59 protein-coding genes, 1 tRNA gene, 4 pseudogenes and 2 riboswitches (1 of these 66 running past the window's edge) are annotated in these 55139 nt (G+C 53.9%); of the genes and pseudogenes, 55 read left to right on the forward strand and 9 right to left on the reverse strand.

All coding sequences use genetic code 11. The annotated features are described in order from the left end of the window. The 6 genes from B1A75_RS13425 to B1A75_RS13455 all read left to right on the forward strand — a co-directional run. On the forward strand, nucleotides 1-226 hold a 226-nt coding region (locus B1A75_RS13425), incomplete at its 5' end, for an IS66 family transposase (protein ID WP_139761737.1). 467 nt (nucleotides 227-693) lie between these two features. Further along, nucleotides 694-2010: an ABC transporter substrate-binding protein gene (locus tag B1A75_RS13430; protein WP_074043683.1), complete on the forward strand. Its 1317-nt coding sequence runs from the start codon at nucleotides 694-696 to the stop codon at nucleotides 2008-2010. A 181-nt stretch (nucleotides 2011-2191) separates the two neighbouring features. Further along, entirely contained in the window at nucleotides 2192-3499 is a 1308-nt protein-coding gene (locus tag B1A75_RS13440; RefSeq protein ID WP_074043681.1) for a carbohydrate ABC transporter permease, read from the forward strand. A 15-nt stretch (nucleotides 3500-3514) separates the two neighbouring features. Next, entirely contained in the window at nucleotides 3515-4342 is an 828-nt protein-coding gene (locus tag B1A75_RS13445) for a carbohydrate ABC transporter permease (RefSeq protein ID WP_074043680.1), read from the forward strand. A 269-nt stretch (nucleotides 4343-4611) separates the two neighbouring features. After that, nucleotides 4612-5058: a MaoC/PaaZ C-terminal domain-containing protein gene (locus B1A75_RS13450; protein WP_074043679.1), complete on the forward strand. Its 447-nt coding sequence runs from the start codon at nucleotides 4612-4614 to the stop codon at nucleotides 5056-5058. Nucleotides 5059-5216: 158 nt separating this feature from the next. Beyond that, the gene (locus B1A75_RS13455; protein ID WP_074043678.1) at nucleotides 5217-6512 is read left to right on the forward strand and encodes an MFS transporter; all 1296 of its coding nucleotides are present in this window, start codon (nucleotides 5217-5219) and stop codon (nucleotides 6510-6512) included. Nucleotides 6513-6674: 162 nt separating this feature from the next. Here the strand turns inward: B1A75_RS13455 and B1A75_RS13460 are convergent, their stop codons facing one another. Continuing rightward, nucleotides 6675-7841, reverse strand: a complete 1167-nt coding sequence (locus B1A75_RS13460; protein ID WP_254866637.1) for a transposase — start codon at nucleotides 7839-7841, stop codon at nucleotides 6675-6677. 130 nt (nucleotides 7842-7971) lie between these two features. Between B1A75_RS13460 and B1A75_RS13465 the strand changes: the two genes are divergently transcribed. From B1A75_RS13465 to cobO, 21 genes and pseudogenes are all read left to right on the forward strand, one after another. Beyond that, a tRNA-Gln gene (locus B1A75_RS13465) sits at nucleotides 7972-8043 on the forward strand. A 257-nt stretch (nucleotides 8044-8300) separates the two neighbouring features. Then, nucleotides 8301-8786 carry a ribonuclease E activity regulator RraA gene (gene rraA, locus B1A75_RS13470; RefSeq protein ID WP_074044436.1) on the forward strand — a complete coding sequence of 162 codons (486 nt, stop codon included), beginning with the start codon at nucleotides 8301-8303 and terminating at the stop codon, nucleotides 8784-8786. 112 nt (nucleotides 8787-8898) lie between these two features. Further along, nucleotides 8899-9153, forward strand: coding sequence for a hypothetical protein (locus B1A75_RS13475; RefSeq protein WP_074044443.1), 255 nt, complete (start codon nucleotides 8899-8901; stop codon nucleotides 9151-9153). Further along, nucleotides 9143-9529 (forward strand): aspartyl protease family protein, encoded by a 387-nt coding sequence (locus B1A75_RS13480; protein WP_074044437.1) that lies wholly within the window; start codon nucleotides 9143-9145, stop codon nucleotides 9527-9529. The genes B1A75_RS13475 and B1A75_RS13480 overlap by 11 nt, the downstream gene beginning before the upstream one ends. A gap of 55 nt (nucleotides 9530-9584) precedes the next feature. Beyond that, nucleotides 9585-9722, forward strand: a pseudogene (locus B1A75_RS13485) (RraA family protein); the annotation flags it as partial. A gap of 60 nt (nucleotides 9723-9782) precedes the next feature. After that, nucleotides 9783-9974: riboswitch (cobalamin riboswitch) on the forward strand. A gap of 178 nt (nucleotides 9975-10152) precedes the next feature. Then, entirely contained in the window at nucleotides 10153-10527 is a 375-nt protein-coding gene (locus tag B1A75_RS13490; RefSeq protein WP_074044438.1) for a (2Fe-2S) ferredoxin domain-containing protein, read from the forward strand. Between the two features lie 2 nt (nucleotides 10528-10529). Further along, nucleotides 10530-11237, forward strand: a complete 708-nt coding sequence (locus B1A75_RS13495; protein ID WP_254866638.1) for a HoxN/HupN/NixA family nickel/cobalt transporter — start codon at nucleotides 10530-10532, stop codon at nucleotides 11235-11237. Between the two features lies 1 nt (nucleotide 11238). Beyond that, nucleotides 11239-13035, forward strand: a complete 1797-nt coding sequence (gene cobJ / locus B1A75_RS13500; protein ID WP_074044440.1) for a precorrin-3B C(17)-methyltransferase — start codon at nucleotides 11239-11241, stop codon at nucleotides 13033-13035. A 101-nt stretch (nucleotides 13036-13136) separates the two neighbouring features. Then, nucleotides 13137-13973, forward strand: coding sequence for a sirohydrochlorin chelatase (locus tag B1A75_RS13505; protein WP_079936351.1), 837 nt, complete (start codon nucleotides 13137-13139; stop codon nucleotides 13971-13973). 14 nt (nucleotides 13974-13987) lie between these two features. After that, a complete protein-coding gene (cobK, locus tag B1A75_RS13510) occupies nucleotides 13988-14764 on the forward strand; it encodes a precorrin-6A reductase (protein WP_074044656.1) in 777 nt (258 codons plus the stop codon). 162 nt (nucleotides 14765-14926) lie between these two features. Continuing rightward, nucleotides 14927-15574 carry a precorrin-8X methylmutase gene (locus B1A75_RS13515; RefSeq protein WP_074044657.1) on the forward strand — a complete coding sequence of 216 codons (648 nt, stop codon included), beginning with the start codon at nucleotides 14927-14929 and terminating at the stop codon, nucleotides 15572-15574. 5 nt (nucleotides 15575-15579) lie between these two features. Continuing rightward, nucleotides 15580-16698, forward strand: a complete 1119-nt coding sequence (locus B1A75_RS13520; protein WP_074044671.1) for a cobalt-precorrin-5B (C(1))-methyltransferase — start codon at nucleotides 15580-15582, stop codon at nucleotides 16696-16698. Continuing rightward, nucleotides 16664-17869, forward strand: coding sequence for a precorrin-6y C5,15-methyltransferase (decarboxylating) subunit CbiE (cbiE, locus tag B1A75_RS13525; protein WP_079936352.1), 1206 nt, complete (start codon nucleotides 16664-16666; stop codon nucleotides 17867-17869). Before B1A75_RS13520 ends, cbiE begins: the two co-directional genes overlap by 35 nt. Next, nucleotides 17866-18567 carry a precorrin-2 C(20)-methyltransferase gene (cobI, locus tag B1A75_RS13530; protein WP_074044659.1) on the forward strand — a complete coding sequence of 234 codons (702 nt, stop codon included), beginning with the start codon at nucleotides 17866-17868 and terminating at the stop codon, nucleotides 18565-18567. The genes cbiE and cobI overlap by 4 nt, the downstream gene beginning before the upstream one ends. Then, on the forward strand, nucleotides 18564-19337 hold the full coding sequence (gene cobM / locus B1A75_RS13535) for a precorrin-4 C(11)-methyltransferase (RefSeq protein ID WP_074044660.1): 774 nt from the start codon (nucleotides 18564-18566) through the stop codon (nucleotides 19335-19337). Before cobI ends, cobM begins: the two co-directional genes overlap by 4 nt. A 1-nt stretch (nucleotide 19338) precedes the next feature. Further along, entirely contained in the window at nucleotides 19339-20538 is a 1200-nt protein-coding gene (locus tag B1A75_RS13540) for a cobalt-precorrin 5A hydrolase (RefSeq protein WP_079936353.1), read from the forward strand. After that, nucleotides 20484-21848 carry a cobyrinic acid a,c-diamide synthase CobB gene (locus B1A75_RS13545; RefSeq protein WP_079936354.1) on the forward strand — a complete coding sequence of 455 codons (1365 nt, stop codon included), beginning with the start codon at nucleotides 20484-20486 and terminating at the stop codon, nucleotides 21846-21848. Before B1A75_RS13540 ends, B1A75_RS13545 begins: the two co-directional genes overlap by 55 nt. Further along, a complete protein-coding gene (locus tag B1A75_RS13550; RefSeq protein ID WP_074044663.1) occupies nucleotides 21841-23355 on the forward strand; it encodes a cobyric acid synthase in 1515 nt (504 codons plus the stop codon). The genes B1A75_RS13545 and B1A75_RS13550 overlap by 8 nt, the downstream gene beginning before the upstream one ends. A 90-nt stretch (nucleotides 23356-23445) precedes the next feature. Then, complete coding sequence (gene cobT, locus B1A75_RS13555) at nucleotides 23446-24501, forward strand: nicotinate-nucleotide--dimethylbenzimidazole phosphoribosyltransferase (protein ID WP_079936381.1); 1056 nt, start codon at nucleotides 23446-23448, stop codon at nucleotides 24499-24501. Next, nucleotides 24498-25268: a uroporphyrinogen-III C-methyltransferase gene (gene cobA / locus B1A75_RS13560; protein ID WP_079936355.1), complete on the forward strand. Its 771-nt coding sequence runs from the start codon at nucleotides 24498-24500 to the stop codon at nucleotides 25266-25268. Before cobT ends, cobA begins: the two co-directional genes overlap by 4 nt. Beyond that, complete coding sequence (cobO, locus tag B1A75_RS13565) at nucleotides 25249-25794, forward strand: cob(I)yrinic acid a,c-diamide adenosyltransferase (protein WP_074044665.1); 546 nt, start codon at nucleotides 25249-25251, stop codon at nucleotides 25792-25794. The genes cobA and cobO overlap by 20 nt, the downstream gene beginning before the upstream one ends. A 40-nt stretch (nucleotides 25795-25834) precedes the next feature. On the opposite strand, the gene B1A75_RS19960 is transcribed toward cobO, so the two are convergent. The 3 genes from B1A75_RS19960 to metA form a co-directional block, all read right to left on the reverse strand. Then, nucleotides 25835-25984 carry a hypothetical protein gene (locus tag B1A75_RS19960; protein WP_167367385.1) on the reverse strand — a complete coding sequence of 50 codons (150 nt, stop codon included), beginning with the start codon at nucleotides 25982-25984 and terminating at the stop codon, nucleotides 25835-25837. 176 nt (nucleotides 25985-26160) lie between these two features. Next, nucleotides 26161-26259, reverse strand: a complete 99-nt coding sequence (locus B1A75_RS13570; protein WP_074044666.1) for a YjcZ family sporulation protein — start codon at nucleotides 26257-26259, stop codon at nucleotides 26161-26163. Nucleotides 26260-26411: 152 nt separating this feature from the next. Continuing rightward, nucleotides 26412-27320 (reverse strand): homoserine O-acetyltransferase MetA, encoded by a 909-nt coding sequence (gene metA, locus B1A75_RS13575; RefSeq protein WP_079936356.1) that lies wholly within the window; start codon nucleotides 27318-27320, stop codon nucleotides 26412-26414. Nucleotides 27321-27447: 127 nt separating this feature from the next. On the opposite strand from metA, the gene B1A75_RS13580 reads away from it, so the two are divergent. The 3 genes from B1A75_RS13580 to B1A75_RS13590 are packed head-to-tail and all read left to right on the forward strand — an operon-like array spanning nucleotide 27448 to nucleotide 29664. Then, entirely contained in the window at nucleotides 27448-27963 is a 516-nt protein-coding gene (locus tag B1A75_RS13580) for a hypothetical protein (RefSeq protein WP_074044668.1), read from the forward strand. 60 nt (nucleotides 27964-28023) lie between these two features. Then, complete coding sequence (locus tag B1A75_RS13585; RefSeq protein ID WP_074044669.1) at nucleotides 28024-28500, forward strand: glutathione peroxidase; 477 nt, start codon at nucleotides 28024-28026, stop codon at nucleotides 28498-28500. Nucleotides 28501-28518: 18 nt separating this feature from the next. After that, complete coding sequence (locus tag B1A75_RS13590; RefSeq protein ID WP_079936357.1) at nucleotides 28519-29664, forward strand: conserved virulence factor C family protein; 1146 nt, start codon at nucleotides 28519-28521, stop codon at nucleotides 29662-29664. Between the two features lie 53 nt (nucleotides 29665-29717). Here B1A75_RS13590 and B1A75_RS13595 read toward each other — a convergent pair whose 3' ends face one another. After that, the gene (locus tag B1A75_RS13595) at nucleotides 29718-30101 is read right to left on the reverse strand and encodes a DUF4183 domain-containing protein (protein WP_013145290.1); all 384 of its coding nucleotides are present in this window, start codon (nucleotides 30099-30101) and stop codon (nucleotides 29718-29720) included. Between the two features lie 440 nt (nucleotides 30102-30541). On the opposite strand from B1A75_RS13595, the gene B1A75_RS13600 reads away from it, so the two are divergent. From B1A75_RS13600 to B1A75_RS13670, 15 genes are all read left to right on the forward strand, one after another. Then, complete coding sequence (locus tag B1A75_RS13600; RefSeq protein ID WP_013145291.1) at nucleotides 30542-30925, forward strand: DUF4183 domain-containing protein; 384 nt, start codon at nucleotides 30542-30544, stop codon at nucleotides 30923-30925. Between the two features lie 241 nt (nucleotides 30926-31166). Next, complete coding sequence (locus B1A75_RS13605; protein WP_074043654.1) at nucleotides 31167-31604, forward strand: BrxA/BrxB family bacilliredoxin; 438 nt, start codon at nucleotides 31167-31169, stop codon at nucleotides 31602-31604. Between the two features lie 83 nt (nucleotides 31605-31687). Further along, nucleotides 31688-31819 (forward strand): YuzL family protein, encoded by a 132-nt coding sequence (locus B1A75_RS13610; RefSeq protein ID WP_011231272.1) that lies wholly within the window; start codon nucleotides 31688-31690, stop codon nucleotides 31817-31819. A 610-nt stretch (nucleotides 31820-32429) separates the two neighbouring features. Further along, the gene (locus B1A75_RS13615) at nucleotides 32430-33650 is read left to right on the forward strand and encodes an LL-diaminopimelate aminotransferase (protein WP_176202419.1); all 1221 of its coding nucleotides are present in this window, start codon (nucleotides 32430-32432) and stop codon (nucleotides 33648-33650) included. A 21-nt stretch (nucleotides 33651-33671) separates the two neighbouring features. Next, nucleotides 33672-34250 (forward strand): YpjP family protein, encoded by a 579-nt coding sequence (locus B1A75_RS13620; RefSeq protein WP_176202420.1) that lies wholly within the window; start codon nucleotides 33672-33674, stop codon nucleotides 34248-34250. Between the two features lie 91 nt (nucleotides 34251-34341). Then, on the forward strand, nucleotides 34342-35046 hold the full coding sequence (locus B1A75_RS13625; protein ID WP_074043650.1) for an anthrax toxin lethal factor-related metalloendopeptidase: 705 nt from the start codon (nucleotides 34342-34344) through the stop codon (nucleotides 35044-35046). A 74-nt stretch (nucleotides 35047-35120) separates the two neighbouring features. Continuing rightward, complete coding sequence (thyA, locus tag B1A75_RS13630) at nucleotides 35121-35915, forward strand: thymidylate synthase (protein WP_074043649.1); 795 nt, start codon at nucleotides 35121-35123, stop codon at nucleotides 35913-35915. A gap of 14 nt (nucleotides 35916-35929) precedes the next feature. After that, entirely contained in the window at nucleotides 35930-36424 is a 495-nt protein-coding gene (locus B1A75_RS13635; RefSeq protein WP_074043648.1) for a dihydrofolate reductase, read from the forward strand. 212 nt (nucleotides 36425-36636) lie between these two features. Continuing rightward, the gene (locus B1A75_RS13640; protein WP_079936359.1) at nucleotides 36637-37080 is read left to right on the forward strand and encodes a YndM family protein; all 444 of its coding nucleotides are present in this window, start codon (nucleotides 36637-36639) and stop codon (nucleotides 37078-37080) included. 313 nt (nucleotides 37081-37393) lie between these two features. Continuing rightward, a complete protein-coding gene (gene ilvA, locus B1A75_RS13645; protein WP_074043646.1) occupies nucleotides 37394-38665 on the forward strand; it encodes a threonine ammonia-lyase IlvA in 1272 nt (423 codons plus the stop codon). A 106-nt stretch (nucleotides 38666-38771) separates the two neighbouring features. Next, the gene (locus tag B1A75_RS13650; protein ID WP_074043652.1) at nucleotides 38772-39023 is read left to right on the forward strand and encodes a YpmP family protein; all 252 of its coding nucleotides are present in this window, start codon (nucleotides 38772-38774) and stop codon (nucleotides 39021-39023) included. 197 nt (nucleotides 39024-39220) lie between these two features. Beyond that, entirely contained in the window at nucleotides 39221-39400 is a 180-nt protein-coding gene (locus B1A75_RS13655) for a hypothetical protein (protein ID WP_074043645.1), read from the forward strand. Between the two features lie 48 nt (nucleotides 39401-39448). After that, nucleotides 39449-40018, forward strand: a complete 570-nt coding sequence (locus B1A75_RS13660; protein ID WP_079936360.1) for an SCO family protein — start codon at nucleotides 39449-39451, stop codon at nucleotides 40016-40018. A 71-nt stretch (nucleotides 40019-40089) separates the two neighbouring features. Continuing rightward, nucleotides 40090-40875 (forward strand): SGNH/GDSL hydrolase family protein, encoded by a 786-nt coding sequence (locus tag B1A75_RS13665; RefSeq protein WP_079936361.1) that lies wholly within the window; start codon nucleotides 40090-40092, stop codon nucleotides 40873-40875. Beyond that, nucleotides 40872-41447 (forward strand): YpmS family protein, encoded by a 576-nt coding sequence (locus B1A75_RS13670; RefSeq protein ID WP_079936362.1) that lies wholly within the window; start codon nucleotides 40872-40874, stop codon nucleotides 41445-41447. The genes B1A75_RS13665 and B1A75_RS13670 overlap by 4 nt, the downstream gene beginning before the upstream one ends. Nucleotides 41448-41521: 74 nt before the next feature. Here the strand turns inward: B1A75_RS13670 and B1A75_RS13675 are convergent, their stop codons facing one another. Further along, nucleotides 41522-42886 carry an RsmF rRNA methyltransferase first C-terminal domain-containing protein gene (locus B1A75_RS13675; RefSeq protein WP_079936363.1) on the reverse strand — a complete coding sequence of 455 codons (1365 nt, stop codon included), beginning with the start codon at nucleotides 42884-42886 and terminating at the stop codon, nucleotides 41522-41524. 28 nt (nucleotides 42887-42914) lie between these two features. Beyond that, the gene (plsY, locus tag B1A75_RS13680) at nucleotides 42915-43508 is read right to left on the reverse strand and encodes a glycerol-3-phosphate 1-O-acyltransferase PlsY (RefSeq protein WP_011231258.1); all 594 of its coding nucleotides are present in this window, start codon (nucleotides 43506-43508) and stop codon (nucleotides 42915-42917) included. Nucleotides 43509-43683: 175 nt separating this feature from the next. Between plsY and B1A75_RS13685 the strand changes: the two genes are divergently transcribed. The 4 genes from B1A75_RS13685 (at nucleotide 43684) to B1A75_RS13705 (ending at nucleotide 47974) form a co-directional block, all read left to right on the forward strand. Continuing rightward, complete coding sequence (locus B1A75_RS13685) at nucleotides 43684-44109, forward strand: OsmC family protein (protein WP_011231257.1); 426 nt, start codon at nucleotides 43684-43686, stop codon at nucleotides 44107-44109. Between the two features lie 300 nt (nucleotides 44110-44409). Then, nucleotides 44410-44778 carry a P-II family nitrogen regulator gene (locus B1A75_RS13695; RefSeq protein ID WP_074043638.1) on the forward strand — a complete coding sequence of 123 codons (369 nt, stop codon included), beginning with the start codon at nucleotides 44410-44412 and terminating at the stop codon, nucleotides 44776-44778. Next, a complete protein-coding gene (locus B1A75_RS13700; protein WP_074043637.1) occupies nucleotides 44775-46076 on the forward strand; it encodes an ammonium transporter in 1302 nt (433 codons plus the stop codon). Before B1A75_RS13695 ends, B1A75_RS13700 begins: the two co-directional genes overlap by 4 nt. A gap of 275 nt (nucleotides 46077-46351) precedes the next feature. Further along, nucleotides 46352-47974: a bifunctional metallophosphatase/5'-nucleotidase gene (locus B1A75_RS13705; RefSeq protein ID WP_079936365.1), complete on the forward strand. Its 1623-nt coding sequence runs from the start codon at nucleotides 46352-46354 to the stop codon at nucleotides 47972-47974. Between the two features lie 168 nt (nucleotides 47975-48142). On the opposite strand, the gene pepT is transcribed toward B1A75_RS13705, so the two are convergent. Beyond that, a complete protein-coding gene (gene pepT / locus B1A75_RS13710; protein ID WP_079936366.1) occupies nucleotides 48143-49378 on the reverse strand; it encodes a peptidase T in 1236 nt (411 codons plus the stop codon). 590 nt (nucleotides 49379-49968) lie between these two features. Between pepT and B1A75_RS13715 the strand changes: the two are divergent. The 4 genes and pseudogenes from B1A75_RS13715 to B1A75_RS13730 form a co-directional block, all read left to right on the forward strand. After that, a pseudogene (locus tag B1A75_RS13715) lies at nucleotides 49969-50709 on the forward strand (threonine synthase); the annotation flags it as partial. A 153-nt stretch (nucleotides 50710-50862) separates the two neighbouring features. Further along, nucleotides 50863-51975, forward strand: a complete 1113-nt coding sequence (gene tnpB / locus B1A75_RS13720; RefSeq protein ID WP_074043634.1) for an IS200/IS605 family element RNA-guided endonuclease TnpB — start codon at nucleotides 50863-50865, stop codon at nucleotides 51973-51975. Between the two features lie 107 nt (nucleotides 51976-52082). Continuing rightward, nucleotides 52083-52562 (forward strand): annotated as a pseudogene (locus tag B1A75_RS13725) (pyridoxal-phosphate dependent enzyme); the annotation flags it as partial. A 110-nt stretch (nucleotides 52563-52672) separates the two neighbouring features. Beyond that, nucleotides 52673-52804, forward strand: a riboswitch (FMN riboswitch). A gap of 151 nt (nucleotides 52805-52955) precedes the next feature. Continuing rightward, complete coding sequence (locus tag B1A75_RS13730) at nucleotides 52956-53540, forward strand: ECF transporter S component (protein ID WP_074043633.1); 585 nt, start codon at nucleotides 52956-52958, stop codon at nucleotides 53538-53540. A gap of 67 nt (nucleotides 53541-53607) precedes the next feature. Here B1A75_RS13730 and B1A75_RS13735 read toward each other — a convergent pair whose 3' ends face one another. After that, nucleotides 53608-54222 (reverse strand): sulfite oxidase-like oxidoreductase, encoded by a 615-nt coding sequence (locus B1A75_RS13735; RefSeq protein ID WP_074043632.1) that lies wholly within the window; start codon nucleotides 54220-54222, stop codon nucleotides 53608-53610. A gap of 173 nt (nucleotides 54223-54395) precedes the next feature. On the opposite strand from B1A75_RS13735, the pseudogene B1A75_RS13740 reads away from it, so the two are divergent. Continuing rightward, nucleotides 54396-54557 (forward strand): annotated as a pseudogene (locus B1A75_RS13740) (zinc ribbon domain-containing protein); the annotation flags it as partial. 187 nt (nucleotides 54558-54744) lie between these two features. Next, nucleotides 54745-55139, forward strand: partial view of a GrpB family protein gene (locus B1A75_RS13745; RefSeq protein WP_074043631.1) — the 5' portion only. The gene runs 103 nt beyond the window's last position; 395 of the gene's 498 nt are visible here — the first part of the coding sequence; it begins with the start codon at nucleotides 54745-54747; its stop codon lies beyond the right edge, outside the window.

Genomic DNA, 55139 nt, shown 5'->3' on the forward strand with positions numbered 1-55139 from the left:
AAAKAMAGMAGTGCCGTTTGACAATAACCAAGCCGAACGCGATTTACGGCTGTTGMAAGTCAAACAAAAAMTCTCTGGAACGTTTCGTCAGGAAGACGATGCCGAGGCTTTCTGTGTCATCCGCAGCGTCGTTTCCACCCTGCAAAAACACGGAAAGCCGGTGTGGGAATCGTTGCAAAGACTTCTAAGCGGAGAGCCTCTTCAAACGATTCTCCATTCCTCCTAGGGCATTTTCGATACTGGGAATGCCCTATTGGTGCTGGATTCTGAAAATCTCGCTAGTACTGGGCTGAATAGATACAAAAGAATTTGGGGGCTTGACGAAAGATTTTGCCGCGATGTAAGATGGTTTTGTAATCGATTACATAATGAAGGTTGGAAAAAGAAACCGGCAAAGCGGATAGGGGGCGCGATGATGATAGACAAGTTGCCTTCATTGAAAAGGGGAACGTATAGGCGATGCCCGCTTTTCGGCTTTGTCGAGAAAAGAACAGACAAGCGAAAATAACGGTTATTCATCCATTTGTATGTAATCGATTACAAACAATCGATGCATAGACAAGCAGTGGGGGATGCCAAGTCAAAAGTCAATGGATGTCATGTCCAGGGGGTGATTCGGGCAGTCGAAGCAACCGCCATACGCGATGCCATGTGGTGTTTGACAAATCAAAAATCTAAAGGGGGAGAACGACGATGAAAAGGACTTTGAAATCATCTGCAATTTTGTTAGCGCTTACGATGGGGCTCGCGGCATGCTCCGGAGGCCAAAGCGCCAGCGATGCGGGCAAAGACAGCAAAAAAGAAGAAGGAAAAACCGGCCAATCAGAAAAAGTCGTGAAAATTGTCTATGCCCGCGGCCAAGATTCCACGAAAGCCACCGAAAAAATCATCGAAGCGTTCGAGAAAGCGCATCCGAACATCGATGTAGAATTTCGCGAAATGCCGGCTGACACCGGGAAGCAGCATGATACGTATGTCACGATGTTAAATGCGCAGTCGTCGGAAATCGATGTCATGGATCTCGACGTCATTTGGCCGGCTGAGTTTGCTCAAGCAGGTTATACGCTGCCGCTCGACCGCTTTATTGAGAAAGACGGCATTGACCTAAGCAAATACAACCAAGGAGCGCTTGCGGCCGGCAACTTCAATGGCAAGCAATGGGCGATGCCGAAATTCATTGATGCCGGCATGTTGTTCTATCGCACTGACCTTGTGCCAAAGGACAAAGTGCCGAAAACATGGGATGAACTCTTAAAAGAGGCGAAAGAACTGAAAGGAAAGGGCGGCACGAAATTCGGCTATTTGATGCAGGCCAAACAATATGAAGGATTGGTGTGCAACGCGGTGGAATTTATCGCCTCTTACGGCGGACAAATCGTTGATAAAAACGGGAATGTCGTGATCAACAGTCCAGAAACGATCAAAGGGCTGAAGAAAATGGTGGAAATCGTCAAGTCCGATGTTGTGCCGAGCAACATCACCACATTCACCGAACCGGAATCGCATACCGCGTTCATTGAAGGGCAATCGCCGTTTATCCGCAACTGGCCTTATCAATACGCGTTAGCGAACGACAAAGAACAATCGAAAATCGTCGGCAAAGTCGGCGTGGCTCCGCTTCCGGCCGGGGACAAAGGTTCGGCTGCCGCACTGGGCGGCTGGATGACAGCCATCAACAAATATTCGAAACATCCGAAAGAAGCATGGGAATTTGTCAAATTTATGACGGGGCCGGAGGGGCAAAAAATTTCCGCGATTTACGGCGGTTTAGCGCCAACGCTTCCGGAATTGTTTAAAGATCCGGATGTCTTAAAAGCCAATCCGTTCTTTGCCGAAGAAGGATTTGTCAATGCGTTGAACGCCGCTGTGCCGCGCCCGGTCGTCCCGAATTATCCGGAAATTTCGGAAATCATCCAAATTAACGTATCCAAAGCGCTGGCCGGGGAGCTGACGGTCGAACAAGCCGTGGCCAATATGGAAAAAGAAATGAAAGCAGCCTTGAATAAGTAAGGCGAATGACTTGGCCGGCGCGCGGTAGCGGCCCGGATCTGGCCAACGCCGGCCAATGCCCCATCAGTCAAACAAAGAACGCGATTTTGTTTGACCACTTTCGGTTCATTAGCCTTCAGACCGTTGTCTGCCCGGTGCTGAAGGCTAATATCCTTTTCCAAGCAGAAGGGAGAGAACAGCGATGAGGAATGAAAAGCGAATGGAGCGCCTATTAGGCTATTCGCTTGTCGCGCCGGCCATGCTGCTCATTTTGGCGATTGCCATTTGGCCTGTCATCCAGTCCTTTTATTACAGCTTGTTCGACTATCGGCTCAACGACCCGACCAAATCGTCGATTCACTGGAGTTACAGCCTCGATCTGGAAGGATATCTACAAAACTATCCGTTCCTCAAAAGCGCTCTTAAGCAGGAAATGGCGGCTGCGGATGGACAAACGAAACAAACGTTGGCGCAAATCGAACAAAAACTCGCGAAACTGGACGCGGCGATCCGTTCCAACGATCAAGTGGCGAAGCAATATGACAAAGTGAACGAAGTGCTCGACAATTTCGAGACGCCAAGCGACGAGCTGAAGATCGCCGAGCTGGACAAACAGACGGCCGAGCGGCTGACCGTCACGGTTCATGATGTCGTCGAGACGCTCAAAGAGATGAAAAAAGCGGGCGAACTGCAGCAGGCGGATAAAGTCGTCGGCCTTGCCGAAGGGCTCGAAGGGGTCGTGATCGAGCCGAACTTTGTCGGCCTCAAGCATTATAAGGACAGCTTCAGCGACATGCGCTTATGGAAAGCGTTATGGAATACGACGTTCTTTACGGTGGTGTCGGTCGCCATTGAGCTGGTGTTAGGACTCGGAATTGCGTTGCTCATCAATAAGGCCTTTTTTGGCCGCGGGCTTGTGCGGGCGACGATTTTGATTCCGTGGGCGATTCCTACCGCCGTATCAGCGCTTATGTGGAAATTTTTATACGATGGACAAAACGGCATTGTCGCCAAATATTTCGAAACAATCGGCCTTGTCGACCGGATGGGGGATTTGTTGACGACGGAAGCGGGGGCGATGTTTGCGGTCATTTTTGCCGATGTATGGAAGACAACCCCCTATATGGCGCTCTTGCTGCTGGCCGGGCTGCAAACGATCCCGAGTTCGTTGTATGAGGCCGCCTCCATCGACGGAGCCACCAAATGGCAGCAATTCACAAAAATCACGCTGCCGCTGTTAAAATCAAGCATTTTAGTCGCGTTGTTGTTTCGCACGCTCGATGCGTTCCGCGTGTTCGACTTGATTTACGTCTTAACCGGCGGAGGACCAGCGAACTCGACGGAGACGATTTCAATTTTAGCGTATAAAGTCATGTTCTCGCAGACGAATTTCGGCGCGGGGTCGGCGCTCGCTGTCATCGTGTTTCTCTGCGTGGCGGTGATTTCCATGATCTATATTCGCTGGCTTGGGAAAGATTTGTTGTCTGATGGCTCCAGCGTCAAACGATAACGAAGGGGTGAGACGATGCAAAAAAAAGCCGGTCCGTTCTTTTACGTGTTTTTGGCCCTGTTTGTGTTCTTTGTGATGTTTCCGTTTTTATGGGTTTTGCTCAGTTCCATTAAGCCGCTCGGCGAATTGTTTGGCGACAAAGCGTTCGATTGGTTTACGAGCCATCCGACCTTAAAATCCTATGTGTCGGTCTTTGTCAATTACCCGTTTTTGCGCTATTTATGGAACAGCACGGTTGTTGCCACCGTTACGACGGTGTATACGGTATTTGTCGCCGCGTTTGCGGCTTATGCGATTGCGCGCCTTGAATTTAAAGGCAAGACGGTCATTCTCGGCTTGGTGTTGGCTGTATCCATGTTTCCGCAAATTGCCACCATTTCTCCGATTTACATGTTTGTGAAAAAATTCGGGTTGACGAACAGCTACTTGGGATTGATCATTCCGTATACGACGTTTGCCTTGCCGTTGTCGATTTGGCTGTTGGTCACCTTTTTCCGCAAGATTCCGTTTGACTTGGAAGAAGCGGCGAAAATGGACGGGGCGACGCCGATGCAGACGTATTTTAAAATCATTTTTCCGCTCGCTGTGCCAGGGGTGTTTACGACGTCCATTCTCGTCTTCATTGCCGCATGGAACGAATTTTTATTTGCCTTGACGATCAATACGGCGGAAAAATACAAAACCGTTCCGGTCGGCATTGCCATGTTCCAAGGCCAGTATACGATCCCGTGGGGCGAAATTTCCGCGGCCACCGTGATTGTGACGATCCCGCTCGTCATCATGGTGCTGTTGTTCCAGCGCCGCATCGTCTCTGGGCTCACGTCCGGCTCGGTAAAAGAATAAGGAACGAACATGAAAAAGGATGCCAGGCGAGCATCCTTTTGTTTTTTGCGGTAATGCCCATTTTGAAACACGAAACAGAGAAGGAGCTGTTCTATCAGCTCGACTCCGTTCATATGTTAATGACAGACGGCTAGCGGGGAGGGATGCGTAAAGGCCAAAGATGATATGATTAATATTCAGAATATTAACAAAATAGGTGGTGGCAGCCGCGGAAAGGGGGTGGAATTTGTTTTTACTCTTTTTTGCACCAATCAAGGGGAGGGGAAGACGTGCGATTTGATCGTCCGTTTGAACAGTATGCGCTTGGCGAGCGCCACCGTTCGCGCGGGCGAACGATCACCGAAGCTGATATTGTGCAGTTTGCCGGCGTTTCCGGAGATTTTTATCCGCTGCACATGGATGGGGAATACGCCAAGCGGACGCCATTTGGCGAGCGCATCGCCCATGGGATGTTGACGCTGTCGGCGGCGACGGGGCTGTGGATGATGGAGCCGGGAGTGGTCCTGGCGTTTTATGGCATCGATTCACTTCGTTTCGTTCGTCCCGTCAAGATCGGCGATACGATTTACGTGGAATCGGAAGTGAAGCGGTTGACGGAACGGGGCGAGGAAGCCGGGCTCGTCACGGTGCATCAGTGGATCGTCAACCAACGAGAAGAAACGGTCGTCGATGCCGTTGTGCATGTGCTTGTTGCGCGGGAAGGGAAAGCTCCATGACGGGCTTGTGGTACGGCATTACGGTCTGACAAAGAAACGAGTCAATGACGGTTTGTTTTTGGAAGCGCTGACATCATGCTCATTTTTGGCTATCATCCATTTGTTTTTCCGTTTCCATGAAATGCGCGCACTTTGATTGCGTGAAAGGGGTGTTGTGAATGGCTGTAACGATGATGGATGCGGCGGAATTGAAACGCCAAAAAAAGCGGGCGGCGATTTCCAGTGTGGTCGGTACGACGATTGAATGGTACGATTTCTTCCTTTACGGGACGATGGCCGCTCTCGTGTTTCCACAATTATTCTTTCCACAAGGAGATTCGTACGTCGCGCTGATGCAATCCTTTACCACCTTTGCTTTAGGATTTATCGCCAGGCCGGTCGGCGCCGCGATTTTCGGCCATTTCGGCGACCGCATCGGGCGGAAGGCGACGTTGGTGGCCACTTTGTTGCTGATGGGGTTGGCGACGGCGTTCATCGGCCTGATGCCGACATATGAGCAAATCGGCCTGTGGGCGCCGGTGTTGGTGACCGTGCTTCGTCTCATTCAAGGCATTGGCGTCGGCGGGGAATGGGGCGGTGCCATTTTGATTGCGATGGAGTGGGAAGAAGGCAAACGACGCGGGTTGATGGCTTCGCTGCCGCAAATGGGCGTGCCGTTCGGGCTGTTGTCCTCTTCCCTTGTGACGACGCTGATGCTTGCGGCGGGCGGCGACAGCTTTTATGCGTGGGGATGGCGCGTTCCGTTTCTCATCAGCTTCCTTCTCATCGCCGTCGGGTTGTATATCCGACTGAAAGTGCTCGAATCGCCGCTGTTCCAAGAAGCGATGAAAAAACAAGAAACGAGCAAGATGCCGGTCGGCGAAGTGTTGGTCAAACATCCGCGCGAAATCCTTTGGTCGGCGCTTGCGCGGGTGATTGAAAACGGGTCATTCTACATTTTTGTCACGTTTATCGTCAGCTATGGGACGACATTTTTGGGGATGGAAAAAAGCATTTTCGTCAATGTGACGATTATCGCTGCGGTGATCAACGCGCTTTCGATCGTCTATTCCGGCCATTTATCGGATCGGTGGGGCCGCCGCCGCGTCTACATGACGGGCACGATTTTGTTGATGCTTTGGGCGTTTCCGTATTATTGGCTTGTCAATACGAAAAGTGTCGGGCTGATCTTTTTGGCGACGGTCGTGGCCATGCTGTTCCACGGCATGCTGTATGGCCCGCAGGCGGCCATGATCGCGGAAAACTTCCCGACGCGCTTGCGCTACAGCGGCGCTTCGCTCGGTTACCAGTTGGCATCGATCATCGCCGGCGGCCCAGCGCCGCTCGTGAGCACATGGCTGCTGCACAAATACGGCAGCGCCACGGCCATCTCCTTCTATATCGTCGTCATGGGCTTGATTTCGCTGGCTGGGGTGAAAATGCTGCAAGACCGTGCGCGTCAGGCGATTGAGTAATCGAACCTAATTCCATTACGGGCGCCGTTGCGTTCAGGCAAAGGCGCCCTTTTACGCTGTCTGCTTGCAGTGCGGACGGGCGGATATGTTTGTTTAAATGTTCATACTCATTTTGACACTCCGCACGCCTAAAGGCGTGGGATTCTTGGGTCGTTGGCGTCCTCATCCATTTCTGGTTCGGACAACGCCCAAGTTCAGGGGTGTGTCATCACCCCGTCCCATCGGGTTAAGATGTACCCCAATGGGCGGCGCACCTGTGACCAGTGCGCTAGGTTCGGCGCTCAAACCCGAAATCGCTTTGGCGATGTTGATCGCGCCATTCAAGTCAGCATGGAGAGTGTATCCGCACTTTTGGCATCGGAAGCGGATGCCGTTTCGGTTCGCTTTCTCTCGATGTCCACATTTACACGTTTGGCTCGTGTAGGTCGGCTTCACCCACTCCACCCGAATGCCCGCCATTTCCGCTTTATAGGCAATCATCGTTTGCAGTTGGTGAAATGCCCAAGAATGAAGGCTTCGTCCTGCTTCTTTGGCCGATGTTGCCCGCTTTCGAATCCCCGTCAACTCTTCCATCCGAATCACGCCAACACCGTTGGCGAGGGCAAAACGGACGATTTGACGGCTGATTTTGTGGTTTCGATCCTTCATCCAGCGGGACTCTTTACGGCCGATTTTGCGAATCATATGGAGCTTCTTGGCTTTGCCCAACTTTCGACGCAAAGCCGCATATCGTCGGCGAATGAAAGCGCATTGGCTGCCCTTGAAAAACAACGATTTCGTTCCCACGCTGGCAACGGCGATATAGCGAAGCCCAAGGTCAACCCCCATCACCTTTGTTTCGTGTCGCGGCTCCACTTCAAATGTGATCGCAACAGCCAAGTACCATTTCTTTCTCTTTTTGTAGAGCTTGGCTGCCCCTTGTTTGGCTGTTCCGTCCAACAATCGATTCAGCCATGCTTCTTGATAGGGACGCGTGACCACCGGCACACCGACTCGCTTCTCTAATGTTGGGAATGAAACGGTGTAGAACTCTCCTTTCTTTTCAACCTTTACGTTTTGATTGTTAAAGCAACACCATAATGTTCGAAACTTCTTTGTTTTCTGGTTTTTCTTTTGGGACTTCACTTCTCGAATCGTTTGATTCACGACAGCAGAAGGAAACCGTTGCGACGAAAACTCTTTAAATAGTTTGCTCRTCGCTTGATTCAGCTCGGGATGATTCAACAGCCAATTCGCAAACGCTGTATTCACTTCTGTCATCCGTTCGTACATGTCTTGTTTGACTTTCGTTGGTTTGTGCAGTTCCAGCCTTAGTGTGATCGTCGGCATGGATTCACCTCCTTGTGGCGATTACAGGATACCATTTTTTTAGAATCATTCAAAGAAAAAGGCTCGCTTTCATCCCACCTCTAAAGGAGTGGGCTTTCTCGCTCGCGGGTCTGTAAATGGCAATCAACGTTGGGCTATAGCCAAGCGGCAAGGCAACGGACTTTGACTCCGTGATGCGCTGGTTCGAATCCAGCTAGCCCAGCTGAACGTCTGGTCAAACCGGAGGGGCTTTGGGCCGGCGAAAACGGTCTCCGCCATATATCGGCGCGGGGCCGTTTTTTATGGTTTCAATGCGAGCGGTGGAATACATCGAAGCGATTGACGGCCACACAATGGTTTGGTTCACATCGCCGCGTTCGTGTCAGTCGTTCGAATGAAAGATCGTCGACAAAAAACTGCTGAGGCAGAAGGATTTTGGCGAATGACGGCGAATGCAAAACATGAAAGGGGAGAGCGACAATGAAAACAGCCGATTTATGCGATCAATTTTTAGACGAGTTGCAAGTATGCGAGTTGCCGTTCCAATCGTACGGCGGAAAGCGGGCGTTTTCCGGGCCGATTGCGACGGTCGACGTGTTTGAGGACAACGTTCTTGTCCGCGAAGCGCTGGAGACGGTGCCGCCGGGGACGGTGTTGGTTGTCGATGGAAAAGGCTCGCGCCGCGTCGCGCTATTAGGCGACCGGCTGGCGCAAATCGCTTGCGAGAGGGGGCTTGCTGGCGTCATCATCCACGGCTGCATCCGCGATTCAGCGGAAATTGGCGCCATGCCGATTGGAGTGATGGCGATCGGCACATGCCCGGTGAAAAGCAAAAAAGAGGGAAAAGGCTCACGCGACGTTGTGCTCGAGTTTGGCGGCGTCCGCTGGGAGCCAGGGGCGTACGTGTACGCTGATGCGGACGGCGTTGTCGTCGCTCGTGAAGATGTGCGTCTAAAAAACGATTGATGGTTATCATAGAGGAGTTGTACTACGATTGTACGAACGGCGCTGTGGTGCCAAAGTTTTCGATTTTTGGGCAGTGATATATGGATACAAAGAACAATTTGAGGTGATGGAGATGAAATGGCAGGAAGTGCGTTTACTGTATCCAAACCAATTTGTGAAATTACAGGTATTGAAGTCTCATTTACAAGGGGATCAGGAAATCATTGAAGAGGTGGCTGTCATTGGAACGGTTTCGGACGAGGACGCAACTCGGGAGTTACTGCAATCAAAAGGGAATCAGTTTGTTTATCACACTAGTCACAAGGAAATTGTCTTAAAAGTTCGGAAAACGATTGGTCTAAGAGGGAAATTTCGTTATGCAAATTGAATATCGTGATGGGTTGTTGTTTACATCGATAGAAATCGTTTACCAAGGAAGGTCTAAATTGGTTAATAATATGGTTATTGATACTGGTGCTGTTAAAACACTGATTTCTCAAAATGCAGTAGAGGATATTGATTTGCGAGTAGAGATGAGCGATCATATTGTTACTTATTATGGAATCGGTGGAAAAGAGTACGCATTTGCAAAGAAATTGGACTTTATTAAGTTAGATTCTTTTCAACTGAGAGAGTATGAGATTGATTTTAGCGGGATGGACTATGAAGGGATTAACGGTTTGTTAGGATTAGATATATTGCTGGACGCTGGATTTGTCTTAGACCTGGACAAATTAGAGATGTATCGTTCCGGTCAAAAATAAATGATCGGTGTCTGTGGTCCGAAAAGAGTTCGTGCCACTGTGTACCGCTCGAAATGCAAAAAAAGAAGGAAAAGGCGCCCGCGACGTTGCGCTTGAGTTTGGCGGCGTCCGCTGGGAGCCGGGGGCGTACGTCTATGCTGATGCGGATGGCGTTGTCGTCGCCCGCGAAGATTTGTCGGCAAAAAACGGTTGACGGCAACGCATTGGTTGTACTACGATGAAAACGGATGCTTGTTCCATGACAGCGCATATATGGCGGTAAGACAAACAAGGTGCCTAGCCCGCTTAGGGCTTGGGTGAAAAGGGAAGCCCGGTGAAAATCCGGCACGGTACCCGCCACTGTGATGGGGAGCTTTGCGGCAACAAGTCACTGAAGGATGCTTCGGGAAGGCGCCGCCAAGCGATGATCCTAAGTCAGGAGACCTGCCTTGTTTGGATTCGGACGGATGCCTACGGGACTATAGGCAGACGTGCGGAAGAATGATGGCCGAATAAGGCTTCTTTTAGCTTGTTTATGGCTTCGTATGCATTTTTCTGCACCTCTGCTAGAGAGGTGCTTTTTATTTTGCTTTAAACGCAGCTGAGCGTTCTGCATGTCTATCATTCTCGTGAGGAGGAATTGGATGGCGACGTGGGATTTACGAGGAGTGAGACATCATGTATTCATTTGCAACGGCGGGACGTGCCTGCGCCATGGCGGCGATGAAGTGACAGTCGCGGTGCGCGAAGAAATCGCCCGCCTCGGGCTGGATGACGCGGTCCATACGACAAGGACGCGCTGCAACGGCCGCTGCCAAGACGCATGCGTGATGATCGTCTACCCGGACGGCGTCTGGTACCGGCTGATGACCCCGGAGAAGGCAAAAGAGGTCGTCCATCGCCATTTACAAAACGGCGAGCCGCTTCGCACGTGGGCGGCGTATGAATATCGTGAAGACGGGTTGACCCGTCTTGGTGGGACGGAGTCGGTTATTGGCGTTCGAAAGAGGGGGACGTAATGATGGAATGGGCCAGTTATGTAATGTTAGCGATATTTCTCGGCATGCGTCATGGGATGGACAGCGACCATGTCGCGGCCATTGCGGATATGGTCGGAAGCGAGTCGCGGCGAAGACAGCAGTTAGCGCTCGGAATCATGTACGCTATTGGACACGGAGCGATCGTGTTTGTCATGGGGGTGGCGGCGCTCGTGGTCGGCGCCCGGCTTCCCGAGTCGTCAGCCGCCGCCATTGAGCTCTTAGTTGGCGGTACGCTTGTGCTTCTTGGCGGGATGATGCTTTTTTCTCTTTTTCGGCGGGGTGAGGTGAAAAGCCGGTTTCAGCTCCTTTATGAGTTCGGCCATACGGTCACCCGATGGCTGCGGGGAAGGCGGGAAATGGACAGTTGCCGTTCTTTTTCGCATGTTGGTTGGGCTGGCGCCTTGATCATCGGCATCATTCATGGCATTGGCGTCGAAAGCCCGACCCAGCTAGCCATTATCACCCACGCGGCCGGAAAAGTGCATGTGAGCGCCGCTGTCCTTCAGCTTGTGCTGTTTGTCGCCGGCTTGCTCATTGCGACGATTGCCACAGCGGCTGGATTATCGTGGGGATTTTGGAAAGCCAAGCAGCGGGAACGGCTGTTTTATGTCCTTGGTGCGGTCACAGGGATCTACAGCATATGGTTAGGGATGTCGATGATAATCGAGATATGGAGAGGGGGACTGTAAAGTGGGCGGCAAATTGCTCATTGTCGGCTTTGGCCCGGGAAGCGTCGACCATATGACGAAACGGGCTCGGGAAGCGATTGAAGAAAGCGACGTCATCATCGGCTACAAAACGTACATCGAACTTGTGCGCGACCTGATTGTCGGAAAGGAAATCATCAGCACTGGCATGACGGAAGAAGTGAGCCGCGCCCAAGCGGCGGTGAAATGGGCCGAGCGCGGCAAAACGGTCGCCGTCATCTCAAGCGGCGACGCCGGATTGTACGGCATGGCCGGGCTCGTGTATGAAGTGCTGATCGAAAAAGGGTGGACGAAAGACAGTTCGATCGAAGTCGAAGTCATTCCCGGCATTTCCGCCATCCATTCGTGCGCCGCTTTGCTTGGAGCGCCGATTATGCACGATGCGTGTACGATCAGCTTAAGCGATCATTTGACGCCGTGGGAGCTGATTGAAAAGCGGCTCGAAGCCGCGGCGGCCGCTGACTTTGTCATCGCCTTGTACAACCCGAAAAGCGGGCGGCGCACCCGGCAAATCGTCGAAGCACAGCAAATTTTGCTGCGCCACCGCGCGCCGACGACACCAGTTGGGCTGGTGAAAAGCGCGTACCGTGAACGCCAGCACATGGTGCTCACTGATTTGGCGCATATGCTTGACCATGAGATCGGCATGTTGACGACGGTGATTATCGGCAACTCAACGACATTCGTCCATGACGGCGTGATGATCACGCCGCGCGGCTACCAGCGCAAGTATCAACTAGCAGCCGCCGTCCAGCCGCTCAAACCGCATGAACGGCTGCGCAAAGAAGCGGAGCCGTGGGCGCTTGACCAGACGAAACCGCTGGAAGATGAGGACGAAGGAAGCACGGGGGCACCGGGGGCATCAGGGACGTCCGAAGCGGCTGTCCTCGCCGGGGACGACCAGAAGGATCGTGCTTTCACCGCCTTGGCCACCGCGGTTCGACCGTCGTCTGTTGCCACGGTCACTAAGGAGGCCGAGCCAACGCCGCCGGCTGCCGTTTTGCCGACGCTTGCCGCGCCGCTGGCAAAAACAGCGGAACGGCAGCCGACCGCCGCGCCAAAACGGGTGAAAGAAACAGCCGAAGACGCGCTCGCCGCTTTAGAGAGACGGAAAACAAGAAAGACGGCGGCCGTGTTGTTGGAAGCGGCGGTGAGCCCGGGCGTGGCCAATAAACAGTTCACCCCGGAACAGCTCATCGTGCTTGCTGAAGTGGTAGGGACGGATGGAAAAATGACCTACACGCCGGATCATTATATGAAAATCGAACGGTTGACAGAGGACCCAGATGGGCTTGTGGCGCGTCTCGTTGACGCCGGGCTGATCGTGATGCCGGTCGGTGATGTGCTGACGGTGAAGGCATGTGATTTTTGCGATGGAGAGAAAAAAGACGCCATTCCATACGCGGAGGAATTGGCTCGCCGATTTGGCGGCATGGCGCTGCCGAAAGAGTTGAAGCTCGGCATCAACGGCTGCGGGATGGCGTGCTACGGCGCGGTGCGCGAAGATATTGGGCTTGTGTACCGGAAAGGGAAATTTGATTTGTTTTTGGGCGGAAAAACGGTCGGCCGCAACGCCCATCCCGGCCAGCTCGTCGCTGAAGGCATTCCGCCGGAAGAGATTGTGGCTGTTATGGCAGAAATTATCGAACAGTATCAAGAACAAGCACATCCGAATGAACGGTTTCATAAGTTTTTCCGCCGCGTGAAGCAAGTCGGACGTTTTTCACACGAAGAGGCAAAACCGGCGGCGTCCATCGAAACGCCGGCTTGCGGTGAGTAACGGGAGCACGCGCCGGCTTTGATTAAGGGAGATCATTGGGGGATTGCGCTTATAGGGAACGGCGGAAGACGTCCGCCACAAAAAAAAGGGGGGAAACAAGGATGAGAGCCATTTTATTTGTCGGCCATGGCAGCCGCGACCCGGAAGGGAACGAGCAAGTGCGGAAGTTTGTCGACCGCCTGCGGCCGCGTTTGCGCGATTCGTTTCATATTGAAACAAGTTTTTTAGAATTTGGCCGTCCGTCGATCGGCGAAGGAATCGAACGCTGCGCCGAAGTCGGGGCAACGGAAGTGGCGGTCATTCCGCTCATTTTATTGCCGGCCGGGCATTCGAAGCTGCATATTCCGGCGGAAATCGATGAGGCGAAAGCGCGCTACCCGCATATGGCGTTCCGCTACGGCCGCCCCATCGGCGTCCATGAGCAGACATTTGCTATTTTGCGCGAACGATTGCAAGAAATCGGCGAGCGGCCGGAGCAGCCGGACGACGGAACAGCGGTCATTTTGCTTGGCCGCGGCGGGAGCGATCCGGATGCGAACAGCGATTTGTATAAAATCGCCCGCCTCTTTTGGGAACAGACCGGCTATGCGCTTGTTGAACCAGCGTTTATGGGTGTGACGACGCCGTCGCTTGATGACGCTGTCCGCCGCTGTCTCATGCTCGGAGCTAGGCGGATCGTTGTTCTTCCGTATTTTTTATTCACCGGCATCCTTATTAAGCGGCTTGAGCAGCAAGTGGTGCAATACCAAGCTGAGCACTCGCATATCTCGTTTGCGCTTGCCGGCTATTTCGGATTTCATCCGAAGCTTGAGGAGATCGTGCTTGACCGCCTCAACGAGGTGCTCGGCCAAACGGTGGCGATGAATTGCGACATCTGTCAATATCGGCTGCACGCCGCCCATCATCACCATCACCATCATCATCACCACCATCATTGAAGGAGGAAGCGTCGATGATTTTGTTGTTAGCCGGAACAAGCGATGCCCGCGAATTGGCGGTGATGATCCAACAGGCTGGCTATAACGTGGCCGCGACGGTCGTCACCGATCACGCGGCCGAACAGCTTCGGTCGGCCGGCATTCGCGCCTATGCCGGCCGCTTGGATGCGTCCCAGCTTTCCGATCTGGCCAAAGCCGAGGGGGCCAAAGCGATTGTGGACGCGAGCCATCCATTTGCTGAAGAGGCGTCAAAAAATGCTATGCAAGCGGCAGCAGACGCCGGGTTGCCCTACATTCGCTACGAGCGGCAGGCGTCCTCGTTTTCGTCCGAGAAGGTGACATTTGTCGACAGCTATGAAGAAGCGGCTGACTTGGCGGCGGAAAAAGGCGGCGTCGTGATGCTGACGACCGGCAGCAAAACGCTCGACATTTTCGCTGCCAAGCTGCTCGGGCGCCCGGACGTCAAGGTGATTGCACGGATGTTGCCGCGAAAAGACAATCTTGACAAATGCGAGCGGCTCGGGTTTTCCCAAGAGCAGATCGTCATGATGCAAGGGCCGTTTACGAAAGAGCTCGATCGGGCGCTATACCGCCATTTCGGCGTCACGGTCGTCGTCACGAAAGAAAGCGGCAAGGTCGGGTTTGTCGATGAGAAAATCGCTGCCGCCGAGGAGCTCGGCATCGATGTCATCGTCATCCGCCGCCCACGGTTGTCATACGGCATCGTGCATCACGATTTTGCCGGCGTGCTCGATGCGTTGAAGCAACATGCACCACTTCCAACCGTGTAAAACGTGTTTTCAGAAAAAACAGCAAAACGTTTTTCGCGCCAATGGCGTCCCATGCGTCTGAGCTTGTTGCCTTCATGCGGGAAGCGAAGCGCACGGATGGAAGGAATGGGCTTCTAGCGGCCGCCCATGCAAGCGATCAAAGGAAGAAAGGAGAGAATTGTCATGGACTTCCATACAACATTTCGTCCGGCGACGGTGCAGCCGGAACAAATTGAAGCGCGCAGCTTTCAAATCATTGATGAGGAAATTGGGGAACATTCATTTACGGAAGAACAATATCGAATTGTTCAGCGCGTCATCCATGCATCGGCTGATTTTGAGCTGGGCAAAAGCCTCATTTTCCACCCGGATGCGATCCGCTCAGGCATTGAAGCCATTCGGAGCGGCAAGCTCGTCGTCGCCGATGTGCAAATGGTGCAAGCCGGCGTCAATCAAGCGCGGCTCAAGAAATTCGGCAGCGCGGTGCGCGTTTATATTTCCGATGAAGATGTCATTGCTGAAGCGAAACGGCTGAACACAACGAGGGCGATCATCGCCATGCGCAAAGCGGTGAAAGAAGCGGAAGGCGGCATTTTTGCCATCGGCAACGCTCCGACGGCGTTATTGGAGCTCATTCGTCTCATCAAAGAAGGAGAGGCGCAGCCGGGATTGGTGATCGGCTTGCCGGTCGGATTCGTCTCGGCGGCGGAATCGAAAGAAGAATTGGCGAAACTCGATGTGCCGTTTATTACGAACCGCGGCCGCAAAGGAGGAAGCACAGTGACCGTCGCCGCCTTGAACGCTTTATCGTTGCTGGCCGAGCGAGGATGACGGCGATGGAAACGAAAAAAACGCTGCGTGAAGGGTATACGACCGGATCGTGCGCGACAGCGGCAACGAAAGCAGCGCTCATTGCGCTTATTACCGGAAAGGCGCAGTCAGAAGCGACGATCCGTCTGCCGATTGGTCGAGTGGCGACATTTTCGCTCGCCTCCTGTTCGTTCGATGGCGAAACGGCGACGGCGGCGGTCGTGAAGGATGGCGGCGATGACCCGGATGCGACGCATGGCGCGCTCATCGTTTCCACTGTCTCGTGGACCTCGTCGCCGGGCGTTCATATCGATGGCGGTGAAGGGGTCGGACGCGTCACGAAACCGGGGCTGCCGGTGCCGGTCGGGGAAGCGGCGATCAATCCGGTGCCGCGGCAAATGATCCGCGAAGCGGTCGGCGAAGTGTTGGCGCAATACGGTCTAAATCGCGGGGTGAAGGTCGTCATTTCTGTGCCCGGCGGCGAGGAAATCGCCAAAAAAACGTTGAATCCGAGACTTGGCATCATTGGCGGCATCTCGATTTTAGGAACGCGCGGCATCGTCGTTCCGTTCTCCACCGCCGCCTACCGGGCGAGCATCGTGCAGGCGATTCAAGTGGCGAAAGCGAACGGCTGCCGCCATGTTGTCATCACGACCGGGGGGCGGAGCGAAAAGTATGCCATGCAAGAATATCCGCATTTGCCGGAAGAAGCGTTTATCGAAATGGGCGATTTTGTCGGCTTTACACTGAAACAATGCAAACGGCTTGGCATCAAGACGGTGTCGATGGTCGGGATGATGGGGAAATTTTCGAAAGTCGCCCAAGGAGTGATGATGGTGCACTCGAAAAGCGCCCCGGTCGACTTTGGTTTTTTGGCTGCCATCGCCGAGCAGGCAGGTGCTTGTCCAGAACTGGTGGCTGCGGTGCGCGGCGCGAATACAGCGGCGCAAGTCGGCGACATGATGCAAGAAGCCGGTTGCACGAAGTTTTTCGAGTTGTTGTGTGAAGCGTGTTGCCAGGCGGCGCTTCACGAAGTCGGAGGCGGCCTGACGGTGGCCACGTCCATTTACACAATGAACGGACAACGATTAGGAAAGGCGGTGCAGACCGATGGGGACGATGAAGTTGATCGGCGTGGGGGCTGATGGGCAAGCAAGTCTTCCTGAGCTGTATCGACGCTGGATTGATGAAAGCGAGCTGCTTGTCGGCGGTGCGCGGCAGCTGGCGATGTTTCCTGAATACGAAGGAGAAACGATGGTCATCCGCCGCGGACTGGCGGAGCTGGTGGAGCGGCTCCGTCATGAGACGCGCAACACGGTCGTGCTCGCTTCCGGCGATCCGCTGTTTTACGGCATCGGCAGCTATTTGGCCGGCAAATTGCCGATCGAAGTGTATCCGGCCGTCAGCTCGGTGCAATGGGCGTTTGCGAAAATGGGCGAGTCTTGGCAAGACGCGGCGTTCATCAGCGTCCATGGCCGGCCGTTGACAGGCTTGGCTCAACGGATCGACGGGCGGCGCAAAGTCGCCATATTAACCGATGAGACGAACTCGCCGGCCGCCATCGCCCGCTATTTGCTCGAGTACGGCATGACGGAATATGAGGCGTTTGTCGGCGAGGAGCTCGGCGGGCCGAATGAGCGATGCCGGTTTTTCAAGCTAGAAGAAATGGCAGAAACCGAGTTTTTTCCATTAAATATAGTCATTTTGCGGCAAACCGCTCCCGGTCCGGTTTGGCCGCTCGGCATTGACGATGATGAATTTTTCCAACGCAAGCCGGACAAAGGGCTAATTACAAAGAAAGAAATTCGCGTCTTAAGCGTAAGCGCCTTGCGCTTGCGCCTGGACAGCGTTGTCTGGGACATTGGGACGTGCACGGGTTCGGTCGCGATTGAAGCGGCGAAAATCGCCCGCGACGGGGCGGTGTTTGCGATTGAAAAAAATGAATACGACCTTGAGATTTGCCGGCAAAACTTGCGCAAATTCCGCGTTGACATCACGCTTGTGCACGGCAGGGCGCCCGATCGGCTCGATGAGTTTGCCGACCCGGATGCCATCTTTATCGGCGGCACGTCAGGCGCGATGGCGCCGTTGTTGGACGTCTGTGCGAAACGGCTGAAGAAAAATGGACGCATCGTGATCAACGCGGCAACGGTTGAGACGCTTGCTGAAGCGGGCCGCGAGCTGCGCGAACGCGGGTTTCATGTCGACATCACCCTCGCGCAAGTGTCGCGAAGCAAGCCGATTTTAGAGTTGACGCGCTTTGAGGCGCTCAATCCGGTGTATATTCTGGCTGCGAAGCGGGAGGGAGACGAATGACCGGCACGTTGTACGGCATCGGCGTTGGCCCGGGCGATCCGGAGCTTATGACGGTGAAAGCATACCGCCGCCTAAAGGAAGCGGATGTCATCGCCTATCCAAAAAAAGGGCGGCAAAGCAAAAGCTATGCGGAACAAATTATTGATGCGTATTTTGCGCCAGAGGAAAAACGGCGGCTCGGCCTGCATTTTCCGATGACAAAAGACCCGGCCGTGCTTGAGCCGAAGTGGAACGAGGCGGCGGACGCCATTTGGGCGGAGCTGTCGGCCGGGCGCGATGTCGCGTTTGTGACCGAAGGCGACCCGCTGTTGTACAGCACGTTCATCCATTTGATGCACGTGATGGAGCGCCGCTATCCGGAAGCGCCGATTGAAGTTGTCCCTGGCGTCAGTTCGGCCAACGCTGCTGCCGCTAGGCTTCGTCTGCCGCTGGCGGATGGTGATGAAACCGTGGCGATCGTGCCCGCCCGCGACGATGTTGAGGTGATGAAAGCAGTGCTTCTTGAGCACGATTGCGTCGTCTTTTTTAAAGTGGCGAAAGTGATCGATTTGATGATTCGCCTCTTGCGTGAGCTCGATTTGCTTCATCGCGCCGCTGTTGTGACGAAAGTGACGTCCGGCGAGGAAGTGGTATGGAACGTTGAGGAGCTCGACGGGGCGGAGCTCGAATATTTGACATTGATGGTGGTGAGAAAGTGAAGCTGTATATCGTAGGAGCGGGGCCGGGCGCACCAGATTTGATCACGGTTCGCGGCGCCGAGCTTCTCGCTGCGGCGGACGCCATTTTTTACACAGACTCGCTAGTGAGCGCGGAATTGATCGAGCGCTACCGGAAGCCGGATGCTGACGTTTTCCATACCGCCGGCATGCATTTAGAAGAAATGGTCGCGGCAATGGTGGAACAAGTGAAACAAGGCCGGCTTGTCGTGCGCGTCCATACCGGTGATCCATCGATTTACGGGGCGACGCTTGAGCAAATCGCTTTGTTGAAGCAAGAAGAAATTGAAGTGGAAATCGTCCCCGGCGTCAGTTCGGCATTTGCCGCCGCGGCAGTCGTGCAGGCGGAGCTCACCATCCCGGAATTGACGCAGACGGTGATTTTCACCCGCGCCGAGGGGCGGACGCCGATGCCGCCGCGTGAGAAATTGCAGGAGCTGGCGCAACATCATTGCACGCTCGTTCTTTTTTTAAGCGCGACGCTTGCAAAAAAAGTAAGCGCGGCGCTCCTTGAAGCGGGCTGGAGCGGTGATACGCCGACGGTGGTCGTCTATAAGGCGACGTGGCCGGATGAGATTGTGATTCGTTCCACCGTTGCCACAATGGCTGAGGATATGCGGCGCCATGGCGTGACGAAGCACGCGATCATGTTGGCCGGTTGGGCGCTCGATCCCCATATTCATGAGCGCGGATACCGTTCGAAGCTGTACGACCGCACGTTTACGCACGGATATCGAAAGGGGGAGAAGTAAGGTGGGGGCTGCTGCCGCGAACAACGAAAGACACGGCTCCTACGCTGTCGTGGCCATTACGAAACACGGGGTCGAGATCGCCCGACGTCTTGGCGGCGCTCTTGCGGGAGCGGACGTTTATTATACGGATAAATTCGCCCGCGGTGATGAAGCCAAGCACGGGATCCGCCTGTTTTCCGGCAACGTCAGGGCCTTGTTGCCGGAGTTGTTCGCCCGCTATGACGGACTCATTTGCATCATTTCGCTCGGCGCTGTCGTGCGGATGATCGCTCCGCTGTTAAAAGATAAAAAGACCGATCCTGCGGTCGTGGTGATCGATGATAAGGCTGAACATGTGATCAGTGTTCTGTCCGGCCATTTGGGCGGAGCGAACGAACTGACGCGGCGCGTTGCTGCCATTTTAGGCGCCCGCCCGGTCATTACGACCGCTTCTGACGTGCAGCAGACAATCGCCGTCGATCTGTTCGGCCGCCAGTTCGGCTGGGAATGGGAATCAGCTGACAAGCTGACGCCGGTGAGCGCCGCGGTCGTGAACGAAGAGCCGGTCGCGATCGTGCAAGAGTCGGGGGAAACCGGCTGGTGGCCGGAAGGGCGGCCGTTGCCCAAAAACATTGCCGTGTACGACTCGATCGCGGAAGCGCTCGCTGCCCGCCCGGCGGCCGCGCTTGTGGTCACTCACCGCCTGCTTGACCCGGAAGAGGAAGCGATTTTACAAAACGGCGTCCTGTATCGTCCGAAAGTGATCGCCTTGGGCATCGGCTGCAACCGCGGCACTTCGGCTGAAGAAATTGAGGCGGTCATCCATGAGACGTTGGCGGAGCTTCATTTTTCGATCAAAAGCGTCAAGGCAGTGTGCACCATTGATTTGAAAAAGGATGAACAAGGACTTTTGGAGGTAGTAAACAAATATGGATGGGAATTTGTTGTGTATACGCCAGAGGAGCTGAACACGGTGCCGATCGAAGCGCCGTCGGAAACGGTGTACCGCTACACCGGTGCGTACGGGGTGAGCGAGCCGGCCGTGAAATTGTACAGCGGGGCCGATCGGATGGCGCTGGTGAAAAAGAAGTCCGGCAATGTGACGATTTCCGTGGCGCTCATCGATCATCAAAAGAAAGCGACCATGAGAGGAAAGGAGAAACAGGCATGCGACGGCTTGTCATCGCTGCACCGGGAAGCGGCGCCGGCAAAACGACCGTGACGCTTGGGCTGATGGCGGCACTGAAGCGGCAAGGTTATACGGTGCAAGGGTTTAAATGCGGCCCGGACTACATCGACCCGACCTACCATACAGCTGTGACCGGCCGGCCGGCGCGCAACTTGGACAGTTGGATGATGGGAAGCGAAGCGGTCAAAACGGTGCTCGCCAATGGCTGTCAAGGAGCGGATATCGCCATCATCGAGGGAGTGATGGGGCTGTTTGACGGGAAACAGCCGCTTTCTGACGAGGGGTCGACGGCTGAAATCGCCGTGTTGACCGAAAGCCCGGTGTTGCTTGTCGTTGATTGTTCCGGCATGGCCCGCAGCGCCGCCGCCATCGTCCGGGGCTTTCAGACGTTTCGTCCGGATGTGCGCCTCGCCGGCGTGTTTGCTAATCGCGTCGGCAGCGAAGGGCATTTTCGGCTCATCAAGGCAGCGGTCGAGCAAACGTGCGGGGTGCCGGTCGTCGGGTTTCTCACGCAAGACGAAGCGTTGGCGCTGCCGGAGCGTCATTTAGGGCTCGTGCCGTCCGTGGAGCGCGGCGAGCTGGACTCCTTTTTTGCTGAGCTCGGGCAAAAGATGGCGCAAACCCTCGATTGGGAAACGCTCTTTGCCATCGCCGCCGCGCCGTCGCTTGCGCCGCCGCGCCCGTTCATCCACCCCTCTCGGCGCTACCGGGTGCGCGTCGCCGTCGCCAAGGATGCCGCCTTTCATTTTTACTATCCGGAGAATCTGGAGATGCTTGCCGCCTGCGGCGCGGAGCTTGTTTATTTTTCCCCGCTCGCCGGCGAACCGCTTCCAAAAGGGGTGAACGGATTGTATATCGGCGGCGGGTTTCCGGAAGAGTTTGCCGCCAAGCTCGCCAAGCAAACCGCGGTCAAACAGTCGATCCGCGCCGCCATCGAACACGGGTTGCCGACGTTGGCCGAATGCGGCGGGTTTATGTTTCTCACCGAACAGCTTGTTACGACGGACGGCACGGCCTATGAGATGGCAGGCGTCATCCCGGGGAGGGTCGTGATGAAGACGAAGCTCGCGGCTCTTGGCTACCGCGAAGTGCGTGGTCGAAAAGGAAATTTTCTATTGCCGGAAGGAGAAACGGCGCGCGGGCATGAATTTCACTATTCCGTGTACGAACCGCGGGGCGAGGCGCCGTTTGCCTACGAAACGAGCGGCCGGAAAGGAACAAAGCCTGACGGTTATTTGGCGCACCGGCTTGTCGCCGGCTATGTCCATTTTCATTTCGCGTCTGCCCCGGCGATGGTCGAGCGGTGGCTCGCCGAATGCGAGAAGGTGACAATCAATGGCTAAGGCGCTGCCGATTATGTTTCAAGGCACCCATTCTGATGCCGGCAAGAGCGTCATCGCCACCGCGTTTTGCCGCATTTTCGCCCAAGACGGCTGGAAGACGGCGCCGTTCAAGTCGCAAAACATGTCGTTAAACTCCTACGTGACGCCGGACGGAAACGAAATTGGGCGGGCGCAAGGCATTCAGGCCGAAGCGGCCGGGGTGGCGGCCCGCGCCGAGATGAATCCGATTTTGATTAAGCCAAGCCGCGAGCATGAATCGCAAATCGTTGTGCTCGGCAAACCGTACGGCAATATGCAGGCGTTCGCTTACCGGAACGAGTTTTTCCACCAAGGGCTGGCCGTCATCCGTCGGTCGCTCGAAACGTTGATGAACGAGTATGACCGGATTGTCATTGAAGGAGCGGGAAGCCCGGCGGAAGTAAACTTAAATGACCGCGAGTTGGTCAACATGCGCGTCGCCCGCCTTGCCAACGCCCCGGTCGTGTTGATCGGCGATATTGAGCGGGGCGGTGTGTTCGCGAGCCTCTTTGGGACGCTGGCGCTGCTTGAGCCTGAGGACCGAAAGCGGGTCATTGGCGTCATCATTAACAAGTTTCGCGGCGATGTGGCGCTATTGCAGCCGGGGCTCGATTGGTTTGAGCAGTACACTGGCGTGCCGGTGCTTGGCGTCGTCCCGTATTTGCCCGATTTGGCGATCGATGCCGAAGATTCGCTGGCGCTTGAGCGGTTTGCCGCATCGCCCGATGAGGGCGGGGCGATTGATATTGCGGTGATCCGCTGTCCGAAAATTGCCAATTTCACTGACATCGATCCGCTTCTTTCTGAGCCGGATTGCCGTGTCCGTCTGGTGACGCATGCCGACGAGCTTGGCGAGCCGGATGTGATCGTGCTGCCGGGTAGCAAAAATACGATCGAAGACTTGATTTATATGAAGAAAAGAGGGCTCGCTTCCCGCATTGTGTCGCTTGTCAATGAAGGAAAAGCGAGAGTCGTCGGCTTATGCGGCGGCTACCAAATGCTTGGCGCCGTCATCCGCGATCCGTATGGAGTCGAGACGCCGCTCCCAGAAGTAAAAGGGCTTGGTTTGCTGCCGATTGAAACGACGCTTGAGCGGACGAAAATCACGATCCGTACGGAAGGGATGCTTACGTGGGCGGGCGAGCGGTTTTCGGTGCAAGGATACGAGATTCATATGGGCCGTTCGGCGCCGCTTCCCGGCTATGCGCCGCTTATTGAGGCGGACGGCCGCCATGAAGGGGCGAAGCACAGTGATGAGCGGGTGCTGGGCACATACATGCATGATTTGTTTCATAACGATGCGTTCCGCACCGCGTTTTTCAACAACATTCGCCGCCAAAAAGGAATCGCTCCTTCTGGCGTCCGACTCTTTCGCTCGCTCAAAGAAAAGGCGTTCGACCGGCTTGCCGCTCATGTCCGCCAGCACGTGGCGGTCGAGCGGATCGAACAGATCATGAATGAATTCCAGCAAAAGTCGGCGGCGCCGTGAATGATATGGTGCTAGAAGAGAAAGGAGGAAAGCGCGCATTGGGCCCCGCCCTGATCATTCATGGAAGAGGGGGGATCCTGTGCAAAAATCATGAACATTTCCATTCCATCGATCTGTCACGAAATGGTTGAGGAGGCACGCGCATATATCGATCAATTGACCAAACCGCCCGGCAGCCTCGGCCGTCTTGAAGAAGTGGCGGCCGAGCTCGCCGGCATGACCGGAGAGCTGCTTCCACGCGTCACTCCGCCCGGAGTGCTCGTGTTTGCGGCCGACCATGGCGTCACGGAAGAAGGGGTGTCTGCCTATCCGGCCGAAGTGACGGCGCAAATGGTGTACAACTTTGCCAACGGCGGAGCGGCGATTAATGTGTTCAGCCGGCAAATTGGCGGTTTGTTGGCGATCGTCGATGTCGGTGTCGCCGTGCCGATCGCTGATGAGCGCGTCATTCAGAAAAAGGTGCGCCCGGGAACGAACAATTTTGCGGAAACGGAAGCGATGACGCCGTCCGAGGCCGAACAGGCGCTTCATGTCGGTTACGAACAGGCGGCGTCCATCATTGAGCAAGGCGCCCGCACGCTCATTGTCGGCGAAATGGGCATCGGCAATACGACCGCCGCGAGCACCTTATTGGCCACGTTGACCGATGAGCCGCTTGAGCGCATCGTCGGCAAAGGAAGCGGCATTAGGGAGGAAACGCTTGCCCATAAACGGGACGTGATCCGACGGGCGCTCTTGCTTCATCGACCGGATCCGGCGAAGCCGCTTGAATGGCTTTCGAAAATCGGCGGGTTGGAGATCGCCGCTATGGCCGGGGCGATGCTGGCAGCCGCCGAACGGCGCATTCCGATCTTGCTTGATGGCTTTATTTGCACGGTGGCTGCCCTTGTTGCCCGCCAGTTTGCCGTGAACGTCACAGACTATATGATTGCCGGCCATCGTTCGCAAGAGCCGGGGCACAGTATAGCCCTTCGTTTGCTGGAGAAGGAGCCGCTTTTGGATTTGCGCATGCGCCTTGGCGAAGGAAGCGGCGCGGCGGTAGCGTTTCCGCTCTTGGTGTCAGCAACGGCGATGGTGAACGAAATGGCGACGTTCGCCTCGGCGGGCGTTTCCACGACAGATGAGAAAGGGGAGAAGGGGCGATGACCGTCGGCAAAGTGTATTTAGTCGGCGCTGGGCCGGGGGATGAAAAGCTCATAACGGTTTACGGCCGCGAACGCTTGGAACGGGCGGATGTCATTATTTACGATCGGCTCGTCAACCGGAAGCTGCTGCGCTATGCGAAGTCCGGCGCCGAGCTTCTTTACTGCGGCAAAGAGCCGGGAAAACATGACGCCGTTCAAGAACAAATTCATGAGTTGCTCATCCAGCATGCGCAGGAAGGAAAAACGGTCGTTCGTTTAAAAGGAGGAGATCCGTGCGTCTTTGGCCGCGTTGGCGAAGAGGCAGAAGCGTTGGCTAAAGCCGGCATCCCGTTTGAAATCGTTCCGGGGGTGACATCCGGCATCGCCGCGCCGGCGTACGCCGGCATTCCGGTCACCCACCGTGATTACGCCGCCTCGGTGGCGATGGTCAGCGGGCATCGGAGTGAGCGGATCGATTGGGAGGCGTTGACTCGAGGGTGCGATACGATCATTGTCTACATGGGAGCGGCCAACTTGCCGGATATTTGCGGCCGGCTGATTTCAGCCGGAAAACCGTCGGATACGCCGGCGGCCATCATTGAATGGGGAACGACCGAACGGCAGCGCACGGTGGCGGCGACGCTCGCCGCACTGCCGGCGGAGGCGGAACAGGCAGGCATTTCCCATCCAGCCATCATTATCATCGGTACAGTCGTCCGCCTGCGCGAGGCGTTGCAATGGTTTCCAGAACAGCAAGGGGGCGTGGCGGATGTCGGTGCCCCATCGTGATGGGCGGGTGATTGTCTATACCGGCGATGGCAAAGGAAAAACGACAGCCGCATTTGGTCTCGCGTTGCGCGCGGTTGGCCGCGGAATGAATGTCGCCGTTTTGCAGTTTTTGAAATCGCCGGAACGCACATACGGCGAGCAGTTGGCCCTGCAGCGCCTCGGCGTCGAAGTGCGCCAGCTCGGCGCCGGCTTCACATGGACGAAAACGCCGGATGTCCACCGTGAAGCATTGAAGCGTGCTTGGGCGGTGGCCAAAGAATATGTGCATTCCGGACGGTATGACGTCATCGTGTTGGATGAACTGAACAATGCCTTGGCGATCGATCGGTTTCCGGTTGATGACATCCTATCGGTCAACGATGTGCTGGAACTCATTTGCACGCGCCCACCGTCGCTCCATCTTGTCATCACGGGGCGCGCGGCGCATCCAGAGCTGATGGCGGTTGCCGATATCGTGACGGAAATGAAGCTGGTCAAGCATGACTATGAACAAGGAAGGACCGCGATGAAAGGGATTGAATTTTAGCGACAAAAAGCGGCTAAAAAACGGCCGCTTTTTTTGTAGGTTAGGCATTTTCATCGGTTTTGTCATTTTGGGTTTTGTTTTGCCGCCGTCCTTTGCTGTTGTCGCCGGAAATTGGGCCGCGAAGCAAGGCCATCGGGTCTTGTGTCGGCGCGTTTTGGTTCCGGCTGCCTTTGTTTGGCCGCTTCGTCACGGATCACACCTCCTTTAGGCGTTATCACCGCACCATTAGTATAGGCTGTTCACCTATTTTTATGCGGCGGCAACGAAAAAAAAAACGGGAAACGCTTTTGTTGCGTCCTCCCGCGTGCAGTACGGCCGGATGCTGGCAAACATGGCGGCTGAATGGCATCTGTCTGTTAAGATCTGCTAGTATCCGTACCCACCCAAGCAAGCACATCCGACAATAATCAACAAAATAAACAGAACGACAATTAATGCAAATCCGTTTCCGTGCCAAGCGCCCATTCTGTCCACCTCCCTGTAAAATCTGCTATATGGTATGCCATCGGGCGCGCGAAGGAACGGGACCATTGTCGGAATATGCAAAAATAAGAAAAACGCCTTGCCAAAAGGCAACGGCGTTTTTTTTGTGGAACGATCGAAATGACGTCTTCCTTTTATTCCCATTCGTAGGGAGTTTCCTGGTAAACGTAATAGTTGAGCCAATTCACAAACAGCAAATTCGCGTGCGAGCGCCATGTATTGAGCGGCGGCTGGCTTGGGTCATCATTTGGAAAGTATGATTCCGGGATGTGAATCGGCAGCCCTTTGGCCAAATCGCGTTCATATTCTTCTTTGAGCGTTGTCGCATCATATTCTGGATGGCCGGTTAAGAAAATGTGGCGCCCGTCGTTCGAGGTGACAAGGCAAACGCCAGCTTTGTCGGACATGGACAAAATCGTCAGCTCAGGAACTTTTTCAATATCTTCGCGCTTGACGTCTGTATGGCGGGAGTGCGGCATGCGGAACACATCGTCAAAACCGCGCAATAGTTTCACGTTTTTCGCTTCCACCGTATGGTTGAACACACCGAAGCATTTTTCCGGCAACGGGTATTTCGGAATGCCGTAGTGATAGTATAAGCCAGCTTGTGCCCCCCAACAAATATGCAACGTTGACGTGACGTTTGTTTTCGTCCATTCCATGATATCGGTCAGCTCATCCCAATACGTAACTTCTTCGAACGGCAGTTGCTCGACCGGCGCTCCGGTGATGATCATCCCGTCGAACTTGCGATGGCGGATGTGCGGGAAAATCGTGTAAAATTGTTCTAAATGATGTTTGCTTGTCGTTTTGGGCTCATGGGTCGCTGGGCGCAAAAAGGTGACGTTCACTTGCAGCGGCGAGTTGCCGAGCAGGCGCAACAGCTGTGTTTCTGCTTTTTCTTTTTCCGGCATCAAGTTTAAAATGACGATATTGAGCGGACGGATGTCTTGTGAATACGCCCGTTCTTCATCCATGACGAAAATGTTTTCTTGTTCGAGAATTTCTTTGGCAGGCAAGTCTTTTGGAATGTTGATTGGCAACGATGTCCCCTCCGTTTCGTTCTCATTTTTTAAATAATTTCATTATAAAAAGTTTATCGATTTTCTTCAATTCATTTTTTCTGTCGAAAGGCATTCATAAGCCCGAAGAAATAAGGAGGAACAACGAATGGATCCGACGGCGTTTGACAACTTGAAAACGGTGTTGGAAGGGGCGGTGTATGATGCTGACTTGCAAGGAAAGATTGCCGTCGTCAACCGCCGCGACCTTGTCGATTTGGCCCGTTTGTTCCGGGAGTACGCCATTTCATTTCGGCTGAATGATGCGCCCGATCCGCCCGTCGTCTGCACCGCGCGGCTTTCGCTTGATTTTGCTGAGCTGGTCAATGAGCGTCTCTATCACGGCCGGGCCGGCTGCCGGCTCGCTCTTCTGTTTACCCTCCCGGTTCGCCGCTCGTCCGTTTGTGCGCTCATTGAAGGAACGCTGCGGACGATTTGGGGGGAGGAGCGAATCGTACGGCAAACGCTCCGCTTTACGTTTCCGCATGAACGCGGTCCGTATGAAAATGAAGCCGTGGTCGAATTTGCACGCCTCATTTATGAGGAAAACGCCGCCGATTTGCCGGAGATGGTGCCGTATATGGTTTCATCACTTGAACAATTGCAGCTGTTCGCCGGGCAGTAGTGGCGCAAAAAGTGGAAACAAACGGTGAAATCCGCTATGATGGGGATGAGGTGAAAAATCATGAGTGTATATGAATTCAGCGCCAAAACAATTCGCGGAGAGGAACAACCGCTTTCCGTCTATCGAGGCAACGTACTGTTGATTGTCAACACGGCGAGCCGCTGCGGCTTTACCCCGCAGTATAAAGAACTGCAGGAGCTGTATGACGAATATCGCGATCGCGGGTTTGTCGTGCTTGGTTTCCCGTGCAACCAATTCGGCGGCCAGGAGCCGGGGACGGAAGAGGAAATCGAGCAGTTTTGCCAGCTAAATTACGGCGTGACATTCCCAATGTTCGCCAAAGTCGAAGTCAACGGCGACAACGCCCATCCGCTGTTTCAATATTTGAAAGAGCAAGCACCGGGGGCATTGGGAACAAAGGCGATCAAATGGAATTTCACGAAGTTTTTGGTCGACCGCAACGGCAAGATTGTAGCTCGTTTCGCACCGCAAACAAAGCCAAGCGAGCTGAGAAAGGAAATTGAAAAGCTGCTGTAAGGCAAGGAGGGGTAACGCTTGCGCATTCAAGCGATTGAGCCGACGCCAAGCCCGAACACGATGAAAATATTGCTTGATGAAGAATTGCCTTCCGGCACGCGCCATAACTACAAACCGGACAACATCGATCAAGCGCCGCCGCTTATTCAAGCATTGATGCGCATTGACGGAGTGAAAGGCATTTACCATGTCGCTGATTTTTTGGCTATTGAACGCCATCCGAAATACGACTGGCGCGACATTTTGGCGAAAGTGCGCGAAGTGTTCGGCGAGAAAGTGGATGACGGCGCCGAGGCAAAGCCGAAAGGAAACGAACATTTCGGCGAAGTGAAAGTGTTCGTGCAAATGCTGTACGGTCTGCCGATGCAAGTGAAGCTTGTCGATGGGGAGCGCGAACACCGCGTCGGGCTGCCGAAACCGTTTATGGACGCGGTCATTGAGGCGCAAAAATACGCAGGAAATGTTGTGCTTGAGCGCAAATGGGTCGAAAAAGGAGTGCGCTACGGCACGTTTGAGGAAATCGGCCGCGAAATGGTCGATGAGCTGTCGGCAGCCTATCCGCCCGAGCGGCTGGAGCGGATCGTCAACATGTTCCGCCGCGGTGAGCAGGAAAAAACGGCGCAAAAGCGTCCAAGCCTCAAAGTGACGAGCGAGATGCTCGATGACCCGGATTGGCGCAAACGGTATGCCGCGCTCGAACAAATGGCCGAGCCGACCGAAGACGACATCCCGGTGTTGGCGAAGGCGCTCAAGGATGAAAAAATGGCGATTCGCCGTCTGGCGACGGCGTATCTCGGCATGATCGGCGGCAAAAAGGTGCTTCCGTATTTGTATGAAGCGTTAAAAGATCCTGCTGTCGCTGTCCGCCGCACCGCCGGCGACTGTTTGTCCGACATCGGCGATCCGGAGGCCATTCCGGCCATGATCGAAGCGATAAAGGACGAAAGCAAGCTCGTCCGTTGGCGCGCGGCCATGTTTTTGTATGAAGTCGGCGACGAATCGGCGCTGCCGGCGTTAAAAGCGGCGGAAAACGATCCGGAATTTGAAGTGAGCTTGCAAGTGAAAATGGCGATCGAACGAATCGAAGGCGGCGAAGAAGCGAAAGGCTCCATCTGGAAGCAGATGACGGAGAGCCGGAAGAAAGAAAACGAAACGGAACAGTAAAACAGGCGCGCCCATCGGTGCGCCTGTTTTTATGATCGAAAAGAGTATTGCTGTTACGTTGTCACAGTAGTGTTGGAGCTTGGAGCGAATTGGACAATTTCGAGCACAACCGGGGTGTTAGCTGGAATCGAGCCGCTTCCGGTCGGGACGGTAATGGACAGTGACCCGACGCCGGTAGCTCCTGGAGTGTACGTCGATATCCCTTCCATTTGCAAAACGCCGTTAATGTACACGTTAAAGTAGCTATTGTTAGTTGCCAATGCTGGCAACTCTGTCGCTTGGCTGCCGTCGTCTTGCAAAAAGCTGGCTGCGTCGATCGTTAAGGTTGCTCCTTCTGCTATTTCAGCTGTTGTGATGTAAAAAAATCTTGCGACGTCTGGTGCAACCTCTGTCGTGGTAGTAGCGGCGACAAACAATTTAATTAATTGTAAAGCCATACAATCTCCCCTTCTCCATTTTGTGTTTAACATGCTGTGGCCCCGAAGCTGAGCCAATTATCATCCGTTCTTTTTAGTATCTGGAACTCTGTTGGCAATCAGCCGGTGCCATAGGTTCATTTTATTGTATGGATTAATTACAGAGGATGGCTCGGCGATTGCTGCAATGGGAGAAAAATGATGTTTTTGCCCTGCTATACCAGCCTGTTTTACCAGTGAATTTGAATATGAAACAAACATTTTAAACGAATTTGGTCGTTTTATGATCCTGTTATAATAGACGGAATTAAGTGGAATATAGTGATTTTTTACTACCGTTCATTAACCTGCCATTTTGTTTGCTATTCACTTTGGAGATGGGAGGTGAATATACTAATGCAGAATATCTTGCGGAGTGAAATGATCACGAAACAATATGGTGTGTTTGGGTGAGCAAACGAATGAAACGGACATCTTCAGCAGCAAAACATGTGATCGCTGCTTCCAAAGTATACGATTGGACCCATGCTGTACTGACCATTCCTCTCCGTGTGGCGCTCCACTTCCCTCCGCGTGTCTTGCAGGCGGAAACGTACCAGTATAACACCATATCAGACGGAGTGAAAACCGTCTATACAGACGACGATGAACTGAGAGAGTACGGCGACCGCGGTATTTTAGATCCGAAACATGTATCATGGATCAACTTGTTTATTAATGGGGTGCTGCAACCGGAAAAACTGTATGAGGTGGAAAAAGGGAAGCTGACATTGAAGACGGCCGAGCCGCCGCCAAAAGGTGCGCCGATTATTCTTCAATTTATTACAATTAAATCGGGTTTCTAATTTTCTTTACGTCTGCGCATTCGCTTTTCAGAACATGTTCCCGAATCCAAGCAAAGCCTTTGGAGTCCATCCTCCAGGGCTTTATTCGTCATTGCTGAAATGTTGCCGAAGCTTGAGGCATCATTTTTTGGCCGTCAGGAAAAGGTGAATAGGGAATCACAGCAGTCATCTTCATTGATTTTTGCACCGGAAGTATAGTATGCTGATAGCACAGCGACTATAGGGTGGAGGGATGATGGCCATGTCGATGGCGTATGAAGAATATATGCGCCAGCTCGTGCAGCCGATGCGGGATGAACTCGTCCGCGCCGGCTTCCGCGAATTGCGCACGAGCGAGGAAGTCGAGCAGTTTATGGAACAAGTGGAAGGAACGACGTTTGTCTTTGTCAACTCGGTGTGCGGCTGCGCCGCTGGATTGGCGCGCCCGGCGGCGACGCAGGCGGTGCTGCGGAGCGAGAAAAAGCCGGATCATTTCGTCACCGTATTTGCCGGCCAAGATAAAGAAGCGACGGCGAAAATGCGCGAATACTTTGTCGGCTATCCGCCGTCTTCGCCGTCGATGGCGCTCTTAAAAGGAAAAGAAGTCGTTCACTTCATTCCGCGCGAAGACATCGAGTTTCACTCGATGGAGGACGTGATGGAAAATATTTTGGCTGCGTTTGACAAATATTGCGGCTGATGCGGTGCGAGCGAGGAGCAAACTGCTTTTGTTCCGCATACAACGGCGCGTTGGCGGGAACGATAAGGGCGGAGGTGATCGGCGTGCCGAAGCGGAAAAAAGATCGTTCGAAAACGGGCGTCAGCGCCCCAGATGTTCGAGGGCAAGGCACGACGGAGACGGAGACAGGCGCGTTCGAGCTTGACTCTGCCCGCAAAAAAACAAAAATCGATTAAAAAGGAGCTCCCGATGCGGGGCTCCTTTTGTCGTTTTCACGCGCAAACTCCCTTCGCATCCAACAGAATGCCAAGGGAGCTGGATGGATCGCCAAGAGCGTTTAGGCGTTGGCGATACAACTATAAATAAAGTAAAGCAATGTAATGAGGCTGGCCGCAAAAAAGATCGTGTTCATGTTTCATTTTTCCCGCCTTTCTGTCTATATTTTCGCTGAGAATCTATGATACACTATTCATGTGAACTACCCCCACTTCGCTTTGCTTGAAGTGGGAGCTTCTCAGTTCCACGACGAAAGCATTCTTTCGTCTCCCTGAGCGTGACTTCGGGTCGTCCCAACCCTAGGCATCCGACGATTCGGAGTTCTTTCGCGCCTTGGATATTTTACGCATGGAAGGCTTTGCTTGGTTTTCGCATTGGATATTCTCCATGCAACCCCCTATATCCAGTTCACAAAGAACATGATATACCTTGATTTTATCATGTGTTTTGGCTGACGCCAACCGACATCCATTTGCCGCTGATCGCTGGGCTGCGACCTTCACGCGGTTGAAGCGGGTGTCTTCTTTCGGAACTATGATAAAAGTATATACCAACAAAAGCAAAAAGAAAATGCCGTCTTTGTCTTGCAAAAGGAGAGGAAGAACCGTGAAAAAAGCGAAACGAATGAACGCGTTTTCGGTATCGATTTTCGCCGAGTTGACGGCGTATCGGCAAAAGCAGCGCCATCTTCATGACGAGTGGATCGACTTGAGCGTTGGCAGCCCGGATTTGCCTCCGGCGCCGTTTGTGCGTGAGGCGATCGCCCGCTACGCCAACGAGCCGAATGCGTACGGCTACACATTAAAGGGCATTCGCGAGTTTCATGAAGCGGTCGCCGATTATTATCGGACGGCGCATGGCGTCGTGCTCGATCCAGAGACGGAAGTGACGTACGTGATCGGGTCACAAGACGGGCTCGTTCATTTGCCGATGGTGTTCGCCGACCCGGGGGATGTCATTCTATTGCCGGATCCCGGGTATCCGGCGTATGCGGCGGGGGTGGCGATGGCGGAAGCGGTGCCGTATTTTCTGCCGCTGAGGGAGGAAAACAGCTTTTTGCCGGATTTGCGTGCGATCCCGGAGGACATCGCCAAACGGACGACGATCATGTTTATCAACTTCCCTGGAAATCCGGTTCCAGCTGTAGCGACAGAATCATTTTATCGCGAAGTGGTCGAGTTTGCGAAGCGGTACGATATCCTCGTTGTTTCCGATTTTGCTTACGGCGAGCTGTATTATGACGGAAACAAACCGGTGAGTTTTCTTTCTGTTCCAGGCGCAAAGGACGTTGGCGTGGAGATCAATTCGTTGTCAAAAAGCTACAACATGGCCGGCTGCCGGGTCGGCTACTTGTGCGGAAATGCCGAGGTGATTCGTGCGTTTGCCGAGTTTAAGTCGAATTTGGACTACGGCATTTTTTGGCCGCTGCAAAAAGCGGCCGCGGAAGTGCTCCGCCATGGCGCCGGCTTTTGCGCTGAGAGCCGCATGATTTATCAAGCGCGCCGCGATGCGCTCGTGGATGGACTCGCTGACATCGGTTGGACGGTTGACCGTCCGCAAGCCGGCATGTTCGTGTGGGCAAAAATTCCGGACGGCTTTACATCGCTTTCGTTTGCAAAGGCGCTGATCGACCAAGCCGGCGTCGTCGTGACGCCTGGGCACGCGTTCGGGCCGAGCGGCGAAGGCTACGTGCGCATCGCCCTTGTGCAGCCGGAAAACGTTTTGCGCCTGGCAGTCGAGAAACTCAAGGCAACCGGCTTGTTCGCGTCTCCGGCCGCTGATCGGCGGTAGCGGGAGGTGAAGACGATGAAGCTGCCGTCTTGGCTTCGAAAAACGCTTGTTGCTGCCATTACGGTTTGCACGTTTGGACTTGTCACACCGCCCGCTTCGCTGCTCGCGGCCAAAGAGCCGCCGTCAGATGATGCATCGTCTTCCGATTGGCAGCACAGTCCGGCAAGTCCTGCCGCGGAAGCTGTTTCGTTGACGCGAGCTCAATTCATTGAGCGGACGATGGAAAAGGCAGTTGTCCAGTCCTATGAAAAGTTCGGCCGCAAAATCGCTCCGGTCATTGAAGATGAGTTTCGCGCCGTCATTTTGCCGCGCATTGAAGAAGTGATCGCCGAGCTTGCCGCGCGCTATCCGGAGGAGGAGCTTCGCTATTTGGCCGTGTCAGAGAACCCGTCCGGCGGGCTCGGGGAGCGCATTTTTCATTTGTATCGGGCGGATACGGGAGAGGATTTGATCCGCTTTCACGTCCGCCGCGAGCATCCGCCGCAAGACGGATATTGGTTTCAGTTTCACTATCATACATGCGATGATGGGTTTCAAGCCCATCATGAACTCGGGAAAATCTACTGGTCAAAAAATACGCCGCCGAACTGGCGTACATAATCGCCTGCGGCGTTTTCCTGATTTTGCGCGTTTTTCCCCGCTTCGTTCTATGATATGATTTTCATAGATTGAAAGAAGCGGGGGAACCACGATGAAACGGCTACTCACTAGCTTGCTGGCGGCGCTGTTCGCCATTCCCCTTCTGTCGTTCTCGCCGTATCCGGCTGCCCATGGCGTGCTGCTTGAAGAAAGCAGCCTTGGCCTTAGGGGTGTTCCGTCTCATGATGTGCTTGGCCGCATCATCATCGTGCCGGAGACGGAGTTTTCCGCCTCTGAAGCGAATGAAACGATCCGGACGCTCGCCCGCATTGATCGCACGATTTTAGAGCAGGCGGCAGATCACCATATTTACATCCAACTGTTAACCGGCCCGATCACCGATGAGCCGACGGCCCGCCATTTGCGCGGAAAAACGCCGCGCGGTTATATGCCGGGTTCGAAAACATGGGATGACGTGCCGGGCATCGGCGGGTCGCATTTAGTGCTTGTCCGCCTCGGCCATAGCGAAAAAGGAAAAGGGCATGGCTCGGTCAATTTGGAGTTGCATGAGTTTGCTCATTCGCTCGATTACATTGTATTTGACCGCATTCATGAAACGGACGAATTTCAAGCGATTTGGCGGGAGGAGGCGCCGCGGCTCTTTCCTGGCGAATATTATTTTTTGACCTATCCGGAAGAGTATTTTGCCGAGGCGTTTGCCTATTATTATGCAAGCGAAGAGACGCGGCAAACGTTGCGGGCGGCAGCGCCGAGAACATATGCGTTGATCCGCGGATTGGCGGAACGGGCCTCGTAAAAGGCTCGTTTTTTTATGGACAAGTGGTTCACCATGCGTTGCTTTATGATATGATAGAGCGTGAGGTGAGAACATTGCGGCAATATTTGCAGTTATTGGAGGATATTTTAGAAAACGGCGTCGAAAAAGAGGACCGCACGGGCGTCGGCACGCTGTCGGTGTTCGGCCGCCAGCTCCGCTTCAACTTGCAAGATGGATTTCCGCTCGTGACAACGAAAAAATTGCATATTCGCTCCATCATTTATGAACTGCTTTGGTTTTTAAAAGGCGATACGAACGTCCGCTATTTGCAGGAGAATGGCGTGACGATTTGGGACGAGTGGGCGGATGAAAACGGCGACCTCGGCCCGATTTACGGCGCGCAATGGCGCTCATGGAAAGGGGCGGACGGGAAAACAATCGACCAGATCGCCTGGGTCGTCGAGGAGATCAAACGAAATCCGAATTCACGCCGGCTGCTTGTGAGCGCTTGGAACGTGGCGGAATTGGACGAGATGAAGCTGCCGCCGTGCCATTATGCATTTCAGTTTTATGTCGCGAACGGTCGGTTGTCGTGCATGTGGCAGCAGCGCTCCGTTGATACGTTTTTAGGGCTGCCGTTTAATATTGCCAGCTATGCGCTCTTGACGCATATGATCGCCCAGCAGTGCGACCTCGATGTCGGCGAACTCATTTTCACCGGCGGCGACGTCCATTTGTACAAAAACCATCTTGAGCAAGCGAAACTGCAGCTGACGCGCGAGCCGCGCCCGCTGCCGAAGCTCGTGATCAAACGGAAGCCGTCGTCCATTTTCGACTACGAATACGACGATTTCGAGATCGTCGGCTATGACCCGCATCCGGCGATTAAAGCGCCGGTAGCCGTGTAAAGGAGAGGGGCGGCATGATTTCGCACATTGTGGCGATGGATGAAAACCGGGTGATCGGCAAAGACAACCGCTTGCCTTGGCATTTGCCGGCCGATTTGGCGTATTTTAAACGGGTGACGATGGGCCATGCCATCGTGATGGGGCGCAAAACGTTTGAAGCGATCGGCCGCCCGCTTCCTGGGCGGGAAAACGTCGTCGTCACGCGCAACCGCTCGTTTCGCCCGGAAGGCTGCCTTGTGCTTCATTCGCTTGAGGAAGTAAAGCAATGGATCGCTGCTCGCGCCGATGAAGTGTTTATCATCGGCGGGGCTGAATTGTTTGAAGTGACGATGCCCATCGCTGATCGGCTGTATGTGACGAAAATTTTTGCTTCCTTCCCCGGCGATACGTTTTATCCCCCTATTTTGGAAGATGAGTGGGACATCGTTTCCTATACGCCGGGGGTGAAAGACGAAAGAAATCCGTATGAACACGCCTTTCTCATTTACGAGCGGAAAGAGACAAAATAGGCACATATCGTACGTTGGCATGAACGTGCGTTTGCAGCTGGCGTACGGAAAGTTGAAGAAGGCGTCCCAAAAACATGGGACGTCTTTTTTAGTCGGGATACGAACGTTTTGAAACCGACCGCGCCGAACGGTCAAGTGTGTTTTTTCTGCATAGAAGCGGGGCAAAAAAGGAACGATAACAACTAGAACAACGATGGAAATGGAGGAAGACGATGAAGCATATCGTTCCGTTTGTCGTCAAACTGGCCGCTTGGAGCGTCGTCTTGTTTTCGATGTTTACGATCTTCAATGCCCCGCTTTCCTTGATTTCACTCATGACGATCGTGACGGCGCTTGTTTCTTATATTATCGGCGATCTGTTCGTGTTGCCGCGCGTCGGCCATTTTGTCGCTGCCGCTCTTGACGTGCTGCTTTCCTTTTTGCTTATTTGGCCGGTCAGCTTTGCACTCATTGCCCCGTCCGTCAACATGGCGTACGGCGCGTTTTTCAGCGCCTTGGCGATCGGAGCGGTTGAAGCGTTTTTCCATTTGTATATGGAAAACCATGTGCACGAAGAAGCAAGACGGGAAGAAGCGCACCGCTGGTATGATGAGGGAAGATGGGCGACGGAATTTGCCGAGGAAGAAGAGTTCAAAAAAGAGGACGACCGGGCATAGCGCCGGTCGTTTTTTCTGTCCGCTTGCGCATTAAGAAGTAGTTCGCCGTGCAGGTGTTGCACATTCGCCGCGTTGCCGTCTGGTGAGGTGGCTAGGGAGAGGTTTCGAGCAGGAAGGACGGCGCTCATCGGATGGCGTCAGGCCAAAAACGTGAGTCCGGCCGGCGGAAGCGCCCGGTAAAGCGGGACAATCGCGATGATCGCGAGCCAGCCCATCTTCACTCAAAAACTTTTCGAAAATTCCCTTTTCTTTTTGCGAATTTGTGATATAATCTACAAATCAAAGACAACTTAGAAAGAAAGGGAACGAGAACATGGAACAACAGCTGAAACGAAAGCAAGGGGCGGTATACGTCGAGGACATTTTGATCGCGTATCATACGCTGAAGGATGTTGTTTCCCATACGCCGCTGCAAAAAAACCCGCTGTTATCCGAGCGCTATGAATGCAATGTCTACTTAAAGCGCGAGGATTTGCAAGTCGTGCGTTCGTTTAAGCTGCGCGGGGCGTACAACCGGATGAAGCATTTAACCGATGAGGAGCGGAGAAACGGGGTGGTATGCGCCAGCGCCGGCAACCATGCCCAAGGAGTGGCTTACTCGTGCCGGGCGCTTGGCGTGCATGGGAAAATTTACATGCCCGCGACCACGCCTCGGCAAAAAGTGTCGCAAGTGCAGCTATTTGGCAAAGACATGGTCGAGATCGTGCTTGTCGGCGACACGTTTGATGATTCATACAACGAAGCGGTGAAGTGCGCCGAGGCGGAAGGGCGGACGTTCATCCATCCGTTTGATGATGAATACGTCATTGCCGGACAGGGGACGATTGGCGTCGAGGTGTTAAACGACTGCGATGAACCGATCGACTTTTTGTTCGCCAGCATCGGCGGCGGGGGATTGATGGCCGGACTTGGGACGTATGTGAAAAGCATTTCTCCGTCCACCAAGGTGATCGGCGTCGAGCCGGCTGGCGCCCCGTCGATGAAAGCGGCGCTCGAGCGCGGACATGTCGTGACGCTCGAGGAAATCGACAAGTTCGTGGATGGGGCTGCCGTCAAGACGGTCGGGGAAAAGACGTTCGCCTTATGCCGCGGGGTGCTTGATGACATCGTCGTCGTTCCGGAAGGGAAAGTGTGCACGACGATTTTGGAGCTGTACAACGAAAACGCCATTGTCGCCGAACCGGCGGGGGCGCTGCCGATCGCCGCGCTTGATTTTTACAAGGAACAAATCCGCGGCAAGACGGTCGTCTGCGTCGTCAGCGGCGGCAACAACGACATCGACCGGATGCAGGAAATCAAAGAACGCTCGATGATTTACGAAGGACTGCAACACTATTTCATCGTCAACTTCCCGCAGCGGGCTGGGGCGTTGCGCGAGTTTTTGGATGAAGTACTTGGGCCGACCGATGACATCACCCGGTTTGAGTACACGAAGAAAAACAACAAAGAAAGCGGCCCGGCGCTCGTCGGCATCGAGCTGAAACGGCGCGAAGACTACGCGCCGCTCATCGAGCGGATGAAGAAAAAAGGCTTCCCGTTCCAAGAAGTGAACAAAGACCCGAACTTGTTCCATTTATTGATCTAACGAAAAAATACGAAAAAAGTCGGAACAAATTCGCCGCATTCCGACATACTTTTTCACCGGATTGGTGTATAATAGAAGTAAATCGGTGAAAAAGAGGATTGATATTTTGCTATTCAAAAGCCTCGAGTTCAAAAACGCGTATGGGCAGAAAGTGAAGATTATCGAAATTCCTGTATTGGAGGAAGAGAACACGTACCGATTCATGGTCCAACTGCGCTTGGAGGCGTTTATTGCAAAGGTGTACCGATCGAGAACGAGCCGTTCTGTGTATTCGTTCCGCGAACATTTGAAGAAAGTGCTGAAATGGCCTGTATATGAACAGATCTTTAAAGAGACGGTGTTAAAGCATAATGCATGATCGTTGTTGTTTTGCCTCTGGCCGGCAAAACAACTTTTTTTTGGTGGGATTTTGGGCGGTTTCGTTATATAATTGAAACGAGATGACGATGGGGGAGAAACGAAAAGTTCGGCGGAAACTCCGCATGGCCGCTTGATTGAACGCCGCGGGGCGTCCTTGGAACTGGATTCGCCCTTGATGCATACGGGAGTGAATCGATGAAAAACGTAAAAATTGTAACCGATTCGACAGCCGATGTGCCGGCGGCAGTGCCCGCCGAAATGGTTTCGAGCATGATCGGCCACACGCGGGTTGAAACGACGCCGGTCATTTCCATTCACACCGGCCCTGGGGCGCTTGCGCTCATGTACTATACTGAAGAACCAGATCGAGAATAAGTGCAGCTCGAAGGAAAAATGATGTAGACGGAAAAGGATGAACGAGCGATGTGGAAACGGATGATGATCGTGGCAGTTTGTTTGCTCGCGGCGTGCGGAAAAACGATTCCGGACGCCAAAAACTGGCCGGTCGCCGACTTTACGTTCGTCGATCAGTCCGGCAAGCCGTTTGGGCTTCGCGACTTGAAAGGAAAAGTATGGGTCGCCGATTTTATTTTTACGAATTGTGAAACGGTTTGTCCGCCGATGACGGCCCATATGGCGAAATTGAAGGAAAAGGCGGAAGAAAAAGGGCTTGATGTGGAATTTGTTTCGTTCAGCGTCGACCCCGAAGTCGATACGCCCGAAAAACTCGAAGCCTATGCGAAACAGTTTACAGACGATCTATCAAACTGGCATTTGCTGACCGGATACAGCCTCGCCGAAATCAGCGAGCTGGCGCAAAAAAGCTTTAAAACGATCGTGCAAAAGCCCGCCAATGATGACCAAGTCATCCACGGCACAAGCTTTTATTTAGTCGGTCCGGACGGTAAAGTGGCGCAAACGTACAACGGCGTGGAAAATGTGCCGTATGACACGATTTTGGAGCATATCGAAATTTTGCAGTCGTCGCGCTAAGGCAAAGGCGGTGCCGCTGTTTTGCCTTCTTTTCGCCTCTCCCTTGTTGCGGCAAAAGGCAGGTGTCAAACGTGAAACGATGGGGATGGCTGATCATATGGAGTTGGCTGCTTGTCGGATGCGCCGCCTTTTCAGCCGGCGGGAAACTGGAGCACCCGAATGAAGCGGCCGGCAAACTGCTGGAAGCGAAGCCGCTGCCGAAAGATATTCATTTGGTCGCTTTAGGCGATTCGTTGACGGAAGGAGTGGGAGACGGCGAAGGGAAAGGCGGCTATGTCGGCCGCCTTGTCCCGCTCCTTTCGGCAGAAGAAGGGGTGCGAACGGTGACAGTGACGAATTTCGGCAAGCGCGGCCGGCGTATCGTCGACCTCGAGCCGGTCATTGCCGCTCATCGAAAGGAGCTCGGGCAGGCGGATGTGATAGTGCTGACAATTGGCGGCAACGATGTGATGAACGTCGTTCGTTCGCACTTTTTGGACTTGTCGCGCGAGCGGTTTCGGCAAGCGAGGGAAATGTTTGCCGACCGGCTCGACCATCTGTTGATCTCGTTGCGCACCGTCAACCCGGATGCGGTCGTTGTGCTCGTCGGCTTATACAATCCGTTTTCCAGCACGTTGCCGAACATTCCGGAAATCGATGACGTCATCGCTGAGTGGAACAGCGCCAGCCGGGCAGTGCTTTCACGGTATGACCGGACGATCTTCGTTGATATTCAAGACATCTTCATCGACCGCGACGAATTACTTCATCGCGACGAATTTCATCCGAATGCCGCAGGATACGAACAGATTGCCATGCGAGTGTATGAAGCGTTAGATCAACAAAAAGAGTGGTGGGTAGGGAGCTTATTGCAATGAATTGGAAACGAGCGTTTTGGATGTTGGCGGCTGTCAACGCGGCGGTCATTGTTTTAGCCGCCGCCTGGCTGCTTAAGCCGTCTCCGCCGGTGAAACGGCCGGCGCACCCGGATGTCGAAGGAGTCTCATTTACTGTTTACTCGAAGAAAGCACATTTGAACGCCGTCATTAACGATTATTTGGTGAAAAAAACGAAAGGCCATTCGCTGCAATACCGCGTTTGGCTCGCCGATCGCGTCTATGTTTCAAGCGAAATCCCTATTTTAGGTCGTCCGGTCGAACTCGTCGTCTCGTTTGTGCCAAAAGTGGTCAAAGGAGGGAATGTCGAGCTCACGGAGCCGACGATTTCGCTTGGCGATTGGAAGCTGCCGGTGACGTATGTGCTTCGCTACTTGCAAAAGCACGCCCCGCTGCCCGATGAAGTGGCGATTGACCCGGAGCACACCCGTGTCTACGTCGCACTCACTGACATTCGCTTTGGCAACAGCTATCAAGTCGCGGCGAAAAAAATCGATTTGGCCGCCGATGAGATCGTGTTTACCTTAACGATTCCGACCAAGCAGCACCAGTAAAAAAGACTGTCCGCGTTTGCAGGACAGTCTTTTTTGCGGTTGGGAGCTCCTTTGCCATCCGCTTTTCCGACGTTTTAGACGAGGCGCAGCCCTTTCGGATAAAAGTTTTTCACCGTTCCTTTCACTTCTTTCCCCCAGGCGAACGGAAATCCATCCACAGCCACAAGCAGCCAACCGCGGTTGCCGTTGGTGGAAAGCGTCTCCCCGCGCCAATATTGGACGATTTCGCGGCTCGCGCTCGATAGGTCAAGCACATGTTTCGCTTCCTCTGTCCGCAGCGCCAAGGCAAGGGCATGGTTCGGCTCAAACCGCTCTTTTTTCACATCCCCTAAGTGCAACCCGGCGCGGACGATTTTCAAACCGGACAAATCCGGGCAACGCTCGGGCAACACAGTCAAATGGGCGCCAAATGACACGAACGTGCCGTCTCGTTTTGTCCGCAATGCCTCTTGTTCAAACTGTCGATACAGGCGGATAGCGGCTTTTGGCGCGCTCGATTTCGCCCACCGCCCCCGCCAAGGCGGGGTGGGCCGCTGTTTTTGCAGTTTGGCGACAAAATGCCCTTCCCCTTTCAGACGGTGCGGCCAAAGGCGGGCGGCGTGTACGAGATCGGATCGATTGGTTTTCGTCCACTCCGGCCGCCCCGGCTCGATGCCGCCGATTTTCGCAATTGGCAGCAACCGCAAATCATCGTGCGCCTCAAGCAGCCATTCAATCGTTTGCTCGTTTTCCTCAGGAGAGAACGTGCACGTGGAATAGACGAGAATGCCGCCTTCTTTCAGCATCGCATAGGCGCTTTCCAAAATGCGCCGCTGTCTGGCCGCACACTCTTCGACGTAAGCCGGGCTCCAAAACGAAGCGGCCTCTTCATCCTTGCGAAACATGCCTTCGCCGGAACAGGGGGCGTCGACTAAAATTTTGTCAAAAAAGCCTGGAAACCGCTCGGCAAGCGCCTCGGGAGTTTCATTGACGACAACGGTGTTCGTCAAGCCGAACCGTTCGACGTTCTCTGCGAGCGCTTTGACCCGTTTCGGGTGGATTTCGTTGGCGACAAGCAGCCCTTTGTTTTCCATCATCGCTCCAAGCTGGGTCGTTTTCCCGCCAGGGGCGGCGCACAAGTCAAGCACTGTCTCCCCAGGGGCGGGACGCAGCGCTTCGGCGACCGCCATCGCGCTCGGTTCTTGAATGTAATACAGGCCGGCCGCATGGTACGGATGCTTTCCCGGCTGTTCGTCCGGCTCATAATAAAACCCGGTCGGGCAAAACGGCACCGGGGAAAGGGAAAAGGGCGCCGTTTTTGCCCATGCGCCCGGGTCGGTTTTCAACGGATTGACGCGCAAGCCGTTGATTTTTTCGTTTTCATAAACAGCGAAAAACTCGTCTGCTTCTTCATCAAGCAGCTTCTTCATTTTCGCGACAAATGCTTCCGGCAATCTCAACGCAACAAACTCCTTTCTCCGTCCGTCGTCATGAGCGTTTGCCTGGCCATTTCACTTTTGGCTCCGTTTTGTTCAAGATGCGTTGAATGTTGGCGCGATGACGATAAAAGATAAACGAAGCCAGCAACAACACTGCCACCGTCAATGGAATGTCGTCAGTGAAAAAGACGGTGTACACGACCGCATACAGCGCCGCGGCCATCGATGACAGGGAGACGTAGCGTGAAACAGCCAAGACGACAAGAAACACGGCGATGAGCGACAAAAAGAACAACGGAGAATAAAACAGCATCACCCCGCCCGATGTCGCCACCGCCTTGCCGCCGCGGAACTTGGCGAACACCGGATACATATGGCCGACCACGGCGATCGCCCCGGCCAAAAGCGGATGCACGGGGACGGAAAAAAGCATCGGCAGGCTCGCCGCCAGCGTCCCTTTTAGCATATCGCCGACAATGACGATCGTTCCCGCTTTCGCCCCAAGCACGCGGAACGTGTTTGTTCCCCCAAGATTGCCGCTCCCGTGTTCGCGGATGTCGATCCCGTAGCCGATTTTCCCGACAAGAAGGCCAAACGGAATCGAGCCGAGAAGATAAGCAAGAAGCAAAATGAGTGCGGTCATCGAATCAAACACCCTTTACTCAACAAGTTTGTGCATGTTTCTATTTTAACATGCATGAGCGAAAACGGTAGACAGGAATTTTGCATTTCAAGGACATAGCCGCTAAACTGAAAAGAAGAAACGGGCTGTCGGAAAGTCCGTCCGACCCCGGACAGATGAGAAAGGAGCGACCATGATGAAAACGACGGTTGTATGGAACGGAAACATGTCATTCAGCGGCCAAAGCGCTTCCGGTGTGGTGATTCCGATCGACGCCGCGAAAGACGTCGGCGGCAACGATTCAGGCGCTCGGCCGATGGAGCTTTTGCTTCACGCCTTAGCCGGCTGCACCGGCATTGACATCGTTTTGATCTTGCGGAAAATGCGGCTTGATGTCCGCGCGTTTTCGATGGAAGTCGAAGGAACGCGCGCCGATGACCACCCAAAGCGGTTTACAGAGATTCATATTCATTACGCGCTCGAAGGCGATTTGCCGGAAGACAAGGTCGTCCGCGCCATTCGGTTGTCAAAAGAAAAATATTGTTCCGTTTCCCATTCGTTAAATGCCGCCATTACGGCGAGCTATTCGATCAACGGCGTGCGCGGGAAGGAGACGATCTAACAAGGAGAAGGGCTTGACGTTCATGGCCGTTTCGCGTGGCATAGCGTCGAATGACAATACGATGAAAAAGGTGTTCCGATCGTTTGCGGAACACCTTTTTTGTGTTAGAACGGATAACGGCGATCAGTCGTTTGGATGGACACCCTGCCGATCCGCTTTCCTTCGAGTTATGCCCGATAGGCGGCGCGCAAAAAAACTTTGTCCTCATACTTGACACAGCTCTTTTAATTGTTATAATTTTTAACATAAATACGTTATATTTTATTACACAAGAAACGGTTGAGGGGGGCGGCGGGAAACATGAAAAAAATTGAAGCGATCATCCGGCCGGAAAAATTGACCGATACGATTAAAGGGCTGAAACAGATCGGCATCACCGGGTTTACCGTTTCGCAAGTCGTTGGGCGGGGAAAACAGAAGGACACGCAAGGAGTTTACCGAGGAAAAAACTACAAAGTGACGCTTCACCCGAAAGTGAAGCTGGAAATTGTTCTTTCCGATTATATGGTCGAGCGGACGATTCAAACCATTGTCGCCGCTGCGCAAACCGGGGAAGACGGAGATGGGAAAATTTTCGTCTACCCGGTGTTTGAGGCGTACAACATTCGTACGGGCACGTTGGATTTTGATATCGACGAGTTAGCCAATCAGCGGGAGGGACAGGCATGATCGAGCAAGTCAATGCAGTGTGGATCGTCATCGCTGCGGCGATGGTGCTGTTTATGGAAGGCGGATTTAGCTTGCTGGAAGCAGGGCTGGTGCGGACGAAAAACGCCGTCAATGTGACAATGAAAATTTTCGTTGATTTGACCGTTGGAGCGCTCGCCTTTTGGTTCATTGGCTTTGGGTTGATGTTTGGCGATGATGCGTTTGGATGGGTCGGCACGACATTGTTTGGGACGCCGGAACGTATTTCGTTGTCTGTTCCGTTGCCTAGCGCGGCGTTCGTTTTGTTTCAAATCGGGTTTGCGGTGGCGTGTGTGTCGATTATTTCCGGCGCGGTTGCCGAGCGGATGAATTTTAAGGCATACATTGTGACGGTTCTTCTCGTTTGCGCTGCCGTTTACCCATTATCGGGCCATTGGATTTGGCATAGCGACGGCTGGTTGGCGAAACTTGGGATGAAAGATTTCGCAGGGTCAGCAGCGATTCATGCGCTCGGCGGCTTTGCGGCGCTGGCGATCGCCAAGCGGCTCGGGCCGCGAAAAGGGCGGTTCAACTCGGATGGCAGTGTGAACGTATTTGCGCCGAGCAATATTCCGCTTGCTTCGGCTGGGGCGTTCATTTTATGGTTTGGCTGGTTTGCGTTTAATGCGGGCAGTACGCTCGACGCATCCAATAAAGCATTGGCATCGATCGCCCTCAACACGATGCTGTCAGGGGCGGCCGGGGGCGCGTCGGCGCTCTTCGTGACGATGAAAAAGTACGGAAAAGCCGATCCAAGCATGGTCATGAACGGTGTATTGTCCGGTCTGGTGGCCATTACGGCCGGTTGCGCCTTCGTTTCGCAATGGAGCGCGGTGCTGATCGGTCTTGTGAGCGGCGTCATCGTCGTCTATGCGACGCTGTTGGTCGATGCGTTGAAAATTGATGACCCGGTCGGTGCGGTGGCGGTTCATGGGTTTAATGGGGTGTTTGGCACGCTCGCCGTCGGTTTGTTCGACTCGACGCAAGGATTGTTGACGACCGGTCATGCGTCGTTGTTCATCACCCAACTGCTTGGCGCGTTCACGGTCATCGTTTGGGGCTTCGTCAGCGGTGCGCTCATCGCGAACGTATGCGCCAAAACGGTCGGGCTCCGGGCGACAGAGCGTGAGGAAGAAGAAGGGCTCGATATGGCGTACCACGGCATTCCGGCTTACAATGAACTCGAGCGGTTTGCCGATCTCCCGGGCGGGTTGTACGATTTTGAGGAGACGACCGGCATTCGCGTTGCTCCGTTAAACAAGAAAAACGCGGTCGGTTGAACGCTCTTGCACCTACGCTTGTGCTTCGAGGTGGGAGATTCTTGGGAACACCCGCCCCACGGCAGGCTGTCCACCGAGCTAAAAGGGAAAGGCTGTCCGAAGAGATACGTTCAACAGACTCTATCGGGCGGTCTTTTTTGTTTCTGTTGTTCTCAACAGTCAGTTGTGAATTTACAAAATATTTACGAAAAATCATCCTTTCTGCTCTATCATTGTATTGACTCGCAAGGATATAATGGGAGTGAACGAGAAGGCGAGAGAAAGGGGAACCGGGAATGAAGAATTCCAAACGATGGGGAAGACGGGTGCTATCCGCATTGGCTGCTGCAGCGGTGCTGGCCGCGACTCCAGTTGGGGCGGCAGGGAACGGGAAAAGCAAGGGAAAGCCGCCTGCTTCCTCGCACCGTTATATTGAGGTGCAGCTGTTAGGCATTAACGACTTCCACGGCCAGTTGAATGTGACGAGAAAAGTCGGCGGGCGGGAAGTCGGACGGGCTGATTATTTGGCCGCTTATTTGAAACAGCGTGAGGCGGAAAACAAAAATACGCTGCTCGTCCATGCCGGCGATGCGGTCGGCGCGAGTCCGCCAGTATCGGCGCTGCTGCAGGACGAGCCGACGATCGAAGTGCTCAATAAGCTCGGCTTTGACGTCGGCACCCTTGGCAACCATGAGTTTGATGAAGGAGTAGCGGAAATGCTCCGCTTGATCCATGGCGGATACCACCCGGCGACCGGCGATTTCGCCGGAGCGGATTTTCCGTACGTGAGCGCCAACGTCGTTGATGCGCAAACGGGAAAGCCGATTCTCCCGCCATATGTGATTAAGCGGGTCAACGGCATGCCGATCGGATTTATCGGCGTCACGCTCACGGAAACACCAACGATTGTGACGCCAAGCGGCGTCGCGGGAGTCAAGTTCATCGATGAAGCAACAGCGATTAACAAAGCGGTCCGGGAACTGAAGAAAAAAGGGGTGCAAACGATCATCGTTCTCGCCCATAACCCAGGCGTATCCAATCCGGATGGGACAAACGCAAGCGGGGAAATTGTCGATATCGCCAAAAATGTCGATGATGAAGTCGACGTGATTTTCGCCGGTCATAACCATGCCTATTTAAATGCGGTTGTGGACGGCAAGCTGCTCGTTCAGTCGTATTCATACGGCACGGCGTTTTCTGATGTCGATTTGAAAATCGACCCACGCACGAAAGACGTCGTCGCAAAAAAAGCGGAGATCGTGACGACATATCATGACGGCATCACTCCGGACCCGGAAATTCGGACGCTCATTGAAAAATATGAAGCGAAAGTCGCGCCGCTTGTCAACCAAGTCATTGGTACAGCGGCCGAAACGATCACCGATGAACAAAACGAAAGCGGCGAGTCCGCCTTGGGCAATTTGATCGCCGATGCCCAGCGGGCGGCGATGAAAACCGATTTTGCCTTTATGAACCCGGGCGGCATTCGCGCCGATATTGAACAAGGCGAAGTGACGTGGGGCGAATTGTACAACGTTCAGCCGTTCAACAACCAGCTCGTGAAAATGACGCTCACCGGCGCGCAAATCCGCCAGCTTTTGAATCAACAATGGCAGCCAACCCAAACGCGCATGCTGCAAATCTCCGGCCTCCGCTATACATGGAGCGCCAGCAAGCCGGTCGGAGAAAAAGTCATTGACATTCAGCTTCCTGATGGCACACCGCTGAAACCGGACGCCGAGTACACGGTGACGGTCAACAGCTTCCTCGCCGACGGCGGCGATGGGTTCACGGTGTTGACGCAAGGGACAAACCGCGAGGTCGGCCCGGTCGATTTGGATGCCCTTGTTTCGTATATTCGCGGTCTTGAGCAACCGTTCTCAGCACGGATCGAGGGGCGGATCAACCGGCTTCCGTAACAGGTGTTGACCGAGGAAAAATGATGGAAGGGCGAACGGTCGCTTATCTAATGAAGAAGGTGTCCCCAAAAGACTCGGGACACCTTTTCTTTACTCCTAATGGGCGGGCTTGCAGCCGCTTGTGCTTGGACGATAGAAAAAGACCGTTCAAGAGAGTTTTTCCGCAGATCAAGATGCTTTTTGCTCGAACAGCTTGATGATCTCCACGATCACTTCGGCCGCTTTCACCATATTGTCGGCGGAAATGTATTCGTAGCGGCCGTGGAAGTTTTCGCCGCCGGCGAAAAGGTTCGGCGTCGGCAGCCCCATGTAGGAGAGCTGCGACCCGTCCGTGCCGCCGCGGATCGGTTTCACCTTTGGTTCAATGCTCAAGTTCGTCATCGCTTCGTGGGCGATGTCAACAATGTGGCGCACCGGCTCGATTTTTTCGCGCATGTTGTAATATTGGTCGTTGATTTCGAGAGTGATTCGGTCGTTTCCATATTTTTGCGCAAGCGAAGCCGCGATCTCTTTCATTTTCGCTTTGCGAGCCTCGAACTGTTCGCGGTCAAAGTCGCGGATGATGTAATGAAGCTTCGTTTCCTCTACACTGCCTTGGAACGAAAGCAAATGGTAAAACCCTTCATATCCTTCCGTATGCTCAGGCGCCTCATGGGCTGGCAGCTGCTGCTGGAACTCCATGGCGATTTTGATCGAGTTGATCATTTTTCCTTTCGCTGTGCCCGGATGGACGTTTTTTCCTTTGATCGTGATTTTCGCTTCGGCAGCGTTAAAGCTTTCATACTCCAATTCGCCAAGCGGCCCGCCGTCGACCGTGTAGGCAAATTGGGCGCCGAATTTGGCAACGTCAAATTTATGCGGCCCGCGGCCGATCTCCTCATCCGGCGTAAAGGCGACGCGCACTTTGCCATGCTTGATTTCCGGGTGTTGAATGAGATAGTTCATCGCGGTCATAATTTCGGCGATCCCCGCTTTATCGTCAGCACCAAGCAGCGTCGTCCCATCGGTCGTGATGAGCGTATGCCCTTTGTAGTGGGCAAGCTCCGGGAAGTCGTTCGGCGACAAGATGATGCCTTGTTCTTTGTTTAACACGATGTCCCCGCCGTCGTACTGTTCGATAATTTGCGGGTTGACGTTGGCTCCCGTAAACTCCGGAGCGGTGTCCATATGAGCCAAAAAGCCGATCACTGGCACGTTTTTGTCCGTATTGGCCGGCATCGTCGCCATCACGTAGCCGTTTTCGTCGACCGTGACGTCTTCCATGCCGATCGACTTCAGCTCTTCGACGAGCATTCTCGCCAGCTCCCACTGTCCCGAAGTCGACGGGCACGTATGGCTGTTTGGGTCGGATTGAGTGTTGACTTTCGCGTAGCGGATGAAGCGTTCGATCAATTCTTGTTTCATTGGCCCATCTCCTTTATGCATCGATTTGCTTGGATCGATGAATGATTCTTCCAACTGGAAAGGAAAAAATAGACGGCGCTTTCCATTTTATTTTATCATATGTGGATCGAAACAATGAAAAATAGAGGGACAACTTCATGAGGAAAAAAGGCAAGGAGGGTTCGTCGCGACGTCTTTCACGCAACAAAGCGGTTCACCGCCTAGGAAAACCGCTTCGATGTTTTGGATCGTCCGCTTTTCCTTGGTCACATCTTCGGTGCACGCTGCTTGTTTTTTTCGCTTTCTGCCTGTTTTTGCGCAGCAAGATTTCCTGGTGTCGCTTTCGTTTCCAGATTGTTCACGTTTTCTTTTGTTTTTCGATCCACTGCGATCACCTCCTGGCAGTCTATTCAGCTGGGACCATGAAATGTTCGACTATAGTGTTTGCTGGTTTGGCGCAATTATGCATAAAAGCGAGGGAGGAGATGCCGACGATGGCTATTATGTTATAGTGAAAAAGCCAACTGCCGCCGGTTATGCCTTTCTGAAACGGTGAAGGAGACACCGTTTGTCCGGTGCGGATGAAGTGAGCAAGAAAGGAGAGAAGTCATTTGCGATTCAGCTATGTATCCCACCTATATTGCCCAAAGTGTGAACGTACATACGATGTCGACCAAATCCATCAACTTTGCGAATGCGGTTCGCCGCTTCTTGTCGCTTACGACTTGGAGTCGATGCGCCAAAAAGTCAAGAGGGATGTGCTGAGGGAACGTGAAGCGAATTTATGGCGTTATCATGAGTTGCTGCCGGTAAAGCATCCTGAACATATCGTGTCGCTCGGCGAAGGGATGACGCCGCTTGTGCCGATGCAGCGCTTAGGGCGGGAAATCGGCATTGAAGCGCTCTACATGAAAGACGAAGGGGTTATTCCAACAGGGACGTTTAAAGCTCGCGGCGCGGCGGTTGGGGTGTCGAAAGCAAAGGAACTGGGCGTCAAACAGCTCGCGATGCCGACAAACGGCAACGCGGGTGCGGCGTGGTCGCTCTATGCCGCTCGAGCCGGCATCCAGGCGACGGTCGTCATGCCGGTTGATGCGCCGGAACTGACGCGAAAGGAATGCGCCATCGCTGGGGCGGAACTGTATTTAGTCAACGGCCTCATTAGCGATGCCGGGCAAATTGTCGCCAAAGCAATCCGCGAATATGGCTGGTACGATGCGTCGACGTTGAAAGAACCGTACCGGATTGAAGGGAAGAAAACGATGGGACTGGAAATTGCCGAACAATTCTCGTGGCAGCTCCCGGATGTCATTTTGTATCCGACCGGCGGCGTCGGGTTGATCGGCATTTATCATCTCGCGCCGAGAAGACCCCCACTTCCACGCGTGAGCGTCAGTGGGGGATGAATCGGGATTCGTCGTCGATCTTCCTCTTGCCTCAACAAAACAGAAGGTGTAAAATGGATAGGGATAGAACATACGTTCCCTGATGTAGGAGGGAAGATCATGTATAAAGCCTATCGCTTTCGGCTGTATCCCACCCAAAAACAAGTGAAGCTCATCCACCAAACGATCGGGTGTTGCCGATTTGTGTACAACCACTTTTTGGACGAGTGGAATCAGGCGTATGAAACCACCGGAAGAGGGCTTGGCTACAACGAATGTTCCAAGAGGCTGACGGCATTGAAACAAACGCTCCCGTGGCTGAAGGCGCCCGATTCGACCGCCTTGCAAAACGCGCTGCAGCAACTGGACGAGGCGTTTGACCGGTTCTTCGATGGAATCGCGAACGCTCCCCGCTTCAAAAGCAAAAAACACCCGAATCAATCGTACACCGCCCAGTGCAACTACCCAAAGAAAGGGCGCCCATCGATCGAAGTGGACGGCCATCGCTTGAAACTCCCGAAGCTTGGATGGGTGAAGTTTGCCAAAAGCCGTGAGGTGGAAGGCCGCATTCTCTCCGCCACCGTTCGCCGAAACCGAACGGGGAAGTATTTTGTCTCCATCCTCGTCGAAACGGAAATCCCTCCATTACCGGCGACGGACAAGCAAGTGGGCGTCGATTTGGGGTTGAAACATATGGTGGTTCTTTCCACTGGAGAGAAGATGGAACACCCCCAGTATTGGCGCCGATACGAAGAGAAGCTGGCCTATTGGCAGCGGGTGATGTCCCGCCGAAAGCCGGGCGGTTCGAACTGGCGCAAAGCTCATTTGAAGGTGGCCAAGCTTCATGAGAAAATCACGAACTGCCGGAACGATTTCCTGCACAAATGGTCCACCCGGCTCATCCGCGAAAACCAAGTGGTGTGCGTGGAGGACTTGCGCGTGCGGAACATGCAGAAGAATCGCAAGCTGGCCAAGAGCATTTCCAATTCCGCATGGGGGCGTTTTCTCAACATGCTCGAGTATAAAGCGAAATGGTACGGGCGGACGGTGGTCCGTGTCGCGAGCACCTTCCCATCGAGCCAATTGTGCTCGTGCTGCGGGCATCGGCAGGTTGAAGTGAAATCGCTCGACATCCGCGAGTGGGTGTGCCCAACCTGCGGAGCCGAACATGACCGGGACCAGAACGCCGCCCGGAATATCTTGAATGAAGGCCTTCGTTTGCTGTCGTTGTAGGGCAGCTGAACCGTGGGACGCACGGGGATGGCTTGGTTGACAGCCTGCCGTGGGGCGGGTGTTCCCAAGAATCTCCCGCCTCTAAGTGTACGCGTAGGTGGGAGAGCGTTCAAAAGGCGATCAAAGAACTGCAGGCGCTCGGCTGGGTGGACGGCCGCATGCCGCGGCTTGTCGCTGTGCAGGCCGAGCATTGCGCGCCGATCGTCAAGGCGTGGAAGGAGAAAAAACGTGAATCGGAGTTTTGGCCGAACGCCCATACAGTGGCGTTTGGCATCAATGTGCCGAAAGCGCTTGGCGACTTCCTTGTTCTTGAGGCGGTGTATGAGACGGACGGTTGCGCTATTGCCGTCAACGATGAAGCGATTTTGGCTGAACAGTGGACGGCAGCCGAACTCGAAGGGGCGTTCATTTGCCCGGGAGGAGCGGCGGCGTTTGCGGCGGCCCGTCAGTTGCGCGAGAGCGGTTGGATTCGTGATGGGGAGACGGTCGTCGTATTAAATACCGGAACCGGGCTGGAATACGCCGATACGGTGGACGTCCATCCGCCGGTGCTCGAGCCGGGGGATATGCTTCCAAAGGAGAATTGACAAGTTGGCGGAGTAGGCGCCAAACATAAAACACATGAGAAAAAATGATAGACTAATGAAAAGAGGTATTGTATACTAAATTAATCAGAATAATAAAAAATGTATAAACGATTCATCTTCGGGGCAGGGTGAAATTCCCGACCGGCGGTGATGAGGCGGATGCCTCTCAGCCCGCGAGCCGCAAGGCAGGATCCGGTGCGAGTCCGGAGCCGACAGTATAGTCTGGATGGGAGAAGATGAAGGTTTGCCGGTGTTTCGTGTGTATTCGAGACGCCTAGTTGAGCATACCCTTTTTCTCCCTTAGGCTCCGTGCTTAAGGGAGTTTTTATTTGCGCTCAATACGGCAGCCTTCTTCTTGTGAGGATGGATCACGAGAAGGGGAGGAGACTTGATATGAAATCGTTCAACGTCCGCGCCTTTGTGGTCATCGGCGTCTTTAGCGCCATGGCGTATGTGCTTATGATGCTCAATTTTCCGCTGCCGCCGTTTCCCAACTTTTTGCTTGTCGACTTCAGCGACATCCCGGCGCTTGTCGCGGCGCTTTTGTACGGTCCGCTCGCCGGCGTTGCGGTCGAGCTATTCAAAAACGTGCTGAACTATGTTTTCGTCGGCAGCGCGACCGGCGTTCCGGTCGGGCAGATGGCCAATTTCACCGCCGGGGTGGCGTTCATTTTGCCTGTTTTCTATATTTATCGAAAAGCCGCGTCGAAAAAAGGCATGCTGCTGGGGCTGGCGGCGGGAACGGCGACAATGGCTCTCATCATGAGCGTGCTCAACTACTACGTCTTTTTGCCGGCATACACGCTTTTCCTCGGCGCTCCGGCGATGAGCGCGCCGGAAACAAAAGCATTGGTCATCTCGGCGATTTTGCCGTTTAACGTCGTCAAAGGAGCGATGGCGGCGGCGGTGTTTATGCTTCTCTTTTTGCGCCTTGGCTCTTGGCTTGAGAAACAAGCCGCATCCCGCCAAGCCGCTTGATGATCAAAAAGCGAGGGTGTTTTTCTCAACCCCTCGCTTTTTTGGTTTGCCGACCGCCTTGGCTTCGTCAAAAGCGAAGACGCGGCACCCACTCGGCAAATCGCTCCTCTTTAAACGGGTTGGCGGTCATCGAATAGCCGCGCTCTTCCCAATAGCCCGGCTCATCTTCCTTCATAAAGCGGATGCCGGACGCCCATTTCGCCCCTTTCCATAAGTAAAACGTCGCCGGCGGAATGAAACGGAGCGGATAGCCGTGCTTCGGCGAGATGTCCTGCCAATCGTGATGCTTGTCTTTCCATCGGTAGACAAACAAGGCATCGTCGCCCATCAGCGCCTCAAGCGGCAAGTTCGCCGAATAGCCGAACCGGTCGCCATTTAAATATCCGTAAATTTTCACGTATTTCACGTCCGGATCTAGTTCGACAAAGCGCAAAAATTCACGAAAGGCGATGCCTTCAAACGTCGTGTCGAATTTTGACCATGTTGTGACACAATGCATATCGATGGTTGAAACCGTCTTGGGCAGCTGCATCACTTCTTGATACGAAAGCGACACCTCCTCTTTCACATCGCCGAACAGTCGGAAATTCCATGTCGCTTCATCGAATTCGTACACATCTCCTTCATGCAAAATCGGCCATTTTTCGGTTTCGAATTGGCCGGGAGGGAGTTGTTTGGTCATGGTCGGCACTCCTTTTTCTGCTAAATTTCTCTTAATTATTCATGATACAAAATAGGGGCAAGGGATGCAACGAAGAGGGGAAGGAGTTCACAATTTATCATCTCGCGCCGAGAAGACCCTCACTTCCACGCATGGGCGTAAGAGGGGGATGAATCGGTATTCGCCATCGATCTCCCTCTTGCCAATTGTGCTCGTGCTGCGGGCATCGGCAGGTTGAGGTGAAATCGCTGTCCATCCGCGAGTGGGTGTGCCCGAACTGCGGAGCCGAACACGATCGAGACGAGAACGCCGCTCGGAATATTCTGAATGAAGGACTTCGTTTGCTGTCTTTGTAAGGCAGCTGAACCGTGGGACGCACGGGGATGGCTTGGTTAACAGCCTGCCGTGGGGCGGGTGTTCCCAAGAATCTCCCACCTCTAAGCGTTAGCGTAGGTGGGAGAGCGTTCAAACAAATCATTTTCAAGCGTGGAAGGGGAAGAACGGGTTTGTGTTGAAAAAAATAGGGCAGGGAGGAGAATGGACATGGAACTCGTTTCTTTTTTGCTTTCCAATCAGATTAGCGAGCGGGCGGAGCGTGTGTTTTTGGAACATAGAGAGCGTATTTTGCGGTTGCTCCCCAAGGCAGATGTGCAGCATGTCGGAAGCACGGCGATTCCCAACAGTCTCACGAAAGGGGATGTCGACCTGCAAGTGCGGGTTCCGGAGTCGATGTTTGCAGATGCCGTCGAGAAGCTATCTACCTTGTATAAGGTGAATGAGGGAAGTATTCGAACCGATTCATTTTGCGCGTTTTATGATGAGACGGCTGATTTGCCGTTAGGAGTGCAGCTGACGGCCATTGGTTCGGAACTTGATCTATTTTGGAAGTTTCGCGAGGTGTTGCTGGCCAACGATCGGTATAGAGTCGAATATGATGA

This window comes from Geobacillus sp. LEMMY01 (assembly GCF_002042905.1).
GTDB lineage: Bacteria > Bacillota > Bacilli > Bacillales > Anoxybacillaceae > Geobacillus > Geobacillus proteiniphilus.

What these genes read in the sequence shown, in the direction of transcription:
- B1A75_RS13430 (WP_074043683.1), top strand. Translation starts at nt 694, where the DNA reads ATGAAAAGGACTTTGAAATCATCTGCAATTTTGTTAGCGCTTACGATG.
- B1A75_RS13440 (WP_074043681.1), top strand. Translation starts at nt 2,192, where the DNA reads ATGAGGAATGAAAAGCGAATGGAGCGCCTATTAGGCTATTCGCTTGTC.
- B1A75_RS13445 (WP_074043680.1), top strand. Translation starts at nt 3,515, where the DNA reads ATGCAAAAAAAAGCCGGTCCGTTCTTTTACGTGTTTTTGGCCCTGTTT.
- B1A75_RS13455 (WP_074043678.1), top strand. Translation starts at nt 5,217, where the DNA reads ATGGCTGTAACGATGATGGATGCGGCGGAATTGAAACGCCAAAAAAAG.
- rraA (WP_074044436.1), top strand. Translation starts at nt 8,301, where the DNA reads ATGAAAACAGCCGATTTATGCGATCAATTTTTAGACGAGTTGCAAGTA.
- B1A75_RS13475 (WP_074044443.1), top strand. Translation starts at nt 8,899, where the DNA reads ATGAAATGGCAGGAAGTGCGTTTACTGTATCCAAACCAATTTGTGAAA.
- B1A75_RS13480 (WP_074044437.1), top strand. Translation starts at nt 9,143, where the DNA reads ATGCAAATTGAATATCGTGATGGGTTGTTGTTTACATCGATAGAAATC.
- B1A75_RS13490 (WP_074044438.1), top strand. Translation starts at nt 10,153, where the DNA reads ATGGCGACGTGGGATTTACGAGGAGTGAGACATCATGTATTCATTTGC.
- B1A75_RS13495 (WP_254866638.1), top strand. Translation starts at nt 10,530, where the DNA reads ATGGAATGGGCCAGTTATGTAATGTTAGCGATATTTCTCGGCATGCGT.
- B1A75_RS13505 (WP_079936351.1), top strand. Translation starts at nt 13,137, where the DNA reads ATGAGAGCCATTTTATTTGTCGGCCATGGCAGCCGCGACCCGGAAGGG.
- cobK (WP_074044656.1), top strand. Translation starts at nt 13,988, where the DNA reads ATGATTTTGTTGTTAGCCGGAACAAGCGATGCCCGCGAATTGGCGGTG.
- B1A75_RS13515 (WP_074044657.1), top strand. Translation starts at nt 14,927, where the DNA reads ATGGACTTCCATACAACATTTCGTCCGGCGACGGTGCAGCCGGAACAA.
- B1A75_RS13520 (WP_074044671.1), top strand. Translation starts at nt 15,580, where the DNA reads ATGGAAACGAAAAAAACGCTGCGTGAAGGGTATACGACCGGATCGTGC.
- cbiE (WP_079936352.1), top strand. Translation starts at nt 16,664, where the DNA reads ATGGGGACGATGAAGTTGATCGGCGTGGGGGCTGATGGGCAAGCAAGT.
- cobI (WP_074044659.1), top strand. Translation starts at nt 17,866, where the DNA reads ATGACCGGCACGTTGTACGGCATCGGCGTTGGCCCGGGCGATCCGGAG.
- B1A75_RS13545 (WP_079936354.1), top strand. Translation starts at nt 20,484, where the DNA reads ATGCGACGGCTTGTCATCGCTGCACCGGGAAGCGGCGCCGGCAAAACG.
- B1A75_RS13550 (WP_074044663.1), top strand. Translation starts at nt 21,841, where the DNA reads ATGGCTAAGGCGCTGCCGATTATGTTTCAAGGCACCCATTCTGATGCC.
- cobT (WP_079936381.1), top strand. Translation starts at nt 23,446, where the DNA reads ATGAACATTTCCATTCCATCGATCTGTCACGAAATGGTTGAGGAGGCA.
- cobA (WP_079936355.1), top strand. Translation starts at nt 24,498, where the DNA reads ATGACCGTCGGCAAAGTGTATTTAGTCGGCGCTGGGCCGGGGGATGAA.
- cobO (WP_074044665.1), top strand. Translation starts at nt 25,249, where the DNA reads ATGTCGGTGCCCCATCGTGATGGGCGGGTGATTGTCTATACCGGCGAT.
- B1A75_RS13570 (WP_074044666.1), bottom strand. Translation starts at nt 26,259, where the DNA reads ATGGGCGCTTGGCACGGAAACGGATTTGCATTAATTGTCGTTCTGTTT.
- B1A75_RS13580 (WP_074044668.1), top strand. Translation starts at nt 27,448, where the DNA reads ATGGATCCGACGGCGTTTGACAACTTGAAAACGGTGTTGGAAGGGGCG.
- B1A75_RS13585 (WP_074044669.1), top strand. Translation starts at nt 28,024, where the DNA reads ATGAGTGTATATGAATTCAGCGCCAAAACAATTCGCGGAGAGGAACAA.
- B1A75_RS13595 (WP_013145290.1), bottom strand. Translation starts at nt 30,101, where the DNA reads ATGGCTTTACAATTAATTAAATTGTTTGTCGCCGCTACTACCACGACA.
- B1A75_RS13600 (WP_013145291.1), top strand. Translation starts at nt 30,542, where the DNA reads ATGAAACGGACATCTTCAGCAGCAAAACATGTGATCGCTGCTTCCAAA.
- B1A75_RS13605 (WP_074043654.1), top strand. Translation starts at nt 31,167, where the DNA reads ATGTCGATGGCGTATGAAGAATATATGCGCCAGCTCGTGCAGCCGATG.
- B1A75_RS13615 (WP_176202419.1), top strand. Translation starts at nt 32,430, where the DNA reads ATGCCGTCTTTGTCTTGCAAAAGGAGAGGAAGAACCGTGAAAAAAGCG.
- B1A75_RS13625 (WP_074043650.1), top strand. Translation starts at nt 34,342, where the DNA reads ATGAAACGGCTACTCACTAGCTTGCTGGCGGCGCTGTTCGCCATTCCC.
- B1A75_RS13635 (WP_074043648.1), top strand. Translation starts at nt 35,930, where the DNA reads ATGATTTCGCACATTGTGGCGATGGATGAAAACCGGGTGATCGGCAAA.
- B1A75_RS13640 (WP_079936359.1), top strand. Translation starts at nt 36,637, where the DNA reads ATGAAGCATATCGTTCCGTTTGTCGTCAAACTGGCCGCTTGGAGCGTC.
- ilvA (WP_074043646.1), top strand. Translation starts at nt 37,394, where the DNA reads ATGGAACAACAGCTGAAACGAAAGCAAGGGGCGGTATACGTCGAGGAC.
- B1A75_RS13655 (WP_074043645.1), top strand. Translation starts at nt 39,221, where the DNA reads ATGAAAAACGTAAAAATTGTAACCGATTCGACAGCCGATGTGCCGGCG.
- B1A75_RS13660 (WP_079936360.1), top strand. Translation starts at nt 39,449, where the DNA reads ATGTGGAAACGGATGATGATCGTGGCAGTTTGTTTGCTCGCGGCGTGC.
- B1A75_RS13670 (WP_079936362.1), top strand. Translation starts at nt 40,872, where the DNA reads ATGAATTGGAAACGAGCGTTTTGGATGTTGGCGGCTGTCAACGCGGCG.
- plsY (WP_011231258.1), bottom strand. Translation starts at nt 43,508, where the DNA reads ATGACCGCACTCATTTTGCTTCTTGCTTATCTTCTCGGCTCGATTCCG.
- B1A75_RS13685 (WP_011231257.1), top strand. Translation starts at nt 43,684, where the DNA reads ATGAAAACGACGGTTGTATGGAACGGAAACATGTCATTCAGCGGCCAA.
- B1A75_RS13695 (WP_074043638.1), top strand. Translation starts at nt 44,410, where the DNA reads ATGAAAAAAATTGAAGCGATCATCCGGCCGGAAAAATTGACCGATACG.
- B1A75_RS13700 (WP_074043637.1), top strand. Translation starts at nt 44,775, where the DNA reads ATGATCGAGCAAGTCAATGCAGTGTGGATCGTCATCGCTGCGGCGATG.
- B1A75_RS13705 (WP_079936365.1), top strand. Translation starts at nt 46,352, where the DNA reads ATGAAGAATTCCAAACGATGGGGAAGACGGGTGCTATCCGCATTGGCT.
- pepT (WP_079936366.1), bottom strand. Translation starts at nt 49,378, where the DNA reads ATGAAACAAGAATTGATCGAACGCTTCATCCGCTACGCGAAAGTCAAC.
- tnpB (WP_074043634.1), top strand. Translation starts at nt 50,863, where the DNA reads ATGTATAAAGCCTATCGCTTTCGGCTGTATCCCACCCAAAAACAAGTG.
- B1A75_RS13730 (WP_074043633.1), top strand. Translation starts at nt 52,956, where the DNA reads ATGAAATCGTTCAACGTCCGCGCCTTTGTGGTCATCGGCGTCTTTAGC.
- B1A75_RS13735 (WP_074043632.1), bottom strand. Translation starts at nt 54,222, where the DNA reads ATGACCAAACAACTCCCTCCCGGCCAATTCGAAACCGAAAAATGGCCG.